General features: G+C 70.9%; 52 protein-coding genes and 2 pseudogenes (2 of these 54 only partly in view). 15 read left to right on the top strand and 39 right to left on the bottom strand.

The window, feature by feature from the left end; all coding sequences use genetic code 11:
* The 3 genes from phoH2 to BLV72_RS22050 form a co-directional block, all read right to left on the bottom strand.
* Positions 1-1,317, bottom strand: the 5' portion of a protein-coding gene (phoH2, locus tag BLV72_RS22060) for an RNA 5'-3' helicase PhoH2 (RefSeq protein ID WP_093464333.1). 18 nt of this gene lie to the left of the window's left edge; the window shows 1,317 of its 1,335 coding nt (coding positions 1-1,317); its start codon is at positions 1,315-1,317; the stop codon falls past the left edge of the window.
* Positions 1,318-1,712: 395 nt separating this feature from the next.
* Positions 1,713-2,474 carry an isoprenyl transferase gene (locus tag BLV72_RS22055; protein WP_093464331.1) on the bottom strand — a complete coding sequence of 254 codons (762 nt, stop codon included), beginning with the start codon at positions 2,472-2,474 and terminating at the stop codon, positions 1,713-1,715.
* Positions 2,475-2,758: 284 nt separating this feature from the next.
* Positions 2,759-3,502, bottom strand: coding sequence for a prepilin peptidase (locus BLV72_RS22050; RefSeq protein WP_093464330.1), 744 nt, complete (start codon positions 3,500-3,502; stop codon positions 2,759-2,761).
* A gap of 82 nt (positions 3,503-3,584) precedes the next feature.
* Between BLV72_RS22050 and BLV72_RS22045 the strand changes: the two genes are divergently transcribed.
* Both BLV72_RS22045 and BLV72_RS22040 read left to right on the top strand, forming a co-directional pair.
* Positions 3,585-4,076, top strand: a complete 492-nt coding sequence (locus BLV72_RS22045) for a DUF192 domain-containing protein (protein ID WP_093464328.1) — start codon at positions 3,585-3,587, stop codon at positions 4,074-4,076.
* 102 nt (positions 4,077-4,178) lie between these two features.
* The gene (locus BLV72_RS22040) at positions 4,179-4,586 is read left to right on the top strand and encodes a cold shock domain-containing protein (protein ID WP_093464326.1); all 408 of its coding nucleotides are present in this window, start codon (positions 4,179-4,181) and stop codon (positions 4,584-4,586) included.
* Between the two features lie 126 nt (positions 4,587-4,712).
* Here BLV72_RS22040 and BLV72_RS22035 read toward each other — a convergent pair whose 3' ends face one another.
* From BLV72_RS22035 to BLV72_RS21985, 12 genes are all read right to left on the bottom strand, one after another.
* Complete coding sequence (locus BLV72_RS22035; protein ID WP_208905696.1) at positions 4,713-6,008, bottom strand: SLC13 family permease; 1,296 nt, start codon at positions 6,006-6,008, stop codon at positions 4,713-4,715.
* 329 nt (positions 6,009-6,337) lie between these two features.
* A complete protein-coding gene (locus BLV72_RS22030; protein ID WP_093464325.1) occupies positions 6,338-6,973 on the bottom strand; it encodes an OmpA family protein in 636 nt (211 codons plus the stop codon).
* 8 nt (positions 6,974-6,981) lie between these two features.
* Entirely contained in the window at positions 6,982-7,563 is a 582-nt protein-coding gene (locus BLV72_RS22025; protein WP_093464323.1) for a hypothetical protein, read from the bottom strand.
* Between the two features lie 42 nt (positions 7,564-7,605).
* Complete coding sequence (locus BLV72_RS22020; protein WP_093464322.1) at positions 7,606-8,325, bottom strand: pilus assembly protein TadG-related protein; 720 nt, start codon at positions 8,323-8,325, stop codon at positions 7,606-7,608.
* An 8-nt stretch (positions 8,326-8,333) separates the two neighbouring features.
* Positions 8,334-8,483, bottom strand: coding sequence for a hypothetical protein (locus BLV72_RS48005; RefSeq protein WP_162496074.1), 150 nt, complete (start codon positions 8,481-8,483; stop codon positions 8,334-8,336).
* A 290-nt stretch (positions 8,484-8,773) separates the two neighbouring features.
* Complete coding sequence (locus tag BLV72_RS22015; protein ID WP_093464321.1) at positions 8,774-9,661, bottom strand: DUF5936 domain-containing protein; 888 nt, start codon at positions 9,659-9,661, stop codon at positions 8,774-8,776.
* Positions 9,662-9,697: 36 nt separating this feature from the next.
* Positions 9,698-10,636: a type II secretion system F family protein gene (locus tag BLV72_RS22010; protein WP_093464319.1), complete on the bottom strand. Its 939-nt coding sequence runs from the start codon at positions 10,634-10,636 to the stop codon at positions 9,698-9,700.
* An 8-nt stretch (positions 10,637-10,644) separates the two neighbouring features.
* Positions 10,645-12,141 carry a TadA family conjugal transfer-associated ATPase gene (locus BLV72_RS22005; protein ID WP_093464318.1) on the bottom strand — a complete coding sequence of 499 codons (1,497 nt, stop codon included), beginning with the start codon at positions 12,139-12,141 and terminating at the stop codon, positions 10,645-10,647.
* Entirely contained in the window at positions 12,138-12,602 is a 465-nt protein-coding gene (locus BLV72_RS22000) for a TadE/TadG family type IV pilus assembly protein (protein ID WP_093464316.1), read from the bottom strand. The genes BLV72_RS22005 and BLV72_RS22000 overlap by 4 nt, the downstream gene beginning before the upstream one ends.
* 178 nt (positions 12,603-12,780) lie before the next feature.
* Complete coding sequence (locus tag BLV72_RS21995; protein WP_093464315.1) at positions 12,781-14,523, bottom strand: AAA family ATPase; 1,743 nt, start codon at positions 14,521-14,523, stop codon at positions 12,781-12,783.
* A 16-nt stretch (positions 14,524-14,539) separates the two neighbouring features.
* Positions 14,540-15,244, bottom strand: a complete 705-nt coding sequence (gene cpaB, locus BLV72_RS21990) for a Flp pilus assembly protein CpaB (RefSeq protein WP_093464313.1) — start codon at positions 15,242-15,244, stop codon at positions 14,540-14,542.
* Between the two features lie 26 nt (positions 15,245-15,270).
* Positions 15,271-16,173, bottom strand: a complete 903-nt coding sequence (locus tag BLV72_RS21985; RefSeq protein WP_093464312.1) for a hypothetical protein — start codon at positions 16,171-16,173, stop codon at positions 15,271-15,273.
* Positions 16,174-16,454: 281 nt separating this feature from the next.
* Between BLV72_RS21985 and BLV72_RS21980 the strand changes: the two genes are divergently transcribed.
* Entirely contained in the window at positions 16,455-18,161 is a 1,707-nt protein-coding gene (locus BLV72_RS21980; protein WP_093464310.1) for a chitinase, read from the top strand.
* Positions 18,162-18,375: 214 nt separating this feature from the next.
* The gene (locus tag BLV72_RS21975) at positions 18,376-19,386 is read left to right on the top strand and encodes a chitinase (protein ID WP_093464309.1); all 1,011 of its coding nucleotides are present in this window, start codon (positions 18,376-18,378) and stop codon (positions 19,384-19,386) included.
* 83 nt (positions 19,387-19,469) lie between these two features.
* On the opposite strand, the gene BLV72_RS21970 is transcribed toward BLV72_RS21975, so the two are convergent.
* Positions 19,470-20,312, bottom strand: coding sequence for a S1 family peptidase (locus BLV72_RS21970; protein ID WP_093464307.1), 843 nt, complete (start codon positions 20,310-20,312; stop codon positions 19,470-19,472).
* A 126-nt stretch (positions 20,313-20,438) separates the two neighbouring features.
* On the opposite strand from BLV72_RS21970, the gene BLV72_RS21965 reads away from it, so the two are divergent.
* Positions 20,439-21,791, top strand: coding sequence for a M14 family metallopeptidase (locus BLV72_RS21965; RefSeq protein WP_093464306.1), 1,353 nt, complete (start codon positions 20,439-20,441; stop codon positions 21,789-21,791).
* A 90-nt stretch (positions 21,792-21,881) separates the two neighbouring features.
* Here BLV72_RS21965 and BLV72_RS21960 read toward each other — a convergent pair whose 3' ends face one another.
* Both BLV72_RS21960 and BLV72_RS52050 read right to left on the bottom strand, forming a co-directional pair.
* Complete coding sequence (locus BLV72_RS21960; RefSeq protein ID WP_093464304.1) at positions 21,882-22,133, bottom strand: hypothetical protein; 252 nt, start codon at positions 22,131-22,133, stop codon at positions 21,882-21,884.
* Positions 22,130-22,342 (bottom strand): hypothetical protein, encoded by a 213-nt coding sequence (locus BLV72_RS52050; protein WP_425288573.1) that lies wholly within the window; start codon positions 22,340-22,342, stop codon positions 22,130-22,132. Before BLV72_RS52050 ends, BLV72_RS21960 begins: the two co-directional genes overlap by 4 nt.
* A 116-nt stretch (positions 22,343-22,458) precedes the next feature.
* Between BLV72_RS52050 and BLV72_RS21950 the strand changes: the two are divergent.
* Positions 22,459-22,569: pseudogene (locus BLV72_RS21950) on the top strand (DUF397 domain-containing protein); the annotation flags it as partial.
* A 73-nt stretch (positions 22,570-22,642) separates the two neighbouring features.
* Positions 22,643-22,984 carry a hypothetical protein gene (locus tag BLV72_RS21945; protein WP_093470481.1) on the top strand — a complete coding sequence of 114 codons (342 nt, stop codon included), beginning with the start codon at positions 22,643-22,645 and terminating at the stop codon, positions 22,982-22,984.
* Positions 22,985-23,096: 112 nt separating this feature from the next.
* Here the strand turns inward: BLV72_RS21945 and BLV72_RS21940 are convergent, their stop codons facing one another.
* From BLV72_RS21940 to BLV72_RS21880, 12 genes are all read right to left on the bottom strand, one after another.
* Complete coding sequence (locus tag BLV72_RS21940) at positions 23,097-23,408, bottom strand: SCO5918 family protein (RefSeq protein WP_093464300.1); 312 nt, start codon at positions 23,406-23,408, stop codon at positions 23,097-23,099.
* Positions 23,409-23,457: 49 nt separating this feature from the next.
* Entirely contained in the window at positions 23,458-23,856 is a 399-nt protein-coding gene (locus BLV72_RS21935; RefSeq protein WP_093464298.1) for a CBS domain-containing protein, read from the bottom strand.
* Between the two features lie 46 nt (positions 23,857-23,902).
* On the bottom strand, positions 23,903-25,414 hold the full coding sequence (locus tag BLV72_RS21930) for a DEAD/DEAH box helicase (RefSeq protein ID WP_093464297.1): 1,512 nt from the start codon (positions 25,412-25,414) through the stop codon (positions 23,903-23,905).
* Between the two features lie 326 nt (positions 25,415-25,740).
* Positions 25,741-25,944 carry a cold-shock protein gene (locus BLV72_RS21925; protein WP_093464295.1) on the bottom strand — a complete coding sequence of 68 codons (204 nt, stop codon included), beginning with the start codon at positions 25,942-25,944 and terminating at the stop codon, positions 25,741-25,743.
* Between the two features lie 542 nt (positions 25,945-26,486).
* Positions 26,487-26,825 carry a MerR family transcriptional regulator gene (locus BLV72_RS21920; RefSeq protein WP_093464293.1) on the bottom strand — a complete coding sequence of 113 codons (339 nt, stop codon included), beginning with the start codon at positions 26,823-26,825 and terminating at the stop codon, positions 26,487-26,489.
* A gap of 961 nt (positions 26,826-27,786) precedes the next feature.
* Positions 27,787-30,537 carry a bifunctional YncE/alkaline phosphatase family protein gene (locus BLV72_RS21910; protein ID WP_093464292.1) on the bottom strand — a complete coding sequence of 917 codons (2,751 nt, stop codon included), beginning with the start codon at positions 30,535-30,537 and terminating at the stop codon, positions 27,787-27,789.
* Between the two features lie 6 nt (positions 30,538-30,543).
* Positions 30,544-31,920 (bottom strand): ABC transporter permease, encoded by a 1,377-nt coding sequence (locus tag BLV72_RS21905; RefSeq protein ID WP_093464290.1) that lies wholly within the window; start codon positions 31,918-31,920, stop codon positions 30,544-30,546.
* Positions 31,917-32,858 (bottom strand): ABC transporter ATP-binding protein, encoded by a 942-nt coding sequence (locus BLV72_RS21900; RefSeq protein ID WP_093464288.1) that lies wholly within the window; start codon positions 32,856-32,858, stop codon positions 31,917-31,919. Before BLV72_RS21900 ends, BLV72_RS21905 begins: the two co-directional genes overlap by 4 nt.
* A gap of 316 nt (positions 32,859-33,174) precedes the next feature.
* A complete protein-coding gene (locus tag BLV72_RS21895; protein ID WP_093464286.1) occupies positions 33,175-34,647 on the bottom strand; it encodes a GntP family permease in 1,473 nt (490 codons plus the stop codon).
* A gap of 177 nt (positions 34,648-34,824) precedes the next feature.
* Entirely contained in the window at positions 34,825-35,238 is a 414-nt protein-coding gene (locus BLV72_RS21890; RefSeq protein WP_093464284.1) for a RidA family protein, read from the bottom strand.
* Complete coding sequence (locus BLV72_RS21885; protein ID WP_093464282.1) at positions 35,235-36,068, bottom strand: IclR family transcriptional regulator; 834 nt, start codon at positions 36,066-36,068, stop codon at positions 35,235-35,237. The genes BLV72_RS21890 and BLV72_RS21885 overlap by 4 nt, the downstream gene beginning before the upstream one ends.
* The gene (locus BLV72_RS21880) at positions 36,065-37,243 is read right to left on the bottom strand and encodes a sugar kinase (RefSeq protein WP_093464280.1); all 1,179 of its coding nucleotides are present in this window, start codon (positions 37,241-37,243) and stop codon (positions 36,065-36,067) included. Before BLV72_RS21880 ends, BLV72_RS21885 begins: the two co-directional genes overlap by 4 nt.
* Positions 37,244-37,390: 147 nt before the next feature.
* Here BLV72_RS21880 and BLV72_RS21875 point away from each other — a divergent pair, with 147 nt between their 5' ends.
* The 3 genes from BLV72_RS21875 (at position 37,391) to BLV72_RS21865 (ending at position 41,114) form a co-directional block, all read left to right on the top strand.
* Positions 37,391-38,680, top strand: coding sequence for an alanine racemase (locus BLV72_RS21875; protein WP_093464278.1), 1,290 nt, complete (start codon positions 37,391-37,393; stop codon positions 38,678-38,680).
* 46 nt (positions 38,681-38,726) lie between these two features.
* Entirely contained in the window at positions 38,727-40,346 is a 1,620-nt protein-coding gene (locus BLV72_RS21870) for an N-acyl-D-amino-acid deacylase family protein (RefSeq protein ID WP_093464276.1), read from the top strand.
* Positions 40,347-40,484: 138 nt separating this feature from the next.
* Positions 40,485-41,114: a hypothetical protein gene (locus BLV72_RS21865; protein ID WP_093464274.1), complete on the top strand. Its 630-nt coding sequence runs from the start codon at positions 40,485-40,487 to the stop codon at positions 41,112-41,114.
* On the opposite strand, the gene BLV72_RS48815 is transcribed toward BLV72_RS21865, so the two are convergent.
* From BLV72_RS48815 to BLV72_RS21825, 7 genes are all read right to left on the bottom strand, one after another.
* Positions 41,108-41,575 (bottom strand): CU044_5270 family protein, encoded by a 468-nt coding sequence (locus BLV72_RS48815; protein ID WP_244321422.1) that lies wholly within the window; start codon positions 41,573-41,575, stop codon positions 41,108-41,110. The two genes, BLV72_RS21865 and BLV72_RS48815, sit on opposite strands and share 7 nt — an antisense overlap.
* A gap of 244 nt (positions 41,576-41,819) precedes the next feature.
* Entirely contained in the window at positions 41,820-42,488 is a 669-nt protein-coding gene (locus BLV72_RS21850) for a TetR/AcrR family transcriptional regulator (protein ID WP_093464270.1), read from the bottom strand.
* Positions 42,455-44,467 (bottom strand): CocE/NonD family hydrolase, encoded by a 2,013-nt coding sequence (locus BLV72_RS21845; protein ID WP_093464268.1) that lies wholly within the window; start codon positions 44,465-44,467, stop codon positions 42,455-42,457. Before BLV72_RS21845 ends, BLV72_RS21850 begins: the two co-directional genes overlap by 34 nt.
* Before the next feature lie 382 nt (positions 44,468-44,849).
* On the bottom strand, positions 44,850-46,745 hold the full coding sequence (locus BLV72_RS21840; RefSeq protein WP_093464266.1) for a dipeptide ABC transporter ATP-binding protein: 1,896 nt from the start codon (positions 46,743-46,745) through the stop codon (positions 44,850-44,852).
* Positions 46,745-47,656: an ABC transporter permease gene (locus tag BLV72_RS21835; RefSeq protein WP_093470480.1), complete on the bottom strand. Its 912-nt coding sequence runs from the start codon at positions 47,654-47,656 to the stop codon at positions 46,745-46,747. The genes BLV72_RS21840 and BLV72_RS21835 overlap by 1 nt, the downstream gene beginning before the upstream one ends.
* Positions 47,657-47,673: 17 nt before the next feature.
* Positions 47,674-48,633 (bottom strand): ABC transporter permease, encoded by a 960-nt coding sequence (locus BLV72_RS21830; RefSeq protein ID WP_093464265.1) that lies wholly within the window; start codon positions 48,631-48,633, stop codon positions 47,674-47,676.
* Positions 48,634-48,638: 5 nt separating this feature from the next.
* Entirely contained in the window at positions 48,639-50,267 is a 1,629-nt protein-coding gene (locus tag BLV72_RS21825) for an ABC transporter substrate-binding protein (RefSeq protein ID WP_093470479.1), read from the bottom strand.
* 276 nt (positions 50,268-50,543) lie between these two features.
* On the opposite strand from BLV72_RS21825, the gene BLV72_RS21820 reads away from it, so the two are divergent.
* The 3 genes and pseudogenes from BLV72_RS21820 to BLV72_RS50005 all read left to right on the top strand — a co-directional run.
* Complete coding sequence (locus tag BLV72_RS21820; RefSeq protein WP_093470478.1) at positions 50,544-51,755, top strand: pyridoxal phosphate-dependent aminotransferase; 1,212 nt, start codon at positions 50,544-50,546, stop codon at positions 51,753-51,755.
* Between the two features lie 72 nt (positions 51,756-51,827).
* Entirely contained in the window at positions 51,828-52,241 is a 414-nt protein-coding gene (locus BLV72_RS21815) for an SCO4983 family protein (RefSeq protein WP_093464263.1), read from the top strand.
* Between the two features lie 18 nt (positions 52,242-52,259).
* Positions 52,260-52,511 (top strand): annotated as a pseudogene (locus BLV72_RS50005) (toxic anion resistance protein); the annotation flags it as partial.
* A 113-nt stretch (positions 52,512-52,624) separates the two neighbouring features.
* Here the strand turns inward: BLV72_RS50005 and BLV72_RS21805 are convergent.
* Positions 52,625-54,460 carry a phosphoenolpyruvate carboxykinase (GTP) gene (locus BLV72_RS21805; RefSeq protein ID WP_208905694.1) on the bottom strand — a complete coding sequence of 612 codons (1,836 nt, stop codon included), beginning with the start codon at positions 54,458-54,460 and terminating at the stop codon, positions 52,625-52,627.
* A 246-nt stretch (positions 54,461-54,706) separates the two neighbouring features.
* Here BLV72_RS21805 and trhA point away from each other — a divergent pair, with 246 nt between their 5' ends.
* Together trhA and BLV72_RS21795 are read left to right on the top strand one after the other, a co-directional pair.
* Positions 54,707-55,417: a PAQR family membrane homeostasis protein TrhA gene (trhA, locus tag BLV72_RS21800; RefSeq protein ID WP_093464262.1), complete on the top strand. Its 711-nt coding sequence runs from the start codon at positions 54,707-54,709 to the stop codon at positions 55,415-55,417.
* Position 55,418: 1 nt separating this feature from the next.
* Positions 55,419-56,123 (top strand): TetR/AcrR family transcriptional regulator, encoded by a 705-nt coding sequence (locus BLV72_RS21795; RefSeq protein WP_093464260.1) that lies wholly within the window; start codon positions 55,419-55,421, stop codon positions 56,121-56,123.
* 72 nt (positions 56,124-56,195) lie between these two features.
* On the opposite strand, the gene BLV72_RS21790 is transcribed toward BLV72_RS21795, so the two are convergent.
* Positions 56,196-56,897 carry the 3' portion of a thioredoxin domain-containing protein gene (locus tag BLV72_RS21790; RefSeq protein ID WP_093464259.1) on the bottom strand. 1,335 nt of this gene lie beyond the right edge of the window, so only the last 702 of its 2,037 coding nucleotides appear in the window; its start codon lies off the right edge, out of view; the stop codon is at positions 56,196-56,198.

Genomic DNA, 56,897 nt, shown 5'->3' with positions numbered 1-56,897 from the left:
CAGCATTTCGGTCACCAGCGCCGCGATCGGCGAACGCTCGGAGCGGGTCAGGGTGACATGCGCGAACAGCGGATGCCCCTTCAGTTTCTCGACGACCGCCACCACACCGTCGTACCGCCCGACGCGGAGGTTGTCCCGCTGCGCCACGTCGTGGGTGAGCACCACCCGGGAGTTGGCGCCGATCCGGGACAACACGGTGAGCAGCACATTCCGCTCGAGCGACTGGGCCTCGTCGACGATGACGAAGGCGTCATGGAGCGAGCGGCCGCGGATATGCGTCAGCGGCATCACCTCCAGCATCCCGCGCCCCACGACCTCCTCGATCACCTCGGCGCTGGTCACCGCGGAGAGCGTGTCGAAGACCGCCTGGGCCCAAGGGCTCATCTTCTCGGCCTCGGTGCCGGGCAGATAGCCCAACTCCTGGCCACCCACCGCGTACAGCGGGCGGAAGATCATCACCTTGCGGTGCTGACGCCGCTCCAGCACGGCCTCCAGACCCGCGCACAGCGCCAGGGCCGACTTGCCCGTACCGGCCCGGCCGCCCATCGAGATGATGCCGACCTCCGGATCGAGCAGCAGGTCCAGCGCGATGCGCTGCTCCGCGCTGCGCCCGTGGATCCCGAACGCCTCCCGGTCGCCGCGCACCAGCCGCACCTGCCCGTCCGGGGTGACCCGGCCGAGCGCGTTGCCACGCTCGGACTGCAGCACCAGACCGGTGTGCACCGGCAGTCCGGCCGCCTCGGGGACATGCGCGGTCTCGGCGGCGAACAGGTCGTCCACCTGCTCGGCCGAGACGGCGAGCTCCGCCATCCCGGTCCAGCCCGAGTCGGTGATCGCCAGCTCCGCGCGGTACTCCTCGGCGAGCAGCCCCACCGAGGACGCCTTGATGCGCAGTGGCAGGTCCTTCGATACGACGGTGACGTCGTACCCCTCGGCCTGCAGGTTTCTGGCGACCGCGAGGATCCGCGCGTCGTTGTCCGGCATACGGCCGTGGTTCAGGAAGGCCGCGGGCAGGACACCCGGGTCGGAATGGTTGAGCTCGACACGCAGGGTCCCGCCCAGATCGCCGATCGGGATCGGTGCGTCCAGGCGGCCGAAACGGACGCGGTACTCGTCCAGCAGGCGGAGCGCCTGCCGGGCGAAGTACCCCAGCTCCGGGTGGTGCCGCTTGGCCTCCAGTTCCGTGACCACCACGACCGGCAGCACGACTTCGTGCTCGTCGAAGCGGGCCATGGCATTGGGGTCGGCCAGCAGGACGCTGGTGTCGAGGACATAGGTGCGCCGGTCGTGCTCGCGGCGTTTCTTGCTGGTCACCACGGGTGGACGTACCCCCTCGGGAGAGGTTGGGGTGCGACGGCGTCGCGGGAGTGAGGTATCCCCGCCGTAGACGGGGAACGGACCGGGCTCAGGCCCTACTGGGAGGGCCGAGCGCCGGCCCTCCGCGTCATACGCACGATCCGCACAGTCGTCCGTGTGCAAAGGGCCTCCCGGGCGAACGGCCAATGCCGTCCGCTGGCAGTTCGACACCCAACTGGACAGGTGGGACAGGGCGTCGACCTGGAAGGGATATTCCCTCGAACGTGCGGGGGCATGCAACGGCATATGACGGCGCGGATATGAACGTTGTGAAACCAGCGTGCTACACGGCCCGGGGCCGGACGCCGATCGGCGTCCGGCCCCGGGCCGGTCAACTGCGGTGCTACAGACCGGAACTAGTTGCCGTACCTGCGATGACGGGCGGCGTAGTCACGCAGTGCGCGGAGGAAGTCGACCTTGCGGAAAGCGGGCCAGAAAACTTCACAGAAGTAGTACTCCGAATGGGCGCTCTGCCACAGCATGAAGCCGGAGAGCCGCTGCTCACCGCTGGTGCGGATGACCAGGTCGGGATCGGGCTGCCCACGGGTGTACAGGTGTTCGGAGATGAGGTCGATGTCGACGACCTCGGCGAGCTCCTCGAAGGAGGTGCCCTTGGTGGCGTGGTCCAGCAGCAGCGACCGCACCGCGTCGGCGATCTCCTGCCGTCCGCCGTAGCCGACGGCCACATTGACCAGTATTCCGTCGACGTGCTCGGTGTCCCGCTCGGCCTCCTTGAGGACCGTCTGGGTCCGGGAGGGCAGCAGATCGCGGTTGCCGACGTGGTGCACCCGCCAACGGCCGTCGGTGGCCAGATCGCGCACCGCGCCCTCGATGATGCTCAGGAGCGGGCCCAGCTCGTCCTCGGGGCGGTCCAGGTTGTCGGTGGAGAGCAGCCAGAGGGTGACGACCTCGACGTCCGTCTCGCTGCACCAGCCGAGCAGCTCCTGGATCTTGCTGGCGCCCGCCTTGTGGCCTTGCTCGGCGGTGCCGCCGGCCGCGCGGGCCCAGCGGCGGTTGCCGTCGAGGATGACGCCGATGTGCTTGGGCACCTGGGCGTGATCGAGGCGGCCTTCCACCCGGCGTGCGTAGAGCCCGTACACCAGGTCGCGCAACTTCACGTCTTCCAGCCCCTCAGTGCCTCGCCATGGCGGTCCGCCCCAAGGCCGACACCCTACTGCGGGGCGGAGGGGCTGGCTAACCGGGACGGCCAAAAGACCGCACAGCGTCACGCTTCGTAGCCGACCGTGCGGGATACGTGCCGCCCCCGGGGCCTCGGATGCCCGAAATAGAGCGGGCCGGTCCGTGGGGGGGAGTACGGACCGGCCCGAGGGGGGGCTTCCACCATAACGCTTCGTGAGGGGATGTCCATGCATCGGCGGGGCCGACAATTCGCGCGCCGGTGTCATCCGGCCCCGAGCGCCCCCAGAACCAGCCCCGCGCCCGCCCCGAGGATCATGAAAGGACCGAACGCCATCGCGGTCCGGCGCCCGGCCCGCCGGGTCAGCACCAGGGCCACGGCGCAGCAGGAGCCCAGCAGCAGCCCGGCGAAGGCGCCCACGAAGAGCACGTCCCAGCCGTACCAGCCCAGGGCGACCCCCAGCGTCAGCGCCAGCTTGACGTCGCCGAACCCCATCCCGCTCGGGCTGATCAGGAACAGCACCAGATACGCCCCGCCCAGCACCGCGCCGCCCAGCAGCGCCCGCGGCCAGGACCCGGCGCTGTGCGGCAGCAGCGCCGCCGCGCCGAGCAGCACCGCGGCCCCGCCCGCCATGGGCAGCGTGAGGACGTCCGGGAGCCGGTTGACCGCCAGGTCCACGCCGGTGAGCAGCACTCCCAGCGGCACCAGCAACAGCCACACCGCCAGCTCCGGGCGCGCGCCGACGGCCGCCGCCAGGCCCGCGCACGCCAGGGCGGTGAGCACCGCGGGCACCGGACCCGCCCCGTAGTCGCGCTCGCCGCCCCGGCAGCCGGCGCAGCGGGCGGGGCCCAGCCAGCCGCGCGCCGGGCCGGTGAGCGCGTGCCCGCGCGGACAGGCGCCGCGCCAGGGCTCCTCCGGATCGACGGCCAGCCGGTAGAGCGGGCGCGGTACGAGCAGCCCGGCGGCCGCACCGTACGCGGCGGCGAGCACGATCAGCAGCGGTTGCACGGGCCGAGCCTACGGAAGCGCCCGGCCGGTGGAACACTGCGCGGGACGGGCGGACGGCGCGGGAAGGGCCGAAGGGGGCCGGATGGTGAGCCGCTGGCGGGACGGTACGGGGACGCTGCACGTGGTCGGCGGCGCTGACGGAGCGGACGGAGCGGACGGAGCGGACGGCGCAGAGGAGGACCGGGAGGGCGCGGAGGGCAGCGCGGGGCGCGCGGAGGGCTTGAGCGCGGGGCGCGGGGCGGGCATTCCGCTCACCATCGCCGCCTCCTACCGCGCCCGCGCCCGCGGTCTGCTCGGCCGGGACGGCCTGACCGGCGCGCTCCTCCTCACCCCGGCGAGCGGGGTGCACACCTTCCGGATGCGGTTCGCCATCGACGTCGCCTATCTGGACCGGCGGCTCACCGTCGTGGACGTCCACGCCCTGCGCCCCGGCCGGCTCGGGCGCCCCAGGCTGCGCTCCCGCCATGTCCTGGAGGCGGAGGCGGGCGCGTTGGAGCGCTGGGGCGTGCGGCGGGGCGTGCGCGTTGTGATCGCCCCCGGGCCTTCAGCGCCGCCCTCCCCTTCTGTACGCTGACTTCTCGGTGTCATGGTTGGGACGCCCTCGGTCGCGGTCGAGATCCATCGAGGTAGCGGTCGGGATCATCGAGGTAGAGGTAGTAGGGGTAGGGGTGGCACGGTGACGACCACGGGCAAGATTCTTCGTTTCGACGAGTTCCGCGGCTACGGCTTCATCGCTCCGGACGACGGTGGCGAGGACGTCTTCATGCACGCCAACGACCTGCTGGACGAGAAGCACCTCTTCCAGCCGGGGTCCAAGGTGCGGTTCGTTCCCGAGTACGGCGACAAGGGGCCCAAGGCGTCGGAGGTCCGCGTCCTCGAGCGCGCCGCCACGCCCGTCGTACGGCCCTCCTCCGGGCCGGACGGCGACGACACCATGTGCGATGTGCTGTCGGTCGCCGAGCTCCGGCAGGAGCTCACCGAGGCGCTGGTCGAGATGGGCGGCAGCCTGACCGCCGACCAGATCAAGCAGGTGCGCAGGCGGGTCATCGAGCTCGCCCAGGCGCACAACTGGATCGAATCCTGATAGCGGATCCCGAAGCCTGAGGGCCGCCGCCGCGACAGGCCGTCGCGACGGCGGCCCCTCGCGTTCCGGCGCCTCTCGGCTTCCGGTGCTTCTCGGCTTCCGGCGCCTCTCGGCTTCCGGTGCTTCTCAGCTTCCGGTGACCTTCAGCATCATCCACATCGCCGCCGTCGCGGCCACCACGGTCGCCGGTGCGGTCAGCAGCCCCAGACGGGTGAACACCCCGAGGTCGGAGCCGGTGTCCGGCTCGTGGTGGTGCACTATGCGCCGCCACAGCAGGGTCGCGAGGGAGCCGACATAGGTGAGGTTGGGGCCCAGGTTGACGCCGATCAGCACGGCGAGCACGGGCCCGGTGCCGCCCGCGGAGGCGATCGGCAGCAGCGCCAGCACGGCGGGCAGGTTGTTGATGAGGTTGGCCAGCACCGCCGCGACCGCCGCGATCCCGAGCAGCGCGGGCAGGCTCGTCCCGGTGGGCAGCACCTGGGTCAGCGCGTCCTGGAGGCCGCCCGCCAGCACGGCCTGCACCACCACCCCGAGCGCCAGCACGAACAGGCAGAACAGCGGCCCGGCCGCGCCGATGGCCCCCCTTACGGTCGTCTCGCGGCGCCGCAGCGCCCTTACGGTGAGCACGAGGGCGCCCGCCCAGGCCGCCCACTGGGGGTCGAGGCCCGCCAGCGAGGTCCCGACGAACCCGGCGAGGGTCAGCAGCAGCACGGTCAGCGCGAAGACCGGCACCCGGGGCCAGTCGGCGGGCGGCGGCTCGGTGGTCCCGGCGGCCAGATCGGCGGCGAAGAAGCGGCGGAAGACCAGGTACTCGATGCCGATGGTCAGCAGCCAGGCGGGCCCCATCAGCACGGCGAAACGGGTGAAGGAGACCCCGCCGGCCTGAAGGGCGAGGAGATTGGTGAGGTTGGAGACCGGGAGGAGCAGGGACGCCGAGTTCGACAGATGGGCGCAGGCGTACACATGCGGCCGGGACCGCGCCCCGAGCTTGCCCGCCGTGGCGAACACCACGGGCGTCAGCAGCACGACGGTGGCGTCCAGGCTCAGCACGGCGGTGACGACGGCCGCGACCGCGAACACCCCGCCCAGGAGCCGGTCCGTACGCCCCGCGCAGGCCCGCGCCACGGCCTGGCCCGCCGCCTCGAAGAGCCCCTCGTCCGCGCACATCCGGGCCAGCAGCAGTACGGCGGCCAGAAAGCCCACGACGGGCAGCAGCTCCTGGGTCTCCGCCCAGGCCCGGGCGGGCGAGACCGCCCCGACAGCCACGACGATCCCGGCGGCGGGCACGGCCGCGACCGCTTCCGGCAGACCCCGGGGGCGCACCACCGCGAAGGCCAGGACGCCGAGGAGCAGGACGACGGAAAGGGACTCGGCGACGGCGGTACTCAGGACGGACTCCGGCGGATGGCGTGATCGGCACACCCATGATGCGGCATGGCGCACCGGGACCGCCGCCTGCGGCGGGCTCGTTCCCCTCCCCGCCCCCTTCCCGAAACTGGGGCTCCGCCCCGGACCCGGGGTCCGGGGCGGAGCCCCCCCCACGCGGCGGAGCCGCATATCGATCCGGCGGGGAGAGACGAAGCCCCCGGTCCGGGGCCCGGGCCGAAGCCCTCGTCCGGGACCCGGGACGAAGCCCCGTTCGAAGTCCGGGGCGACCCGCGGGAAGGGGCGAAGCCACGTTCGGGGTCTGGGGCGGAGCCCCAGTTTCGGGAAGGGGCGGGGAGGGGAAAGACCCGCAGGTCAGCCGGGGCTCACCCGGTCCTGGGGAAGCTGACCTCCACCCGGCGGTTGCGCTTCCGCCCCTCCTCGCTCGCGTTGTCCGCGATCGGGTACTGCTCGCCGTAGCCCCGGATCTCGTAGTTGACCGAGGGGTCGAGGTCCTCGGCGAGCGCCTGCTGCACCGCGTTGGCCCGCTGCTTCGACAGCACGATGCCATGGCCCGCGGAGCCCAGGTCGTCGGTGAAGCCAAAGACGCGGACGCTCTTCGCGTTCTGCCGCTCGGCCTCGGAGGCGATCTCCTTGATCCGGGCCTTCGCCTCGCCGCCCAGCTTGGCGCTGTCCTTGCCGAAGAGCACCTCGGCCTGGAGGGCGAACTTCACCTTGGCGTTGGTGTCCTCCCGCCGCTCGTCGCCGTCGTCCGTCTCGACCACGGACTTGATGTCCAGGACCCGGCCGGGCGCCAGCTCGGCGCCCTCGGGCATCCGCAGATCGGAGTCCTTGGCGTCGATCTTCAGGGGCGGAGTGGTGTCGGCGGGCGCGCCGGGCCCGCTGTCCGCGTGGGCGGACGGCGCCGGGGCGGTGAGGGTGACCAGGAGCGCGGTGGAGGCCAGCGCGGCGAGCACGGAGCCGCGGCGCGCGGGGCGGCGGGCCGTCGTCTGCGGTGTCATGGCCCGGCTCATCCGGAGAGGGTGATGCCGACGGACGGCATGGTCGGGATCTGGAAGTCGACCTCCGTGACGCTCTTGGGCGGGGCCGGGAACTGGGCGAACAGCGGCCGGCTCTCATTGGGCTTGATCCCGGAGAGCCCCGTGGTGCACAGGCACTGGCCGTCGGTGTCCCGGAGGACGAGATAGCGCTTCTTGCCCTTCTCGTCGACCAGGGACGCGCCGGAGACGGACGACAGGGACTTCACCTCGGTCTCCTTCGAGCGCCAGTCGATCGCGTTGAAGAGCCGGCTGCCGTGGTTGGTGACGGTGGCGTTCACCGTGACGAACCCGCCGTCGTCGCGCTCCGCGGAGTGCAGGGTGACGACGATCCCGCCGGGACCCTTCATCTCGCCGATGGTCTTGGAGGAGTCCGCCGCGGGCTCCTGATCCTCGCCGTCGTCCTTGGGCGCGGTCGACGTCCGGTCCGCGCCGTCGCCGGGCTTCTTGTCGCCGTCGCCGCTGCCGCACCCGGCCACGGCGAGGGCCAGGGCCGCGGCGAGCGCCGTCGCGGCGGCCCCCCTCCGGGCCTTCGTCGTGTGCCGAATGCTCATCGCTCGCTGTCCTTTGCTCTTCGTTCGCTCGTCAGTCGGCCGTCAGTCGGCAAGGTGCACGGAGAAGAGGTCCTTGGCGTCGGGGAAGAGGTCGAGGCGCGTCGGGTCGATGGTCAGGTCGAGTCCGTCGCAGCGGAGGTCGATGGGCGGCTTGTCGTCCTTGCCGTCGTCCTTACCGCCGTCGCCGTCGTCCTTACCGCCGTCGCCGTCGTCCTTACCGCCGTCCCCGCCCTTCCCGCCGCCCTGGCCGACGTCGTCGGGCTCCTTGGTCGGCGGGGCGGGCGGCTCGGCCGTGCAGCGCGGGGTGACGACCGCCTTGGCCATCGCCGTCGCGTGCTTGGTCTCCGTGCCGGGGATGACGGTCTTGCCCACGGGCTTCTGCGTCCTGACGGTGACGGTGAAGGACGTGGGGAGATAGCCCGGGACGCACCCCGGGCCCGTGAGGTCCGCACCGTTCTGCTGAGCGAACCACTGGGCCCGCTCGCAGGCGTCACCCGTGCCGATCCCCCGTCCGTTCAGCAGGTCGTCCCATACGCTGCCGTTCGCGATCGCCTCCAGGAACCCCTTGCGCAGCTGGTCGCGGTAGTCCTGGGCGGCCGCGAGGGCCGCCGCGTCGGCGGCGGTCTGTCCGCCGTTGCGGGTGGCTCCGGCCTGGCCGACGGCGAAAAGGGCGAGCGCGAGGAAGAGCAGGGCCGCCACCGCGGTGATGTAGATCGGAAATGCCTGCCCCGCGTCGCTCCTGAGATCTCGGCGCGCTGTCACGGGACCGGTCAGATGCCGACGACCTGTGAGATCTTGTCGGAGATGGCATTCGCGATCATGCTGCCGAAGTCCGTGGTCGACAGGACCAGCACGATGGCCACCACCACGGCGATGATGCCCAGATATTCGATCGAGGTCTGTCCCCGATCGTTCCGCATGACGCGCTTCCCCATTGTGTTCCCCTCCATGGGCTGCCGTCCCACTGTGGTCCGGCGACTCAACCCCCGTGATGTCGCTCGCGACACGAGCAAAGTACGCCGAAACAACCGTCTCGGAACAGTGCCCCAGGAAGCATTGCCTTCCCCGTTCACCACGTTCGAACCGTGGACGTGACGACCGGCCCCGGTCGTGCATACGTCTCACCCCCTCCCGCCACCGAGGAGTTCTCCGTCGACGACTGTCCCACATTCAATTGCAGCCGCGAAGGAGCTTCACCTAAAAGAGACCGTCAGTCCCCTGTCACCGAGCCGAAGTCGGTGCCCGAACCGATGAAGAACCCCGCAACGAGCAGCACCATGGTTCCGGGCACCATGAAGGTCGTGATGACCATGGTCGCCTTCGGCACCGCGCGCGCCGCGCGCCGCCGCGCGTTCTGGGCGTCCGTGCGGCGCATGTCATTCGCAATGGCGATCAGCGTTTCGACAATCGGAGCGCCCAGCTCCTCGCCCTGCTGAAGGGCGGTGACGAACTGCGCGACCTGTTCCGAGTCATTACGTTTACGTAGCTCCTCGAACGCATGGCGGCGACTGACGCCCATGTCCATTTGCCGAAGTGTGATGCGAAGTTCATCCGCCCAGGGACCCTCGTACTTCTCCGCGACCCGGTCCAGGGCCTGGCGGAAGCTCAATCCGGCGCTCACCACGACGGCCAGAACGTCCAGAAAGTCCGGCAGCGTCCGCTCGATCGCGTCCTTGCGCTCCCGCACCGCCGCCCAGATGCCGACCTCGATCCAGAACAGCCCGAACGCCACCAGCACCAGCGCCAGCAGGACTTGACCCCTGATCAGCATCACCAGCGCGCCGCCGAAACCGAGCGCGCCGTAGACCGCCCGCCGGGCCGCGTAGCGGTCCACCGTCAGACCGCCCGGATTGCCCGCCAGATCGATCCGGCGGCGGACCCTGGCCACCCGCTTCTCGCCCATCAGCCGCAGCACCAGCGGGGCGTAGCGGATGCCCAGCCGATCGACCGCCGAACCGACCGCGGTCGTCCGGCTGGAGCCGACCTCCAGGGCCACCGCCAGGTCACTGGGCAGCTTGGCCTCGCTGCGGTACAGCGCGATGCCGTAGGCGATGCCCGCCACCGCGAGACCGGCCGCCAGCGCCAGCAGCAGTGCCATCTCCCTGAGTCCCCTCTCGGACGGTCGTGGACGTTCTCAGACGTCGATCTTGGACATGCGGCGGATGAGGAAGAAGCCGATCCCGTACAGGCAGAAGGCCACGACCACCGCCGCCTGCCCCCAGAAGGACGAGGTCATCCGGTCCAGCGAACCGGCCGAGATCCGGTTCATCAGCAGCAGTGTCCCGATCCCCAGCAGCGGTACGACATAGGCGGTGACGGTCACCTGCGAGAGCTGGGTGCGCACCTCACGCCGGGTCTCCTTGCGCTCCTCCAGCGTCTGGGTGAGGTTGCGCAGCGAGCTGACCACGGTCCCGCCCGCGCGGTTGGACAGCACCAGCGTGGTGACCAGCACCACCAGCTCCCGGGAGGGCAGCCGCTCGGCCAGCTCCTCCAGCGCGTCGTCGATCGAGTGGCCGACGGCCAGCTTGGCCGCGACCTTGGCCAGCTCCTCGCCCGCCGGCGCCTCCATCTCGTCCGCCGCCATGCCGAGCGCGGTGCGCAGCGCCAGCCCGGCCTGGGTGGCGTTGGCCAGGATCCGTGACAGCTCCGGCAGTTGGTTGATGAAGCGCTCTATCCGCTTCTGCCGTTGCCAGCTCAGGAACGCGAAGGACCCCCAGACGGCGACCACCGCCGCTATCGGGCCGAAGAACGCCGCGAGGAAGGACGCCGCGATCAGCCACAGCCCGGCCGCCGCCCCCGCCGTGTAGACGAAGAACTCCCCCGGGGTGATCTCCAGGCCCGTCGCCGCCAGCCGCAGCTCCAGCTTCCGGCCGAGCGAGGTGGTGCGCAGCCGCCGGTCGACCCCGGCGAAGCGGCGCGCCCGGCCGGTGCCCGGCAGTGGGCCGGTCTCCGAGAGCCGGTCGATCAGCGCGCGCTGCTGCTCCTTGCCGCGGACATAGGTGTGCACGCCCACGACGCCCAGCGCGCCGCACACCAGCGTCGCGCCGAGGGCGGCCGTCGCGAGATGGTCCATGGGCCCTGCTACCTCCGGTCCCTGGGGTCGAACGGGGGTGGGTCGAACGAGGGTGGGTCGAACGAGGGTCGGTCGTGCGGGGGCCGACCGAACGGCGGCCTGTCATGTGGCGGCCTGTCATGTGGCGGCCGGTCGTGCGGCGGTCGGTCGTACGGGTCGTATCCGGCCGCGCGGGTGGCCAGTTGCGCCGGGAAGGCGGCCACGCCGAAGGCCGGTGGCACCGATTCGCTCGCCAGCCGCAGCCGCTCCGCGACCCGCTCCGGCAGCGGGAAGTAGCCGAACCGCCCGTGCACCACCCGGTCCGCGCCCATGGGCTGGGCCTCGAAGCGGCAGACGGTGGCGATGCGGTACGCCTCGTGGCCGTGGCTGTCGAGCAGCGCGATCTCGCTGATCCGCCGGGATCCGTCGGCGTTCCGGACGAGCTGGACGATGCAGTCCACGGCGCTGTTGATCTGGTCCCGCAGCGCCTCGTAGGGGATGGCCACCTCCGACATGGAGGCGAGCGTCTGCAGCCGCATCAGCGCGTCCTCGGCGCTGTTGGCGTGAACGGTGGCCAGCGAGCCGTCATGGCCGGTGGACATGGCCTGGAGCATGTCGAGGGTCTCGCCGCCGCGCACCTCGCCGACGATGATGCGGTCGGGGCGCATCCGCAGTGAGTTGCGGACCAGGTCGCGGATGGTGATGCGGCCCTTGCCCTCGACGTTGGGCGGCCGGGATTCCAGCCGGATGACATGGGTCTGCTGCAACTGCAGCTCGGCGGCGTCCTCGACGGTGATGATGCGCTCCCCGTCGGGGATCAGCCCGGAGAGGGCGTTGAGCAGCGTGGTCTTGCCGGAGCCGGTGGGGCCGGAGACCACCACGTTGAACTTGGCCCGCACCAGCGCCGCGAGCAGCATCAGCATCTGCTCGTCCAGCGTGCCCATGCCGATCAGCTCATGGAGGGTGTAGGCGCGGGGGAAGCGGCGGATGGTGAGCGTGGCGCCGGTGAGGGCGAGCGGCGGGATGATCACGTTGACGCGCTCGCCGGACGGGAGCCGGGCGTCGACCATCGGATTCGATTCGTCCACGCGGCGGTTGACCGTGGAGACGATGCGCTCGATGGTCTGCATGAGCTGCTCTTCGGAGGCGAAGCGGACGGGGACCTGCTCGACCCGGCCGGAGCGCTCCACGAAGATCTGGTCCGGCCCGTTGACCATGATCTCGGTGATGGAGGCGTCTTCGAGGAGGGGTTCGAGCACCCCGAGGCCGAGCGCCTCGTCCACCACCCGGCGGATGAGCTGGGAGCGCTCGGTGGTCGAGAGCACCGGGCCCTCGCGGCTGATGATGTGGCCGAGCACGCGCTCCAGCCGGGAGCGGCGCTCGGCGGTGGAGAGCGAGGACATCTCCGCGAGGTCGATCTCCTCGAGCAGCTTGGCGCGGTAGGCGGAGACGAGGTGGCCGTCCTGGCGTCCGCCGCCGCCCTCGCCGGGCCCCTCGGGCGCGGTGATACGGGCCCGCAGGCTCATCGGTCGCCTCCCATCGCCGCCGCCCCCGGGCTGTCCGTACCGCCGTCGCCGCCATCGCCGTCGTCGCAGGGCATCGTGGCGCTCTTCTCGGCGCTGCCGAAGTCGAAGCCGGGGATGACGGAGGGGATCTCCACGGTCGCGGTGGCCTGCGCCTCCCCGCCGCCGCAGCCGCCGCTGCTGATACCGGTGCCGTCGGCCAGCCACCCGCTGATCGCCGCCTCCCCGGCGGCCTGCGGGCTGGTCCGCGGCTCGTCCAGCGACGCCGTGCGCGCCGCCGCCCGCGCCGCGGTCCCGGCCTGCTGGGCGGCGTACGCGGCGATGCCGAGCTGCACGGCGGCGAGCGCGACGAGGATGAGGATCGGCAGGAACCCCAGGAACTCGATGGACGCCGACCCCCGTTCGCGGCCCCGCCCGGCGGCCGGACGGTCACGGTGGCGCGGTGTCACGACACCGCGAAGCATGGAGGGGAGACGGCCCGCCCCGCGACTGGGCGGCGAACCCACCGTCTCGGGACGGCGCCGCGCCACGACCCCGCCACCCGCGGGCGTGCCCGCCCCGGCGCGGCCCCGCGACGGGGCGCGCGCCACCGTAAGGCGCGCGTCGGCGGGGCGGCGTGCCGGTTCCCGGTGACGGCTCATGTCACTCCCCACCGCCCGCCAGGTCGCTCTCGTCCGCCGCGCCCGCCGTCCCGGTGACCGTCCAGGGGAAGTCGGCGGCGCCCGGGAAGAGGATCGGGACGTGGAGCTTGACCGTGGCCTTGTAGACCGAGCCGTCGCCGCCGCCGCAGTCGATGTCGGCGCTCCAGGAGCCGGGGATGTCCTTGCTCGCCGCGTCCTGGCAGGCGCCCGCGCCCTTGGTGGCGCCCGCGCGGGCGCCCTTGTCGGCCGAGTTGCCCGCCAGCGAGTACGTATAGCCGACCAGCACCACCTGCCAGACGACCGCGAGCACGATCAGCGCCAGCGGCAGGACGCCGAGGAACTCGACCGTCACCTGGCCGCGGTCGCCGCCCCGCTTGCGCAGGAAGCCCTTGGTGGACGGAGGGGGGATCTCGTTGAGCGCGTCGGTGCCGTCGCCCACGCTGCCCTGCGCCGGGTCGCCGCCCGCCTCTATGGCATGGCGCCGCCGCAGCCCGGGCAGGGCTCGCTCGCCGCCGCCCCCGGCCGCGTGGCCGCCCCGGTGGGCGGCGCGGCGGCCGCCGCCCGGGGGCGCGGCGTCCACCAGGCCCAGCTCACCTGCCAGCCCCCACAGCGCCTGTTTGACGGCCGACTTGGCGTCCAGGTCCTGCATCCGGCCGGAGTCGACGGCGGGCTGCAGCTCCTTGAAGCCGGCCGGGATCGCCGTGCGCGCCACGGTCGTCCCGGTGGCCCGCTGGACGAGCTGCGGCTGGATCTCCGCGCTGCGGGTGTGCCGGTTGACCACGGTCACGGTCTCCTCCGCCTTGCGGATCTGGAGCCGGTCCCACAGCCGGACCATGCGCTTGGCGGCGCGCACCGCGACCACGTCCGGGGTGGTCACCAGCAGCGCGATGTCCGCGATCTCCACGGCGGCGGCGCCCGCGGAGGTCATCTGCGTACCGCAGTCGACGACCACGAGCTCGAAGCGCGACCGCAGCGCGCCGATGACCTGGCGGGCGGTGCGGTCGGTCACCTCCTCGCCGCGCTCGCCCTCGCCCGGCGCGAGCAGCAGCCCGAGCCCGGTCTGGTGGGTGAACACCGCGTCCTGGAGCACCCGGGGCGAGATGTCGCTGATCTGTGCCAGATCGGCGATCGAGCGCCGGAACTGGACGTCGAGGTAGGAGGCGATGTCCCCGGACTGCAGGTCCAGGTCGACGAGCGCGACCTTACGGCCCGCGGCCCGCGCGGCGAGCGCGAGCTGCACGGCGGTCACGGTGGTGCCCACCCCGCCCTTGGCGCCCGCGACCGCGACCAGCTTGCCGCCGGGCCCGGCGGCCAACGGATCGCCGCCGCCCCCGAGATGGCGCCGCACGCCCGTGGCCCACTGGGCGGCGCCCTGGACGCGGGCCGCCAGCTCGTCGTACGACAGCGGTATCCCGGCGATGCCGCGGGCCCCGGCGTCCATGGCGGCCGAGTACAGCGCGGGCCCCGCGTCGGCGGTCACCAGCACAACGCCCACCGCCGGGAAGCGCAGCGCGATCTCGCGGATCAGCTCCAGCGCCGGGGCCGGGGCGATGCGCTCATGGACGAGGACGACCTCCGGCAGCTCCTCCAGGGAGGCGGCGGCCAGCGAGGCGAGGGTGTCGAGCAGCAGGGTCGAGTCGCCGACCGGCGCCGAGGGTTCGACACCGGGCAGCTGGCCGAGCAGCCCGCTCAGGGAGCGGGCGGCGTCGGGGTCGCCGACGGCCGGCAGAATCCTGATCGTCACCGCGGCACCTCCTCACTCATTTGTCGCCGTCGAGGGTGTAGGTGCGGTCGCCGGGGCCTATGGAGGTGCCTCCGCCGGGGGCGACCAGCGCGAGCCGCACATGCGAGGCGAAGGACTCGGCGTAGGCCACGCGCTGTGCGTTCTTGGTGTCGAGCGCGAAGGTGATCGGTACGGCCTCGTCGATCCGCCGCTTGTCGTCCTGGTTGGGCTCCAGGGCGGTGATCTTGCCGAGGTCGAGCACCTCGGCGCCCGCGACGATCAGCTTGGAGACCGCTTCCTCGCCCTGGGAGTCGCCCTCGAAGGTCGCGTAGATGTTGACCTTCGCACCCGGGGTGATCTTGCCCGCGACACCGGTGGCCGCGTCGATCATGATGGCGATCTCCTGCTGCCCGGGCTTCAGGGCGGGCCGGTTCGCGATCATGTCCCGTTGCAGCAGCGACCCCTTGGTGAGCTGGGTCACCGCGATCTTCCCGCGTAGCTCGTCGAGATCGGTGACGGCGGTGGAGGGCACATAGCGCTTGGGCATCGAGACCTTCTCGAACTCCCCCGCGTCCAGCGCCTTGTAGGGCTGGACGTCCGAGGTGAGCTTGTAGGCGGTGGTCTCGGGGCCGACCTTCGACTCCACGTCGTTGACGACGGAGAGCACTCCGGCGAAGGCGCCGACGGCGCACAGGACCGACAGGAGCAGCAGGATGACTCCGCGGCGCTGGCGTGAATTCATGGGACGCACAACCTCGTTCGGGGACGTTACCGGCTGGTCAGGGCGGGACGTGGGGACGTGAGCAGTGCGGGGATCTCATCGCCGCGCGCCACCGGGCAGGAGCAGAAGGCACAGCGGTCACCGATGAGTTCGAAACCGCACCAGTGGCATTCCTCTCTCCTTACGGAGGCCACGAGCTGGTAGAGGACCGAGAGGTCGGGGATGGCCGCGGCGAACTCGATCAGCTTCGGGGTGCCCCACCAGCGCGCCGATTCGGCGGGCAGCGGCACCTCCTCCACGCCCCGTACGCCCCAGGCGGGGGCGAGGGCGCCGGTGACCCAGTCGTCGTTACCCGCGCCGCCCCCGTAGCCATGGCTGTTGAGCTGGCCCCGGGCGACGGTCATGGAGGTGACGTATCCGGGGGCGGGCAGCTCGGCCGCGCCGCCGACCTTGACCAGCCGCGGGGTGGGGTGGGCGAGCACCCCGAAGTGGGAGCCGGGCACCCAGGACTTGACGTGCGAGGTGAGGCTGACCGGGACCCGGTCCAGCCGGGCGACGCTGCCCAGCAGGGCGCCCGCGTGGATGTAGTGGGAGAGCAGCCGGGCGGCGCACGCCAGAACACCGGGGCTGAAGTCGGATATGGACAGCTGACGGAGCTGACGGGCCAGTACGGCGACGGCCAGCGGGGGCAGTTCGAGCGGCAGCAGCGCCATCCGGTCGCTCTCCAGGACGGAGCGCACGATATGGAGCCGGCGGACCACGGCCGCGGGGGTCGCGGCGGGATAGAGCACGACGAGATAGCCCTGCTGGTCGAGGAGGGTCCCGACCTCGGCGAGGGCGTCGTCGAGTGACTGTGCGTCCGGCGGGCGGAGCACGACGGCCGACGGGGTCTGCCCGTCGGGCGGCGGAAGCACCAGCTCACGGCCGGTGACTGCTATCGCGGTGGGCACGTCGGCTACCCCGTCTCACATCGGCGCCGAGCGGCGGCGGCCACAGGTCTCTACTGCCCCTGTCTCATTACTGCCCCTGTCCTGGTGCGTCGTCACTTTATCCACGAAAACGGCGTGAGAGAACAGTTCCTCTGGGTTACGCACCCCGGGTCCGATGCGGAGTCCGCGCATCCTCTTGACAAGGTTATTGGTCTGGACCACTTTACGTTCATACGGTGGCCACCGTCCGCAATCTCCTCCTTCACACCGGCTTCCCAACGGATTCCCCCACGGAGGCAGTCATGGACCGTGCCGCACACCCCCGCCCCACCCGACTCAGACGCACCCTCGCCCGGCTGACCAGCGCATTCGCCACCATCGCCCTGGGCGCCACCGGTCTGGTCGCCCTCGGCGGCACCGCCGCGGGCGCCGCCGCCAACCTCGCCCAGAACCCCGGCTACGAGTCCGGCCTCAGCGGCTGGACCTGTTCCGCCGGGAGCGGCACCACGGTCGCGAGCCCCGTCCACGGCGGCTCGGCCGCACTCAAGGCCACCCCGGCGGGCACGGACCACGCCCGCTGCGCCCAGACCGTGGCCGTCAAGCCCAACTCCTCGTACACGCTGAGCGCCTGGGTCCAGGGCAGCTATGTCTACCTCGGCGCCAGCGGCACCGGCACCACCGACGTCTCGACCTGGACACCCTCGGCGCCCGGCTGGCAGCAGCTCAGCACCAGCTTCACCACCGGCGCGAGCACCACCTCGGTGACCGTCTACACCCACGGCTGGTACGGCCAGCCCGCCTACTACGCCGACGACATCAGCCTGGCCGGCCCCGGCGGCGACCCCGGCGACCCGGTACCGGGCGCGCCGAGCGGGCTGCGGACCGGCGGCGCCACCTCGTCCTCCATCGATCTGTCCTGGTCCCCGGTCACCGGCGCGACCGGCTACAACGTCTACCGCGACGGCTCCAAGGTGCAGTCGGTGAGCGGCGCTTCGGCGACCGTGACGGGTCTGGCGGCCTCCACCTCGTACCAGTTCCAGGTCACCGCGACCAACGCGGCGGGCGAGTCGCCCAGGTCGTCCGCCGTCACCGGCACGACCACAACCGGAGGCGACGGGGGCGGCACCGTGCCCAAGCACGCGGTCACCGGCTACTGGCAGAACTTCAACAACGGCGCGGCCGTGCAGAAGCTGCGCGACGTCCAGAACCAGTACGACATCATCGCGGTCGCCTTCGCGGACGCCACCGGCACCCCCGGGGCCGTCGACTTCACCCTCGACCCCGCCGTCGGCTACGGCAGCGAGCAGCAGTTCAAGGACGACATCAAGGCCAAGCAGGCGGCCGGGAAGTCCGTCGTGATCTCGATCGGCGGCCAGAACGGCACGGTGTCCATCAACGACTCGGCGTCCGCGAACAACTTCGCCGACTCGGTCTACGCCCTGATGCGCGAGTACGGCTTCAACGGCGTCGACATCGACCTGGAGAACGGCCTCAACGCCACCTATATGACCCAGGCGCTGCGCTCCCTGTCGGCGAAGGCCGGGTCCGGCCTGGTGATCACCATGGCCCCGCAGACCATCGACATGCAGTCCACGTCGGGCGCCTACTTCCAGACGGCGCTGAACATCAAGGACATCCTGACGGTGGTCAATATGCAGTACTACAACAGCGGTTCGATGCTGGGCTGTGACGGCAAGGTGTACTCCCAGGGGTCGGTCGACTTCCTCACCGCCCTCGCCTGCATCCAGTTGGAGGGCGGTCTGTCGCCGTCCCAGGTCGGCCTCGGCCTGCCCGCCTCGACGCGCGGCGCGGGCAGCGGCTATGTCTCCCCGGCGATCGTGAACAACGCCCTGGACTGCCTGGCCCGCGGCACGAACTGCGGCTCCTTCAAACCGGCCCGGACGTACCCGGGTCTGCGCGGCGCGATGACCTGGTCCACCAACTGGGACGCCACCGCGGGCAACGCGTGGTCGAACGCGGTGGGCCCCAAGGTGCACGGTCTGCCGTAGCGTGACGCGGCCCCTCCTGCGGGGATGGGCCAAGGGGCCGGGGCGCAAGCGCTCGGCCCCCTCATCCGCATTTTTCACCCTCATGGGCAGGGAAGATGTCGCGCGGGGTTGACAACGGCATTGGTCTGGACCACCTTATACGCACGCCACAGGGGCCCCTGAACGCGCACTCGCACCACCTCCCCCACATCTCCCCCCACGTACGGAGGCTGTCGTGGTACGCGCACAGTTCACCAAGCGGCTGCTCGGAGCCGCCGCAGTCGTCGCCATCGCCGCCGGAGGTCTGATATCCGCCGGCTCGGCCAACGCGTCGGAGGACCACTCCGACGCCAAGCAGCACGCCGCCGCCGTCCCCGAGCACGCCGTCACCGGGTACTGGCAGAACTTCAACAACGGCGCGACAGCCCAGAAGCTCTCGGACGTCCCGGACGACTACGACATCATCGCGGTCGCCTTCGCGGACGCCACCGGCTCCCCCGGAGCGGTCGACTTCAAGCTCGACCCCGCCACCGGCTACAGCGACGAGCAGCAGTTCAAGGACGACATCAAGGCCAAGCAGGCGGCCGGGAAGTCCGTGATCATCTCCGTCGGCGGCGAGAAGGGCACCATCTCGGTCAGCGACGACGCCTCGGCCGACGCCTTCGCCTCCTCCATCACCGGCCTGATGGACAAGTACGGCTTCAACGGCGTCGACATCGACCTGGAGAACGGTGTCAACTCCACCTACATGACCAAGGCCCTCAAGGCCGTCCACGACAAGAAGAGCGATGTCGTGGTCACCATGGCGCCGCAGACGATCGACATGCAGTCGGCGTCCACCGAGTACTTCAAGACCGCCCTGGGGATCAAGGACTTCCTGACGGTGGTCAACATGCAGTACTACAACAGCGGCTCGATGCTGGGCTGTGACGGCAAGGTCTACTCCCAGGGCTCGGTCGACTTCCTCACCGCCCTCGCCTGCATCCAGCTCGAGAACGGCCTCGACCCGTCGCAGGTCGGCATCGGAGTGCCCGCCTCCACCAGCGGCGCCGGCTCCGGCTATGTCGAGCCGGGTGTCGTCAACGACGCCCTCGACTGCCTCGCCAAGGGCACCGGCTGCGGCTCCTTCAAGCCGTCCAAGACCTACCCCGGCATCCGCGGCGCGATGACCTGGTCCACCAACTGGGACGCGGCGGCGGGCAACGCGTGGTCCAAGGCGGTCGGCCCGCACGTCCACGGGCTGTAGACCCTCAGACACGAACGACAGTTCGACGTACGCCGGTGCGCCCCGCTCACGCCATGCGGGGCGCACCGGCGTACTGGTGTTCGCTACGGCTTGGGCAGCGCACACCCCGCCAGGTTCAAGTCGATCTTGTTGCCGGTGGTCACGCACTTGGTGATGCCGTAGGTCTCCTGGGCGTAGTTGATGCCCTGGCGCACCGTCACCGTGCCGTTCTCGTCCACCTCGCACGGGTTGTTCAGGGTGCAGCGGCCGCCGTCCTCGTTGCCCGTGTTGTTCACGGCCACGACCTTGCCGGACGCCGGGTCGACGACGGGAGAGCCCGAGGTTCCGCCGATCGTGTTACAGGCGGAGGTGTAGCGGACCGAGTCCTTCCAGGTCCACTCCCCCTCCTTAAGCCGGTATGCAAATCCGTCGATATTGCAGGAGTAGATCTTCTTCCAGTAGCCGGAGACCACATTGATGGCGGAGCCCTGGGTCGGGTGGCTGTCCGACAGCTGCAGCGCCTTGATGCCGTACGCCGACTGGATCTGGGCGTATGTGGACGTCAGCCGGTACAGCGAGATGTCGGTGTCGGTCATCGTCGCGTACGCGACCTTGCTCGCGCGTACGGTGCCGGCGCTGCCACCCGAAGCGGTCAGCAGGGTGAAGCTCCGGGTCGACGGCTGGTCGACGATCACCTCTCCCGCGCCGGGGAAGCCGCTCTCCAGGCAGTGGCCGTTGGAGAGCACGAGCGCGGGGTCGGTGTCGGCCGAGCCCGGCGTCCGGACGACGGAGCCGGAGCAGTTGCTGAGCGCCACGGTGCCCGCGAAGGTGACGGCCTTCGGGGCCTTGGCGGGGGATGCGGCCGCCGCGGGCGCCGCGCCCGCGCCGACGAGGGTCGCGCCGCCCAACAACAGGGCCGAGAACGCACCGACGAGAGATCTGTTCATGCGGGGGGTTCCTTCCCTCGATGAGAGATTCCTTCGGCTTCGACCATTTCCCACCCTTGCGCATGTCATGCGCATGGCCGAACACTGGCGCAGCAGTCGCTCGCCCTTCACCCCCCAGGAGATGTCATGCGACGTCGCATCCGCGGTAGACGGGCCACCGCCCTCACCGCCTTGCTCACCCTCGCACTCGCCGCCCCCATGGCAGCTCAGGCCGACGATCCCGCCCCACGGCCCGGCACCGACCGCACCGCGTCACCCACTGCCCAAAGCGCCGACGAGAACGTGCGGCAGTACGAGGTCTCCGGTCCCGCCACCCGGGCCGACCGCTCCGCCGTCGCCGCCACCGGCGTCTCCATCGACGAGGTCGACGCCCGCTCCCTGGTCGTCACCGCCGACGCGGCGCAGGCGACGCGGCTGCGCGGGCTCGGCTACCGGCTCACCGCGCTCCAGGGCCCGCCCGACCGCGGTGCGGGCAGGGCCACCAAGCCGTTCGACTTCCCCTCGGGCGACGCGAAGTACCACAACTACGCCGAAGCGAACGCCGAGATCAACGCGGCGGTGGCCAAGTATCCGTCGATCCTCAGCAAGCGCGTCATCGGAAAGTCGTACGAAGGCCGCGACATCGTCGCCCTCAAGATCAGCGACAATGTGGCCTCGGACGAGAGCGAGCCCGAGGTTCTCTTCACCGCCCATCAGCACGCCCGTGAGCACCTTACGGTGGAGATGGCGCTCTATCTGGTGCGGCAGTTCACCGAGGGCTACGGCAGCGACTCCCGGATCACAGGCGCGGTCAACGGCCGGGAGATCTGGATCGTCCCGGATGTGAACCCGGACGGCGGCGAGTACGACATCGCCACCGGCTCCTACCGCAGCTGGCGCAAGAACCGCCAGCCCAACTCCGGCTCCTCGTCCGTGGGCACCGACCTCAACCGCAACTGGGACTTCAAGTGGGGCTGCTGCGGCGGCTCCTCCGGCTCCCCCGGCTCGGAGACCTACCGCGGCCCCCGCGCCGCCTCCGCCCCCGAGGTGAAGGTCGTCGCCGACTTCGCCCGCAGCCGGGTAGTAAACGGCAAGCAGCAGATCAAGGCGGCGATCGACTTCCACACCTACAGCGAACTGGTGCTGTGGCCCTTCGGCTGGACGTACGACGAAACCACCACCGGCATGACGCGGGACGACTACGACGCCTTCGCCGCGGTCGGCAGGAAGATGGCGGCGAGCAACGGCTACACCCCCGAGCAGTCCAGCGAGCTCTACATCACCGACGGCGCGATCGACGACTATCTGTGGGGCACCCAGAAGGTCTTCGCCTACACCTTCGAGATGTACCCGACCTCCAGCGGCGCCGGCGGCTTCTACCCGCCCGACGAGGTCATCGACCGCGAAACCAGCCGCAACCGCGACGCGGTGCTCCAACTCGTGGAGAACGCGGACTGCATGTACCGCTCGATCGGCAAGGAAGCGCAGTACTGCGCCTGAGCCGAGCCGACACCGTATGGCACGCGGACGCCGTCCCGGCGGGGACACCGCCGGGACGGCACCTCGCGAAGCCCCTGAGGGGGATCGCCTTCAGTACCGCTGTCGGCTGCCTGGGTAGCGGACAGGCTGACGGCACTCGGGCGCATCGGCGGGCGGGGGCTGCTCACCGAGCGCGTAGCACAGGGCCGCGTGCAGTTGCTCCGCCGCCGCGAGGGTCAGCTCCAGCTCGGCGATGGCTTGATGCCGCCCGCCCCTGCTGATCTGGAGCGGCAACGCGAGTTCCCCACCGTTCACCCGGCGCAGGCCCCGGCCCGGAACGGGATTGATTCGCCAGTCGGTCACGACGCCCCCGCAGCGCCGCCAGGCGCCGTGCCCACGTCCGGGTCGTCGCCTTCGCCGTACGACGGCAGTCGGGCGCCCCTGCTCTCGGCGACCCGCAACACATCGCGCAGGGCCTCACACAACCGGTCCGCGAGGTAGCGCAGTTCTCGCCTGCCGTCCCTGGGGGCGTCCAGCAGCGCTCGGGCGTGCCGGAGGAGTTCGGTCCCCATGGACATCTGTACGGCCTCGATCGCGTCCGCACGTCGGCTCAGCGGGCTGTTCCCGTCGTCCGACGCCAGATAACACGGCTTGCCGTCAGGGTCCGTCCACGGCAGCAGGCGACGATGTCCCCGTCCGCGACAGCAAGCATCCCCATGGCCCGGCGCTCGTATTCGAGCCGTCCGCCTGGTCGGCGTTCGTCTCCGGCGTCAAGCGCGGGGAGTTCCCCACCACCTGAGCCACCCAAACTCCCAGCGCCGAACGGCATCCTTTGTCGTTTCTTCCTCGACGTTGCATGTGCGTGCGCCGGTCTGCTGGTTGATGTCGCGACCTTGGTGGAGTCCGGGCACAGCAACCAGATGACTCTGACTGTGGTCGCCGGTGGTGCTGTCATCACGGGTCGGCCGGCTCCCGAAGCTGTCTGGCGGCAGCGGGTGTCCGAGGTCCTGGCGGACTCGGCCAGTCTCAATAGATTCTCGGCTGTCTTCACCGCTACGACGTGTGAGGAGAAGGCGCCCACGCATCTGCATTTCCATGTGGCGCGGATTCTGCAGGGCACGGTGGGGATCCCGGAGACAGGCGGGATGTACCGCGTGGCGATCGATGACGTCAGCGCTTGGACCGTGGGCGACTTCAGCTACTCCGACCAGTGAGATACGACGCTGCGAGTTAACGGACCGCGCGGCAACGCCGCGAGGGTCCGACCGGCACGTGTCGGTCGGACCCTCACTGTTGTTCTAATGGCGGCTCGCACCCCCTCGTCGGTCAGACGGTGGCAGGGGCGGCGAGCATCGCGGAAGCCTGCTGGATTGGGCTGGGGACACGCGTGGGCGCGGCTGTCCGGCGGAGGCCGGGGCAGGTGAAGCCGAGCTGGGTCATGGCCCGGAGAACTTCACCGGCGCTGAAATCGCGGCGGTCCTGGCGCGTGATGGCCTGCCCGACCTGCTTGACCGGGTAGGTGCGGCGGCCGATGATCACGGACTCGCCGATGATCTGTTCGGGCTTGATGCCCTTCATGGATTCCAGGACGCCGCTCTTGGTGAGGTCGAACGGGAAGCGGGCGATGATACAGCGCATGATGCCTCACAGGGAGAAGAAGGGGGTAGTTCTACCGCGGTGAGGCGGTTCAGTGGGCGAGGACGCCCCGTGTGCTGTCCTGGTCTTCGACGACCGGCAGTGCGGCGAGTCGGCGGTCCAGGGCTGCGTGCTCGGCTTCGGCGGTCGTGGTCACGGGTGAGGTGAACGGCCCACCGCCATCGGGGATGTCGCGCAGTTGGACCCGGTCCGTGTACGCGGGGCTGTCACGGACCGCGGTGAGCTGGGCCTGGGTGACCAGTTGGGTGCACAGGCCGTCGTTGTCGCAGACGAACAGGTGCCCGGTGCGGGCGCCGGCCATGACGGACAGGGCGACTTCGATGGTCATGTCGTCGCAGACTTGCAGTGCGCCTGTGTCCATGGCGTCCGCGGCAGTCTGGTGTGTTGGGGTGACGTTCGTCGAGCGGGGCTGCATCTGAACCAGCGTCAAAAGGTGCCTCCGGCAGTGGTGGGTCAGTTTCCTGATCACGGAGTTTCTAGGCCGCCGCCGCGTCGAAGGAGGTCTGTCGTACGGTCCTGCGTCGGGCAGCAGAGGCGGGGCTGCGTCGGCCGCGTGAGGATGCGCTGCGCTTGCGCTTCTCGGCCGCCGGCGCGGTGATCGTGACGGGGATGCCGGAGGGTGCCTGGGCGCCGGTGATCTGACTCAGGGCCTCTTCGCCGACGCGGATCTGGGTGGTCTGGGGCACGATGCCGGCGGCGGTCATGAGGCGGGTCATGTCGCGGCGCTGGTTGGGGGTGACCAGGGTGACGACGCTGCCCGACTCGCCGGCCCGCGCGGTGCGGCCGCCGCGGTGGAGGTAGTCCTTGTGGTCGGTCGGCGGGTCGATATTGACGACGAGGTCGAGGTCGTCGACGTGGATACCGCGGGCGGCGACGTTCGTGGCCACGAGCACGGTGACGTGTCCGGTCTTGAACTGGGCCAGGGTCCGGGTGCGCTGGGGCTGCGACTTGCCGCCGTGCAGGGCGGCGGCCCGCACTCCGCTGTTCAGCAGGTCCTGCGTGAGCCGGTCGACGCCGTGCTTGGTGTCCAGGAACATGATCACCCGGCCGTCGCGGGCCGCGATCTCGGTGGTCGTGCGGTGCTTGTCCGCGCCCTGCACGTGGAGCACGTGGTGCTCCATCGTGGTGACGGCGCCCGCCGACGGGTCGACGGAGTGGACGACGGGGTCGGTGAGGTAGCGGCGGACCAGGCGGTCGACGTTGCGGTCGAGGGTGGCGGAGAACAGCATCCGCTGGCCCTCGGGGCGCACCTGGTCCAGGAGTGCCGTGACCTGGGGCATGAAGCCCATGTCGGCCATCTGGTCGGCCTCGTCCAGGACGGTGATCGCAACCTGGTTCAGCCGGCAGTCACCGCGGTCGATGAGGTCCTTGAGCCGGCCCGGCGTGGCGACGACGACTTCAGCGCCGCCCCGCAACGCGCCTGCCTGCCTGCCGATCGACATTCCGCCGACGACGGTGACCAGGCGCAGCTTCACCGAGCGGGCGTAGGGGGTGAGTGCGTCGGTCACCTGCTGGGCCAGCTCACGCGTCGGGACGAGGACCAGGGCCAGCGGCTGGCGGGGCTCGGCGCGCCGGCCTGCGGTGCGGGCCAGCAGAGCCAGGCCGAAGGCGAGGGTCTTGCCGGATCCGGTGCGCCCGCGTCCCAGGGCGTCGCGGCCCGCGAGGGTGTTGGGCAGGGTCGCACCCTGGATCGGGAACGGGACGCTCAGGCCCTGCGCGGTCAGCGCGGCCAGCAGCTGGGCGGGCATGTCGAGGTCGGCGAAAGCCTCGACCGCGGGCAGCGCGGGAGTGATCGTCTTCGGCAGGGCGAACTCGCCCTGGACCGCGGCGGGCCGCCGACCGTGGCCGCCCGAGCGGCTCGGGCGCCCTGACCGGCTCGGGGCGGGCGAGCCGAAGCGATTGCCCCGGCCCGAACCGGTGCCGGAGTTGAAAGCGGCCCTGGTGCGGCGGGTCCGGGAGGTGCGGTCGTTCGTACGTGTGGGGTTCATTTGAGAACCTTCCTTGATACGGCACGTATCAAGGAATTCCCGCAGCGGAAGTGCAGCGCGGGGAATCACGAGAACGGGCCGAAATGGAATGCGAAAGCGAAGACGCCATGCAGTGAATCCGCTGCGGGACGCAGGTGATGAAATGGGTGACGTAATATCGGCGTGAGATGCCGGACGTCGATGGGTGCGGCCCGGGAGAGGCGGCGCACCCCGGAGAAGAGCTGGGAGCGGTTCTGTCCCACAGGAGGCATCACTGACGGAAATCCCCGTAGCTGGGGCCCTCACCCGAGGGATGCGGGCCCCCAGCTACGGGGTGCGCGTCAGCGTCAGCCGGGAACTATGTTCTCGGCCGTCGGGCCCTTCTGGCCCGGTGCGATGTCGAAGGTGACCTTCTGCCCTTCGAGCAACTCGCGGAAGCCCTGGGCAGCGATGTTCGAGAAGTGGGCGAACACGTCAGGACCTCCACCATCCTGCTCGATGAAGCCGAAGCCCTTGGCCGCGTTGAACCACTTCACAGTGCCAGACGCCATGTAAATATCTCCTTGTGGGGCAGTACGCCGGCACCCGCAATCCACGGACACCGGGTCGCCGCGATGATGCCCCGCCCGGAGAAAAACCGGAAATAAAAACGCTTCCCGCAGCTAAATGCCGGCGTGAGCGTTGAAGTTTTTGGGAACCACAACTGCAACTGAGATCGACAGTAGCATGCGGCAGTGGCCCGCGTACGGCCGATGGAGCGAATTCGTTCGCTACGATAAACACACTGTCCGCGCGACATATTTAACCCTCGTCTGGCGGCAATAGATATTGCCCCACACGCGACACAGTGTTCCAGCAAGAGCGGTCGTCACATACGGCTCGGCGGGCGCGACTACTGCGGCGGTGCCCTCCTCCGCCCGACGGCGGCCCATGGGCGCGTCCCGACGCGTTCATGGCCGCTCGCGCATGCCCTGGATCCCGCCACCATCGTCTGACGGCCGTTGACCATCGTTCGTGGCGTACCAGTCGGGAGGGCAGCCCGCCCGGGGCCCGGCCCGCAGTATGCTCCGCGCGCAGGCGGGACCGGACCACCTCAGCCTGCGGTCGTCGGGTTCTCTGAGGCGGCGGCGCGGCGGTACTCGGCGTTGATGCGCTGGGCTTCTTCGAGCTGGTCTTCGAGGATGACGATGCGGCAGGCGGCCTCGATGGGCGTGCCCTGGTCGACGAGCTCCCGGGCGCGGGCGGCGATGCGCAACTGGTAGCGGGAGTAGCGCCGGTGGCCGCCCTCGGAACGCAGCGGGGTGATGAGGCGGGCTTCGCCGACGGCGCGGAGAAAGCCCTGCGTGGTGCCGAGCATTTCGGCGGCCCGGCCCATCGTGTAGGCGGGATAGTCGTCGTCGTCGAGACGGCTGAACGATTCGCCTGCTGTCATTTGCACCTCTCTGTGGAACGGATGGAGGGGCCCGGGTGCCGTATGGCACCCGGGCCCCGAAGGAACTGCTACACCATCTGCCGGCCCTGGTACTACGCCGGCCTTCTGTGTCCGCTGACCCGACCTGGAAGTTGTCGGGGCTGCGGGGATCGCGGTTGCTTGACCGGAGACCACCTCACTATCGATGTCCTGCGGTACCCGGGCTCAAGACTCCGCCCGGGCGATCCTGATGGCGCCTGGCTCCTCCGTTCTTCCCTCTGGGATCAATCACTTACCTACTACTGTCCTGCGCATTGCTCGGTGGCCTGTCACAGCACCACTCTCCGGCAGCCAGCCCCGTTGCCCGTCCTGCGTCTGCTCTGGCTTAGAACCCCACTGCCGAACCTCCCGGTGCGCGCGTCCGCAGCCGACGCCTTCACCGAGGTGCCGCTCACTTAACTTCACTGCTGAGTACTGCTACTGCGTGAACTGCGGTACTGCTCGCGGCGGCCCCTGATCACTGCGGGCCACCTGGTCCGGCCGCCAGTCCCGTCGCCATCCTGCAACAACCCTGGCTTCGAAACTCCACCGCCGCACCGTCCTGCGTACTGCAACTGCGGTTAACGCTGCCCGGCAGTTCGTGTCTCCGGGCCCTGCTGTCTCTCTGGCTACGAGAGAAACCATAACCACGCCACCGCCCAATGTCTACTCCAGCCAGGATAGATTTTCGTGACCCAGGTGGAGAGATAGTCGGCACAGGCCACGGGACGAGTACCCGGCGGTCCCGTTACAGCCAGGCGCGGCGCCGACCTGCACGGTGGCACCGGAGGTTTCGGCTGGCCCATGGTCAACCATCTCGGGTGGTGAGGGTTGCGTGGTGTGACCAGGCGCCGGCCTCGCCGCAGAGGGTGCGGGCCACACCGCAGGTGGCCCCTGACCGGCGATGATGCCGGCCAGGGGCCGCCTGTCACTTGAGCTGGCGTCAGCCGTCGTTCTCCGCCGACGGGATGTAGGCGCCCGGCACGTCCTGAGGAGCGTAGATCTTCTTCTCACCCGGGTACGGCCTCGCCCAGTTGTGCGTCGCGTACCACGTGAGGTGGTTCATCTGGGCGGGGGGAGCGTAGTCCGGAACGGCGTTGGGACCGGTCAGCCGCTGCTTCGACTTCCACCGGTCCCACTGGGCGGCGACGTTCTTCATGTCCGTCGGCACCGAGGCCGACGGCACGGCCGCCGCCTTCAGGCTCTGCGCCGCGGGGGTGTCCAGACCACAGGACGGCGGGGTCTTCACCCCGTCGGTCAGCGAGGTCCGGTTGGGCAGCGCCTTGAACGGCGTGAAGTCCGGGCGCTGGGTGAACGCCGAGGCCATCGGGGTGGCCGCGGTGTCCTTCTGGTTCATCGGCTGGATCCCGAGGATCTGCTCGATGGTCCGCGCCATGTTGATCTGCGAGTAGTAGTGGCTGTCCACCGCGCCGTGCTTGGCCCAGGGGCTGATGATCTGGACGGGGGCACGATGGCCGTCGACGTGGTCGAGACCCGCCTGGGAGTCGTCCTCGACGACGAAGATCGCCGAGTCCTTCCAGTACTTGCTGTGCGAGATCTCGTCGACGATCCGGCCCACGGCGAGGTCGTTGTCCGCGACCTGGGAGGCGGGGCTCACCGGGCCACCGGTGTGGTCGCTCGAGAGCCAGAACATGTTCAGGTTCGCCGGACCGTTCTTCTCGAAGTCCTTCTTCCAGATCTGTGCCCGGTAGACGTCCGGGACGCTGGTGTCGAACTTCGGGAAGCCGTGCACCGACACGTCGTTGAGCGACGGGATCGGCGAGGTCGAGTTCAGCGGGTAGGCGGTGTCCTGACCGGTCGCCGCCATGTTCTTGGTGTCGCAGTACAGGTTCTGCCAGCTTGCGCCCGACGGCTTGGTCAGGAACTGCTGGAACTCACCGAAGTTCCGGACGGACTTGTGGGCCGCCTGAGCACCGGTCCAGATGAAGCCGGTCTTCTGGTGGCCGAGGGCGTCGTCCTCGGTGTCGTAGCTGCGGGTGTACTCACCGGCCGAGGACTCGGTGTACTCCGGGTTGTCTGCCTGCATCAGCCAGTTGTGACCCTCGGCGGAGTTGGTGCCGATGTCGTACGTGTTGTCGTACAGGCCGAACTGCTCGGCCAGGGCGTGCTGGTTCGGCGTGACGTTCTCGCCGAACTCGGTCAGCGACGGGTCGCCATTGCCCTTCGATATGTCGCCGAAGACCTGGTCGTAGGTCCGGTTCTCCTTGACGAGCAGGAAGACGTGCTTGATCGTCGAGGGGTCGCCGAGCTTGACCGGGACCGGCACCGGCTTGGCCTGGGTGCCGTCGGCCTTCTTGAGGGACTCGCCGTTCCAGCCGTTCTGCTTGAAGACCTTGCCGGTGTAGGACCTGATCACGCTGTCGTCGGGCAGGGCGAACTTCTGCACGCTCGACGTCGTGTCGTGGGTGGCGTGACCGCCGGTGGCCTTACGGCGGGCGTCGATGCCACGGGTGTTGGAGACGTACACCTCGTTGCCGGAGGTGGTGATCTCCGAGGGGAAGTAGTCCGTGGGGAGCAGGCCGACGTAGCTGACCGGCTCCTGCGCGGAGGTGAACTTGTAGACGGCGACGGCGTTGGCGCGGCCGAGGGTCACCAGCAGGTGACCGTCGTCGGTGAGGGTCACCGCGTCGGGCTCGTAACCCACCCGGGCCTTGGCCCATGGCTGGGTGGAGATGGTCTGGACGACCTTGTCCTTCGCCGTGTCGATGACCGACACATTGTTGTCGGCGGTGTTGGTGACGAACACCACGCCGTTCTTGGCGTATACGGCGGTCGGGTGCAGACCGACCTCGATGCTGGAGACCGCGGCGTCCTGGTTCGCCAGGTCGATGACGCTGACCGTGCCGCTGGTGGTGGCAGCGGTCTTCTGGTCGGCGAGTACCTGCGTACCGTAGGAGTTGATCGTGGGCTCGCCGGGCTTGGCCGGGCGGCCACCCTCGTTGCTGACGTAGAGCTTGTCGCCGACGACGGTCATGTCGCGCGGGGCGTTGCCCACGGCCCAGCTCTGCTTGATGGTCCCGGTCGCCGCGTCGATGGAGACGACCCGGTTCTGGCCGTTGACCGCGGAGTACACGGTCTTGCCGTCGGCCGAGAACACGGCCTCGCCCACCAGGGCGTGCTGGGAGCCGTCCGCCGGGATGGTGACGGTCCGCGGGCTGGAGACGCTGCCGTCCGCGTTCACGGAGAACACGGTGTAGCCGTCCGGCTGGCCCAGCCACAGCTGCTTGCCGTCGGGCGAGTACGTCGGGCCTTCCTGGCCCACGTTGTTGCTGCTGATGCGGGGGTTCGACGACGCGGCGTTGCTGACGAGCTGCTGCGTCTTCCAGTTCTTCAGGTCCACGATGGCCAGGGCCGCGCCACCGTCGGTGACCGAGGCGGCCATGTGCGTGCCGTCCGGGCTGACCGAGGACGACATGATCTTGCCCTGGTTGATGACGAGACGGTCGCCGTACGGGGCGATGTACTGGTTGCTGGAGACGACCTGGCCATTCTTGGTGACCTGACCGACCTGCTCCGTGCCGAACTGGTGGGTCTGCGCGAGCGCCGTGCCGGCGGCCACGAGGGCGACAGCGGTGGTGCCCGCCGTCAACAGCGGTATCCGGCGGCCGATGCGTCTGCTGATGAGGTTGATCCGGGCTTCCTCGACGAGTTTGCGGCGGCGAGTCACCTGCATTGAGGGTTATCCCTTCGGGGTGGTGTCGAGCAGTTCGACGTTGCCGTCGAACTGCCACAGCGGGTTCGGTGCGTCCCCATCGGGCGTCCGCACCAGGAAGTAGCCGTTCACTTCCTTCGGTCCATCGCCATCGGCCATGAACCGCCCGTCCGGAGTGACGTCGAGCTGGTAGATGGCCTGTCCGGTGGCCTCGACGCCGGGAAGATGCCAGGTCACGACGCAGCGCCAGTCGTTGCCCGGGCCTTGTGCCGCGACCCTGGTGCTTCCCTTGTCGCACGACGCCGTGGCCTTCAACTGGGCCTCGGTGACGGCGGGTCGGTTGAGTTGGTCGGTCTGCATGCGGTACAGGTGCGCGAACGCCGTGGCGAGCGAGCGCTGCAGCTTGTCCTGCTCGATCCCGGAGCCCGTCGCCGAGGTCGTCGCGGCGACGACCGCGAACGACGCGGCGGCCACCCCGACGAGCGGCAGGACTCCGATGGTGATCGCGCGGCGGCCCGAACCGTCGTGGGCCAGATTGGTGAAGTCGCGCCGTACGAAGAGCACATACGCCAGCGCCGTCGCGACCACGGCCCATACGAGGCTGACAACGATGCCGATCAGCAGCGGGCCGAGTTGCCGGGGGCTGGTGAACAGACCGTTCCAGGAGATGAGGGCGTAGCTCGGCAGGGCGACGCGCACGACCACCGGAAGCGGCAGCATCTGGGCGACCGCCAGCGCGAGCGAGACGAGCACGGGCACCAGCAGCCCCATCGGGGACCGTCCGAGGGTGACCGACCCGAGAAAGCCGAGTGCGGCGAGCGCCAGGGTCGGAGCGAGGACGCAGACCCAGGAGAGCAGGACCGAGACGGCGGCGTCCGACGGTGCCAGGAGATGGCCGTCGAGACCGACCAGAGGCTGGTTGCCGACCACGAGGAGGCCGCCGACGGTGCTGGAGACCGCGAGCCCGGCCACGAACAGCAGCAGGACGGTGAGACTGGCCACCGCCTTCGCCACGAAGATCCGCCGAGGCGAGCGGACCGCGACGAGCAGATGGCGCCAGGTGCCGAGCCGGTCCTCGGAGGCGAACACATCACCGGCCACGACCGAGGTCAGCAGCGGGAGCGCCCAGGTCCCCGCGAAACCGAGCATCACCAGCGGCCCGGCCCACCCGGAGGCGAGCATCCAGCGCCCGAAGAGGGTGTCGACGGGAAGCGTGCTCTGCTGGCTCACCCCGGCGACGAAGAGGGCGGGAGCGATCCAGCAGGCGAGAACCAACAGGCGGATCCGCCACTGGGAGACGAGCTTGACGAGCTCGAAGCGACAGGCGCGGGTGACGGGGACGCGACGGCCCCCGGTCACCTGCTCGGGTTCCTGTTCCCGGCTCCGGGTGAGGGTCGCGGTCATCTGCCCGCCTCCTGCTGCTCGGTGAGGGCGAGGAACGCGGCTTCGAGCGGGGACACCATGGGAGTGAGCTCGCGCAGCGCGACGCCCCTCTCCACCAGCCGCACCACCAGTTGGTCGAGGGCGGGCATCAGGGCGCGCACGACGAGCAGTTCGGCGTCCTGCCGTACCCCGGGGTCGTCGACGACCTGGATCCCCGGCGCGTCGTCCGCCAGCCGGCGCGCGGCCCGCGGGTCGGAGGAGAGCAGCCGGTAGTCGAGTTCACGGTTCTCGGTGGCCAGCTTGGACAGCGGGCCGGAGAAGACGACGCGTCCGGCGGCGAGGATGGTCACCTCGGAGCACAGCGCCTCGAGGTCGTCCATGTTGTGGCTGGAGAGCACGACGGCGGTTCCGTCGGCCGCGAGCCGGCTGAGGACACCGTGCACGTGCTTCTTGCCCGCCGGGTCGAGGCCGTTGGACGGTTCGTCGAGCACGAGCAGCCGGGGCTTGGTCAGCAGGGCGGCGGCGAGCCCGAGCCGCTGGCGCATGCCGAGGGAGAAGCCGCGGGTACGGTCGTCGGCGACGTCGGTGAGACCGACCTCGGCGAGTACGTCGTCGATCCCCGCCGTGCGCGCGTCGTGGCCGCGGAGTGCGGCCAGCGCGGCGAGGTTCTGCCGTGGGGTGAGCGAGGGGTAGAGAGCGGGGCCGTCCACGAAGCCGGCGACACCGTCGGGAGCGTCGAGTGCCCGCTCGACCGGTGCACCCAGGACCTCCAGGCGACCGCTGTCGGCCACCGCGAGCCCCAGCAGAAGGCCGAGCAACGTCGTTTTTCCGGCGCCGTTCGGTCCGACCAGGCCGTGGAGCTGACCCTGCGTTACATCGAGATCGATGCCGTCCAGGGCGACGACATCACCGAAGCTCTTCGTGATACCGCGAGCCCGGATTGCGCGGAGTTCTTCCATGGGTCCCTTCCTTCAAATGCTTCAAGGACCCTATGGATTGATCATGCTGCTGGTGAGGGTGGAGAGTTGAATGTAGGTAGAACATGAAACGACTTGGCATTCGCGACATCGCCGCCGAGCACCAGTTCCCCCTTTTGGCCGACATTCTTTGCCATCATTTGATCAAAATCGGATGCTCCCATGAATGAGTTGCAATGGTGAATGCTGCGGTGAATGCCAACTGGGCACGGAGCGGAATTGAGCCGGAAGCGACGGCCCCCGAATCCCGGCGGTTTCTGCCGGGATTCGGGGGCCGTCGTCAGGCGAGCGCCGTCCGCTAGATGACGATGCTCAGCAGGGCCGCCACCACGAAGCCCGCCACCGACAGCACCGTCTCCAGCACCGTCCACGACTTCAGCGTGTCGCTCTCGGAGATGCCGAAGTACTTCGCCACCATCCAGAAGCCGCCGTCGTTCACATGCGAGGCGAAGATCGAGCCCGCCGAGATGGCCATGATGACCAGCGCCAGATGGGCCTGGGAGTAGTGGCCCTCGGAGAGCATCGGGGTGACGATGCCCGCCGTCGTGACGATCGCGACCGTCGCCGAGCCCTGGGCCACCCGGAGCACCACCGAGATCAGCCAGGCCAGCACGATCACCGGCAGACCCGCGCTGTCGAAGGCGTCGGCCAGGGCCTGGGCGACACCGCTGCCCTTGAGGACCGCGCCGAAGACCCCGCCCGCGCCGACGACCAGGAGGATGTTGCCGACGGGCTTGAGGGAGGCGGTGGAGACGGTCTCCAGGGACTTGCGGGACCAGCCGCGCCGGATGCCCAGCAGGTAGTAGGCGAGGAGCAGGGCGATCGTCAGCGCCACGAAGGGGTGGCCGAAGAACTCGATGACCGAGCGGCCGGTGCTCGGGTCCAGCGCGACGGAGGAGAAGGTGGCGCAGAGGATCAGGACGAGCGGGGTGCCGATGATGGCGAGCACCGTGGCCACCGAAACCGGCCGCTCGGCCGGGGTGACGCCGGAGGCGCGCTGCTGGGCCGCGACCGCCTCCCGGGATTCCTCGGCCGCCTCGACCATGTCCTGCGGTACGGGGACGAAGATGCGCTTGCCGATCCAGGCGGCGTAGCCCCAGGCGGCCAGCACCGAGGGGATGCCGACGACGATGCCCATCAGGATGACCCAGCCCAGGTCGACATGGAACAGCCCGGCCGCGGCCACCGGGCCGGGGTGCGGCGGCAGGAAGGCGTGGGTCATGGACAGGCCCGCGAGCAGCGGCATCGCGTAGAGCAAAATGGACTTGCCGCTGCGCTTGGCGGCCGCGTAGACGATCGGCGCGAGGACGAAGATGCCGACGTCGAAGAAGACGGGTATGCCGAAGATCAGGCCGGTCAGCCCCATCGCGAGCGGTGACCGCTTCTCGCCGAAGATGCCGAGCAGCCGGGCGCTGAGCGCCTCCGCGCCGCCGGAGACCTCGAGTATCGCGCCGAGCATGGTGCCCAGGCCGATGATGATGGCTATGTGGCCGAGGATGCCGCCCATCCCGGATTCGATGAGCGAGACGGCGTCCGACTTCTGGACCGTGCCGAAGAGTTCGGTGACCGAGAGACCGGCGGCCAGACCGACCGCGATGGAGACGCCGAGCAGCGCCACGAAGGGCTGCAGCCGGACCTTGATGATCAGGTAGAGCAGTAGCGCGATGCCGAGGGCGGCGACGGTCAGCAGACCGGCGGTGCCGTCGATGAGCGCGAGCAGACCACCGGTGTGGGGTGGTGTCTCGGCAGCGGGAGCGGCCGCGAGCAGCATGGGGAACTCCGGGTGTGGGTAGGGGGTACCGCCGCACGGCGGGGGGCCGCGCGCTGGGAGAGGGTGGGTGCGGTTGATCAGGGCTCGAGCTTCCGACGGCGGGGACGGTGAGGACGAGTCAGGGGTGGAACCCGCGGCGGGCGGAAGGCGCTCCCGCCCGCCGCGGGGTCTTCGGGGTCAGCCCAGGACGGCGAGGGCGTCGATCTCGACGAGCAGACCGGCGGGGAGGCCGACGTAGACCGTCGTACGCGCGGCCGGGGCCTCCTTGAGGTCGGCGAAGAACTCGTTGTAGATCTCGTTGAATTCGGCGAAGTGGCCGGTGTCGGTGAGGTAGACGCGCACCATCATGGCGTCCTCCCAGCTCGCGCCGCCCTCCTCCAGCACGGCCTGCACATTGCGCAGGGTCTGCAGGGTCTGCTCGCGCAGGGTCGGCCCGACGGGGGTGGGAGCCTGGCCCGGGACGGCGGGGCCGAAGCCGACCTGACCGGCGACCTGGAGGACGTTCCCCTTCTTCACGCCGTGGGAGAACTTGGCGGGCGGGGTGGTGTGCGTGGCCGGGGTGATCGGGGTCTTCTGCAGCTTCTCGGTCATGAGGAGGGCTCCTCGGCTTTCTTCTCGGGTGTTTCCGCTGTTACTTGAGAGGGGTTCTGCGAGGTGTGGGACGCCGATGCGGACACCGGGGCGCCGCCCGAGTATTCCCGGCTGATCTCCTCCGCCGTGCGGCGCACCAGCGGCAGCAGGGAGAGGAGTTCCTCGGCGGTGACGACGACGTTCGGCGCCGACACCGAGCAGGCGGCGACGACCCGCCCGTCCGTTCCCCGGATCGGCGCCCCGACGCAGTTGATCGACTCCTCGTGGCCGCCGAAGTCGGTGGCCCAGCCCTGTTCGCGCACGGTCGCCAGCTCCTTGAGGAACGCGGCGGCGTTCGGCGTCGAACGGGGCGTGTACGCGGGGTAGGTCAGCCGCTCGGCCAGCGTCCGCAGCTCGGGCTCGGGCAGATCGGCCAGCAGCAGCTTGGCCACGGCGGCGACGGTGATGGCGACGGGCTTGCCGATCCGCGAGTACATCCGCACCGGATAGCGGCTCTCCACCTTGTCGATGTAGAGCACCTCGTTCTCCTCGTACACCGCGAGATGGACGGTGTGCCCGCACCGCTCGTTGAGCGCCATCAGATGGGGATGGGCGATCTCGCGGACGTCGAGGTTCTCCACCGCCTCCTGCGCCAGCGCGAAGAGGCGGGCGCCGAGGCGGTAGCGCTGGTCCTGCTGGCGGTAGACCATGCCGTGCTCATGGAGGGTGCGCAGCAGCCGCAGCGCGGTGGACTTGTGCACGCCCAGCCGCGTGGCGACCTGCTCCAGATTGGCCGGGCCCTCCGCCAGCAACGGCAGAATGCTCAGCGCTCGGTCGACGGTCTGGCTCATGGGTCGCATACCTCCACCACTGCGGTCTCGGCCCACTTTTCGGCGGGAGTCGGCAGATCTGTCCAGCCGGGGCCGAATCGCAGTGTGCCCCACTGCGTGGCATCGAGTGCCACCAATTGGTCGGCCCGCTCACGGGAGGGCGGGGTGCCGAGGTCGCCGGGGACGGTGAGGGCGGCGGCGGCCATGAGGTGGCCGTGGCGCAACCGTTCGGCGACGGGCAGTCCGCGCAGGGTGCCGGAGAGGAAGCCGGCGGCGAAGGCGTCGCCCGCGCCGACGGGGGCGACGACATCGACGCGCGGGGCGGGTTCGAAGGTGACGGCGTCGGTGCCGTCCGGGCGGCGGGCGTAGGCGGTGGCCCCGGCGCCGCCCTGCTTGACGACCAGCATCCCGGGTTCGGGCAGCGCCGCCCGGATCGCCGCCGGGCCGCGCAGCCCCCAGACCGCCTCGGCCTCGTCCTCGCCGACGAAGACGAGGTCGCAGCCGCGGGCGAGGCCGAGCAGGACGGCCGGGCCCTGTTCGGCGTCGTCCTCCCGCTGCCAGAGGGAGACCCGGTAGTTGAGGTCGAAGGAGACGAGGGGGCGGCCGGGGGCGTGGGCGGTCAGCTCACGCATCAGCGCGCGGCAGTCGGCGGAGAGGGCCGGGGTGATCCCGGTCAGATGGAGCACCCGGCCGGACCAGGCCCGCTCCCGGGGGATGAGCGCCGGGGACATGGCCGCGGCGGCGGATCCGGCCCGGTAGTAGACCACCTCGGCGAGCGACTCCGCCACGCCGTCCCCGTCCTCGTCCCCGTCGGCGCCGCCGGTCCCGTCCACCGCCTCCGAACCGACCGCGCGCTCGCCCGCCGTGCGGAAGTAGATGCCGGTGGGGCGGTGCGGATCGCGCTGGACGTAGGCCGTGTCCACGCCGGTGGCCGCGATCTCCCGCACCAGGTGCTCGCCGAAGCCGTCCGTGCCCACCCGGCTGATCCAGCGCGCGCGGTGCCCGGCGCGGGCCAGGCCACAGGCGACATTGGACTCGGCGCCGCCGATGCCCCGGGCGAAGGAGGGGACGTCCGCCAGCCGGCCCGGGCGGGACGGCACGAAGGTCACCATCGACTCGCCGAGGCAGACGACGTCGATGTCATCGACGGCATCAGCGACGCCATCGGCGGTCTCGACGCTGGGGAGAGGGGACACGGTTGGTCTCGCTCCTCGTGGATGGACGGATGGGGGTCGGCCACACACCGTTGACCCGGTGCTGGGCGGGATGTTAGACAGCGCTAAGCGATATGCGCAATGAACGTTGCAGAGATTGCAACCGGAATCCGTAATGGAGGCGCCTCCATGGCCACCGACCACAGCGACCGGGCCGTCGCCGCTCTCGCGCGGGAGCGCGTGGACCACCGCTTCAAGGGGCTGCCTGCGAGCGCCGAGGGCCTGACGGTCGGCGAGCTCGCCGCCGAGCGGCGCTCCCTGTTCACCGGCGGCTTCACCACGCCCGTCCTGGCCCTGTCGGCCGAGGCGCTGGAGCACAACCTGGTGGCGATGGAGCGCTACTCCGCCGCCCACGGGCTCGCCTTCGCCCCGCACGGCAAGACCTCCATGGCCCCCCAGCTCTTCGAGCGCCAGCTCGCCCACGGGGCCTGGGGCATCACCGCGGCCGTCCCCACCCATGTGCGGGTCTACCGGGCCTTCGGCATCCAGCGGATCTTCCTCGCCAACGAGCTCGTCGACGCCGCCGCCCTGCACTGGCTCGCGGCCGAGCTCGACGCCGACCCCGATTTCCGCTTCATCGCCTACGTCGACTCGGTGCGCGGCGTCGAGCTGATGGACGCGGCGCTGCGGGAGGCGGGCGCGCGGCGGCCGGTCGAGGTGGTGGTCGAGCTGGGCGGCGGCGAGGGAGCCCGCACCGGGGCCCGTACGGAGGCGGAGTGCGCGGCGGTCGCCGACGCGGTCGCGGCCACCGGGACCCTACGGCTGGTCGGCGTGGCCGGTTACGAGGGCGAGGTGCCGAAGCCGGACGGCGAGCGGGTGCGGGCGTGGCTGCGCCGGCTCACCGCGCTGGCCGCGGACTTCGACGCGGCGGGCCGCTTCGAGGGCGTGGACGAGGTGGTCGTCAGCGCGGGCGGCAGTGCGTGGTTCGACGCGGTGGCGGACGTCCTCGCGGAGCTGCCCACGCTCTCCCGGCCGGTGCTGAAGCTGCTGCGCTCGGGTGCGTATGTCTCCCACGACGACGGTCACTACCGGCATCTGACCCCGTTCAACCGCGTCCCGGAGGAGGGCGAGCTGCACCCGGCCTTCCGCCTGTGGGCCCAGGTCGTCTCCCGCCCCGAGCCCGGCCAGGCGTTCCTCAACGCGGGCAAGCGGGACGCGGCGTACGACCTCGATATGCCCGCGCCCCAGCTCATCCGCTCCGCCCGCGACGGCTCCACCCGCCCCGCCACGGGCCTGGCCATCACGGCCCTCTCCGACCAGCACGCCTGGGCCACCGTCGCGGACGGCACGGAGCTGGAGGTCGGCGACTGGGTGGCCCTGGGGCTCTCGCATCCGTGCACCAGCTTCGACAAGTGGCAGCTCATTCCGGTGGCGGAGGCGGACGGCACGGTCACCGACTACATCCGCACCTTCTTCTGACCCCTCCGGGGCTCCGCCCCACCCCGCGCGAAGGGAGACGCACCCCATGGACCTGGTCATCCGCGACGCACGCGTCATCGACGGCACCGGCGGTGCCGCCTACCGGGCCGACGTGGCCGTGGACGGCGGCCGGATCGCCGCCGTCGTCCGCGAGGACGGCGGCGGGCCGCGCCCCACCGCCCGCCGCACCGTGGACGCGGACGGCCTCGTCCTCTCCCCCGGCTTCATCGACATGCACGCGCACAGCGACCTCGCGCTGCTGCGCGACCCCGACCACTCGGCGAAGGCCGCGCAGGGCGTGACCCTCGAGGTCATCGGCCAGGACGGGCTCTCGTACGCCCCCGTGGACGACCGGACCCTCGCCCAGATCCGTACCGCCATCACCGGCTGGAACGGCGGTGCGCCCGGGAGTACGGACATCGACTTCTCCTGGCGCACCGTCGGTGAGTTCCTGGACCGCCTGGACCACGGCTTCGACGGCCGGGGCATCGCGGTCAACGCCGCCTACCTCATCCCCCAGGGCACCGTCCGGATGCTCGCGGTCGGCTGGGAGGACCGCGACGCGACACCGGCGGAGGTCGCCCGGATGAAGGAGTTGGTGGCCGAGGGCCTTCAGCAGGGCGCCGTCGGCCTCTCCTCCGGCCTCACCTACACCCCAGGCATGTACGCCTCCGACTCCGAACTCACCGAGCTGTGCCGGGTCGTGGCCGCGTACGACGGCTACTACTGCCCGCACCACCGCTCCTACGGCGCCGGTGCCCTGCGCGCGTACGAGGAGATGGTGGCCCTCAGCCGCGAGGCCGGCTGCGCACTCCACCTCGCCCACGCCACCATGAACTTCGGCCTCAACAAGGGCCGCGCCCCCGAACTCCTCGCCCTCCTCGACACCGCCCTCGCCGACGGCGCCGACATCACCCTCGACACCTACCCCTACCTCCCCGGCTGCACCACGCTGGCCGCGATGATGCCGAGCTGGGCGGCCGAGGGCGGCCCCGAGGCGGCGCTCGCGCGGCTGCGCGACGACGCGACGGCCGAGCGCATCCGCCACGTCATGGAGGTGGAAGGGGCGGACGGCTGCCACGGCGTACCGATGGACTGGGACACGATCGAGATCTCCGGCGTGAACGACCCGTCCCTCGCCGGTTACGTCGGCCGGACCATCGCCGCGAGCGCCCGCGAACGCGGCGAGGCCCCCTGGATCACCGCCCGCCGCCTCCTCCTGGAGGACCACCTCGGCCCCACGATCCTGCAGCACGTCGGGCATGAGGAGAACGTCCAGGCGATCATGCAGCACCCCGTCCACACGGGCGGCAGCGACGGCATCCTCCAGGGCGCCAAGCCCCACCCCCGCGCCTACGGCACCTTCCCGCAGTACCTCGGCCGCTACGTCCGCGAGCTGGGCGTCCTCACCCTGGAGGAGTGCGTCGCCCACCTCACCTCCCGCCCCGCGGCCCGCCTCCGCCTCCCCGACCGCGGCCGGATCCACGAGGGTTACCGCGCCGACCTCGTCCTCTTCGACCCGGACACGGTGGCGGCGGGCTCGACCTTCGACGCCCCCCGCACCCTGCCGACCGGCATCCCCCACGTCCTCATCGACGGCCGCTTCGTCATCGAGAACGGCCGGCGGACGGACGTCCTGGCGGGGCGTTCGGTGCGGCGCGCCTAGCGCAATGGGGCGGCCTTGCTCCGCCGACACCCCTGTTAGCGGGGTGTTAGCGGAGCGGCAGGCTTGCGGTAGCGGCCCCGACCAGAGTGGGTGACGTACCGAGAACAACGTCACCGACTGCCCCTGGGGGGACCCGACATGAATGCCAACACCACCGTCCGCCGTCGCCGCACCATTCGCATCGCCGCCGCGGCCCTGATCGCAGCCGCCGGCCTCAGCCTGACCGCCTGCAACAACGACACGGACAACACCGGCACGAAGAAGCCCGCGGCCTCCACCGAGTCCAACAGCGGGGGTTCCTCCACCGGTGCGCAGGGCTCCGACGCCAAGACGGGCGATACGGACAAGGCACCATCCTCGACCGGCGACCAGAAGTTGGCGGACGGCAGCACGGCCAAGATCGACAAGCTCGGCACCCAGCACTACCGCCTCAAGATCATCAACGACGGTGCCGTCCTGGCCACGCTGGAGGCCAACCAGCGCGACGCCGGGCTCGACGCCAACGGCATGTACGTCGTGCTCACGCTGGGCGGTGAGGTCCACTCCTGGATGGGCGGCGAGCACAGCGGACCGGGCACCTACAAGCTCGCGGGCGGCTGGACGGCCAAGGTCACCGAGGTCGGCGACGCCCACTTCCGTGCGGACATCATCGGCAACGAGGGCTCGGTGGACGGCACGCTGGAGGCGAACCAGCACGACGCCGGGATGGTCGCCAACGGCGTGTACATCGTGCTCAGCGCCGGCGGTGTGATCAGCGCCCATCAGTAAGCGCCTGCCCGACCGCGGCGGTGGAGTCGCCTACGGCGACTCCACCGCCGCGGTGTTCGCGCATGGGTGCCTTGCCCGCCGGGGCGTTGCTTCTCGGCGTCTACGACGGTCCGCTCCAGCACGGCGGTCCGGTTGATGACCGTGCCGGGCGTGATGCCGTAGGCCCGCTCGACCTGGACAGCGCGGCTGCCGAGACAGGCGTACGTCGTGGGGTCGAAGATCCACTCGGTGCGGTCGCCGCTCTTCCGGTCGACGTGGGCCAGGGCGATGCCCTCGCGTCCCGCGGCGTCCTTGGCATACTCCACCACGACAACCCCGGGGATCTTGGCCGCGGCCCGGTAGGGCGCCGCGTTCAGCTTCGCCGGTGCGAGCCGCTCGTTGAGCAGGTCGCCGACCGTGGTGAATGCCTCCTGGCCCGGGGAGTTCCCCTGGCCCTTGGTCTCCTTGTAGATCTTCTTCAGCAGGGCGTCCGGGTCGGTGGGCAGCGTCTGGAGGTGGTGACGGTCCAGTCCCCGGTCACCCGCACCGCGTGCCGGTGAACCAGTTGGGCGTGGTCACGGAAGAGCCGGCGGAACACCTCGGGGCCGCCTGCCCGTATCCGGGTGTGCAATGAGGAGTCCACGTCGAGCTTTGTCCAAGCGGCGGGGCAGGTTCCCGTGGCGTGCGTCACACGGCCAGGAGACATAGGGCTCCGCGGCCCCCCGCTCAGCCCTCCAGTTCCGCCGCCACGAAGCGGCGCAGGTGGCGGCGGGCGTCGGCCACGGTCAGGGCGGGGGCCTGGCGCAGGCGGCGCAGGGCCAGGCCGTCTGCCAGGGCGGAGAAGCGGAGGGCGAAGTCGGCCGGGTCGTCGCATACGAAGTCGCCCTCGTCGCGGCCCCGTTCGACCAGGGCCTGGATCTCGCCGTGCCATGCCTCGTAGCGCTCGGCCTGGCCACGGGCGAAGGACGCGTCGCGTTCGCCCGCGTTCCAGTAGTCGAACCACATCCGCCAGTGCTGGTCCGTGTCGTCCGTGAAGAGCGCGTCGATGAGCAGCCGCAGCCCCTCCGCGCCGCTGGTGGCCTTCGCGGCGGCCTCGCTCAGCGCGGCGTAGTAGCGCTCGATGTGCAGGACCATCGCCTCGGAGAGGACTTCCTGCACGCTCTCGAAGTGGTAGGTGACCGTGCCGACCGAGACCTCGGCCGCGGCCGCCACCTCGCGCACCCCGACCCCCTTGGTGCCGCGCTCCGCGATGAGCGGAACGGCGGCCTCCACGATGAGGCGGCGGCGCACCTCGGTGGGCTGCCGGGTGCGGCGCGAGGCGTCGACGGCGCGGCGCGGGGGGCGGCGTTCGGCGGGGGACGTCACGCGGATGTCCTCGGCGTGGTGTGGTGCCATGCGCGCGTGGCCACTGTCTCTCCGTTCGCCCGTGCCTCGATGCTGCTGTCCATGATGAATTCCTCCGCCGTGGCCCGCAGTTCCACGGCGGTGACGACCTCCGTGTCCCAGGCCCCGCGCCGCAGCCGGATGGTCCACCGAGAGCTTGCCACGGCCGACAGCGGATCGTCGGAGCGGATGCGGTAGGTCTCGCGGGCGCTCTCCTCGTAGCGGAGTCCGTCGGGATAGGTGCGGGAGCCGCCGTAGTTGGGGTCCACGTCCAGCACCCACTCGCCCGTCGCCACGTCATGGGTGAGGGTCCGCTCGGGGCGTGGTTCGGCGGGCGGGTCGACGGTCACGGCGAGCGGCGCGGCCTGTTCGGGCTCCTCGAAGACGATGGGCGGACGGCCCGCGTCGGCGCCCGGATCCCGTACGGGCAGCAGCAGGGCGCTGTCCCCGGGCCGTACGGTCAGCCGGCCGCGCTCGCCGTGCGGCCAGACCCACGGCCAGTACGCGTCGGAGACGGCGACCCTGATGCGGTGGCCGGGCGGGAAGGCGTAGCCGGTGGCGTTCAGCTCGAACTCCACGTCCTCTTCTCGCCCTGGCTGCCACTCCACGGCCTTGTCCCGTCCCTTGCGGGAGAGCAGGTTGAGTACTCCACGGGTGACCAGGGTGGACGAGCCGTCGGGCGCCACATCGCAGACCCGGGCGATGACATGGGCGCGGGGGGTGGCGCTGTCGAGGCGCAGCCGTACGCGGGGACGGCCGAGGATCTCGACCCGATCGGTCAGCGGCGGCGAGTCGAAGCAGACCGAGCGGCCGTCCTCCTCGCGCTGGTCGGGCGGCAGATCGGTGGCGTTGCCGAAGGGGAAGAAGCGGCCCGCGTCCAGGCCGGTGTGCAGCGGCGAGCGGACGATCACCGGCGCCTCGGCAGGGCCGCCGAGGGGATGTTCGTCCCAGGTGACGGACGGCGACGGCCAGGCGTCCTCGCCGACCCAGCGGCCGGGCATGGTCGGGTACGAGGTGGCGGGCGGTACGGGGTCGTTGATCCAGGCGCGCAGCGGCGGCTCGTCCAGCACGCCGGTCGGCTCGTCCTTGAGCCAGTGGTCCCACCAGCGCAGCGTTTCCTGCAGAAAGCCGATCGCCGGGCCCGGCGGCAGCCCCCGGTCCGGGTACTGATGCGACCAGGGGCCGATGAGCCCGCGCACGGGCGCGTCGAGGTGTTCCAGCAGGCGCAGCACGGTGTCCCGGTACGGATCGGCCCAGCCGCCGACCGCGAGCACGGCGGCCTCGATCGCGCCGTAGTCCTCGCAGACGCTGCCGTGCCGCCAGTAGTCGTCCCGCTCCTGGTGGGCGAGCCAGGTGTGCAGATACGGCTCGAGCGCGTCGAGCCGCTCCCGCCACATGGGCAGCCAGCGGTCCTCGCCGACGGAGGTGGGGTGCGGGGGGCGGGCGGTGAACGCCAGCATCGTCCCGGCCCAGGCGAGCATGTCGATGCCGAGGACGGCGCCGCCGGTGTAGTGGACGTCGTTGTCGTAACGGTCGTCGGTGGAGCAGACGGTGACGATCGCCTTCAGCGGCTCGGGGCGCAGGGCGGCGATCTGGAGGGAGTTGAACCCGCCCCAGGAGATCCCGAACATCCCCACCTTGCCGGTGCACCAGGGCTGCCGCGCGAGCCAGTTGACGACGTCGACGCCGTCGGCGAGCTCGGTCGCGGTGTACTCGTCGAGCATCACGCCCTCGGAGTCGCCACTGCCGCGCAGATCGACCCGTACGGAGGCGTAGCCGTGCCCGGCGTACCAGGGGTGGCGCTGGGCGTCGCGGGGTGCGGTCCAGTCGCTCTTGCGGTACGGGAGGTATTCGAGGAGGGCGGGGACGGGGGCGGTCTCGGCGTCGGCCGGGCGCCAGATGCGTGCGTGCAGCCGCGTAGTCCCGTCCCGGGTGGGGATCCATACGTCCTCGACCTGCACCTTGCGGTCGAAGGTCTCGCGGTACTTCACGCTGCTCCTTACGGGGTGGGGTTGGGGTGGGGGTGGGTTGTTGCCTGCGGGTCGGGTGCGCCTGCGGGTCGGGGGTGCGGCTGCGGGTCCGGTGCGGCTGCGGATGGGGGCGCCTGCGGGTGGGGGGCGCCTGCGGCGGGCAAGCCCCACCCCGCCCCTTCCCGAAACCGGGGCTCCGCCCCGGACCCCGCTCCTCAATCGCCGGAGGGGCTTGCAGGTTGTGGGCAATCGTTCCTCCCCCAGCTACCGCTGGGAGTCGCCCCCCGGTGGAACGGGTGGGCACAACCCGCCCACCGGCCCGCACCCGGCGGCGATACCTCAAGGGGCACCCCCCCACGGGGGCCGGGGCCGGCCCCGGTATCGGGAAGGGGCGGGGTGGGGGCTAGCCATCCGCCGGCCGCCACCTGCGTACCCGGTGCCCCCCACCCAACTCATCCCACACCGCCCCCGGCTCGGCCGCATCCGCCCACTCCTCCGCCGGGCCCGAAGCCGTCGCCGCCTCCGGATCCGGCTCCAGCGCCGCCCCCATCAGCGCCCGCGTATACGGATGCCCCGGCCCCTCGAACACCGCATCCGTGGGCCCCTCCTCCACCACCACCCCGTGCCGCAGCACCACCACCCGGTCGGCGATCCCCCGCACCACCGCCAAGTCGTGGCTGATGAACACGCACGCCAACTCCCGCTCCCGGCGCAGATCGTCCAGCAGCCGCAACACATCGGCCTGTACGGACACATCCAGCGCCGTGGTGATCTCGTCCGCGATCAGTACCTCCGGCTCCCCGGCCAGCGCCCGCGCGATCCCGATCCGCTGGCGCTGGCCGCCCGACAGCTGCGCGGGCAGCCGGTCGACGAAGTCGGGGTCGAGACGGACGTCGGCGATCAGCTGCCGGGCCCGCGAGGCCGCCTCGCCCCGCGACCCCGCCGAGCCGAAGAAGCGCAGGGGCCGCCGTATCGCATCGCCCACCGAACGCCGCGGATTGAGCGAGGTGTCGGCGTTCTGGAAGACGAGCTGCACGGTGCGACGCAGGGCGAGCGGACGCCGCCGCGCGGGGGCACCCAGATCACCGCCGGACGCACCACCCGCCGCAGCCCCGGCCGCACCCCCGGACACAACCCTCGCCGCACCACCAGACGCACCACCCAAACCATCGCCCAACGCACCACCGGACGCACCCGACGCACCCGACGCACCGGACACCCCAGCCCGCATCGTCCCGCCCGACAGCCCCCGCAGCCCCGCCAGCGACCACGCGATCGTCGACTTGCCGCTCCCCGATTCGCCGACCAGGGCCAGCACCTCCCCCCGCCGCACGCTGAAGGAGACCCCGTCCACGGCGCGGCTGGTGCCGTAGTCGATCGTCACCTCTCGTACGTCCAGCGCCTCGGCCGCGGCCGCGGGCACCTCGGCCTTGGGCCGGATCTCCCGCGTACCGTCCTCCCCCACCAGCGCGAGCCCGGCGTCCGCGATGCGCGGGACGCTGGCCAGCAGGCGGCGGGTGTACGGGTCGGCGGGGGCGGCGAAGAGCCGTCGGGTGGGGGCGGCCTCGACGACCCGCCCGGCGCGCAGGACGCACACCTCGTCGGCCATGTGCGCGACCACGCCGAGGTCATGGCTGACCAGGACGGCGGCGAGGCCGAGTTCCTCGCGCAGGGCGCCGACCAGGTCCAGCACCCCGCGCTGGGTGATCACATCGAGGCCGGTGGTGGGCTCGTCCAGGACGAGCACCTTGGGGCGGGCCGCGATGGCCATGGCGATGGCCACGCGCTGCTGCTGTCCGCCGGAGAGCTCATGCGGATAGCGGCGGGCGAGTTCGCGCGGATGCGGCAGCCTGACCTGCTCCAGCAGGTCCGTGACGGGCACCTCGCCGCCCGCCTCCGCGATCTGCCGTCCGATGCGCATGCTCGGCGTCAGGGCCTGGCCCGCGTTCTGGGAGACCATCGCGACCGTACCGCCGCGCAGCCGCCGCAACTCCCGCGCGGAGAGCGCGAAGACGTCCCTGCCCTCGACGGCGACCCGTCCGCCGGTCAGCCGGGAGCCATGCCGTAGATGCCCCAGCAGCGTCGCGGCGACCGTCGACTTGCCGCTGCCCGACTCGCCGACCAGGGCCAGCGTCCGGCCGGGCCGCACCTCCAGCGACACCTCGTCCACGACGGGCACCTCGCGCCCGCCCTTCCCGCCCGACCCGCCCGAACGGTAGGCCACGGACAGGGCCTCCACCGAGACGATGGGCGTCGACTCCGCCGAAACAGCCGCCTCCGCCGAAACAACGCGCGACATCAGGAGCCCTCCCGGATCCGGTCCACGCCCCACGCCTTGGACAGGCCGTCGGCCGCGAGGTTGAGCCCGACCACCAGCGTGGCCAGGGCGATGATCGGCGCGAGGCTGGCCATCGGGACGACGGTGATGGCGGTGCGGTTCTCCGAGACCATCAGCCCCCAGTCGGGGGTGGGCGGGTCGGCGCCGAAGCCCAGGAAGGACAGCGAGGAGATCAGCAGCACCACCCAGGAGGCGCGCATCGCGAACTCGACGCACACCACGTCGGTGATGTTGGGCAGCACCTCGCGCCGCAGGATCGCCCAGGTGCTCTCGCCGCGGGCGCGCGCCGCGGTGACGTAGTCCTGCGGGACGACGGCGAGTGCGGCGCCGCGCACGACGCGCACCACCTGGGGGACGCAGACGACGGCGATGGCCAGCACGATGACCGAGGATCCGGTGCCCAGCGCGGTGACGATCACCAGCAGGACGAGGATCGCGGGGATGGACAGCACCGCGTCCAGGACGCGCATCAGCAGATCGTCCAGCCAGCCGCCGCGCAGGGCGGCCGCACAGCCGAGGACGGCGCCGAGGGCGACGGTGAGGACGGTCGCGGTGACGGAGACGCCGAGCGCGTACCGCCCGCCGTACAGCACCCGGGTCAGCACATCGCGTCCGTAGCTGTCGGTGCCCGCCCAGTGGTCCGCGCCGGGCCCCAGCAGCGCGTGCGAGGCGTCGCCGGTGGTGGGGTGGTAGGGGGTGAGCAGCGGGGCGAGCAGCGCGACCACGAGGTGGACGGCGACGATCGCGAGCCCGATGGCGGTGGGGCGGGAGGAGCGCACGGCGCGCCAGGTGCGGGCGGCGACACCGGAGCGGACCGGCGCGGGCGGTGCGGCGGCCCGCGCCGCCCCCGCGGACGCTTTCAGCGGGCTCATCGGGTCTTCCAGCGAGCTCATCGGATCCTCCCTCCTCGGGTGCGGAGCTTGGGGTTGAGGGCCATGGAGCCGAGGTCGGCGGCGAGGTTGCAGACGACGTAGACGACGGCGCTGATGAGGGCGATGGCCTGGATGACGGGCAGGTCGCGGTTCTGGACGGAGGAGAGCATCAGCTTGCCGATGCCGGGGTAGTTGAAGACGTTCTCGACCACGGCGACGCCGCCGACCAGCCAGGCCACGTTCAGCGCGATGACGTGGAGCGTGGGCAGCAGGGCGCTGGGCAGGGCGTGCCGGGTGACCACCCGCCAGGTGGACAGCCCCTTGAGCCGGGCGGTGGTGACGTATTCGCTCGCCATGACGTCGATGACCGAGGTGCGGGCCATCCGCACGATGTACGCGGCCATGACGATCGCGAGCGAGGCGGCGGGCAGCCAGACCGCCGGGAGGAGCTGCCCGGTGCCGGCGCCCGGTCCGTACAGCACCACGGCGGGCAGCACCGGCACGGTGACGGAGAAGGCGAGCACCAGCACGGTGGCCACGACGAATTCGGGGACGCTCATCCCGATCAGGCTGACCGTGGAGATCAGGTGGTCGGGCCAGCGGTCGCGGTAGAGCCCGGCGACGATGCCGAGGACGAGGGAGCCGGTGACCGCGAAGAGGATGGTGACGACGGCGATGAGGGCGGAGTTGCCGAGGTACTGGGAGACCTCGCCGCCCACCGGTTTGGTGGTGACCAGCGAGGTGCCGAAGTCGCCGTGCAGGGCGCCGTTGATCCAGTGGCCGTAGCGCTCCCACGCGGGCTGGTCGAGCCCCATCTGCTTGCGCAGCGCGGCGACCGCGTCGGGGGTGGCGTCCCTGCCGAGCACCTGGGTGGCGACATCGCCGGGCAGTGCCTGGACGGCCAGGAAGACCAGGACCGAGGAGAGCAGCAGGGTGCCCAGCGCGGAGACCACACGGCGGACGAGGAAGGTGAGCATGCGCCTCATGCCCCCTTCAGGCCGATGCGGAGGTAGTCGAACTCGAAGCCGTGCTCGGCGTAGCCGCGCACCTTCCGGGAGATCCCGACGAGCCGGTCGGCGAACATCGGGGTGATGGCCCCGCCCCGCTCGATGACGAGCGTCTGCGCCTGTCCGTACAGCTCGCGCCTGCGGCCCGTGTCGGTCTCCCGGCGGGCCCGGTCGAGCAGCGCGTCGAACTCCTTGTCCGCCCAGGCGGTCTCGTTGTACGAGGAGCCGCCGCGGAAGACCTGGTTGAGGAGCTGGTCGACGGGGCGCCCGGTGTACCAGTAGGTGGCCATGAGCGGCTTCTTCATCCAGATCTGGGTGTAGTACGAGTCGGCGGCCGCGGTCTTGACCCGGATCCGGATGCCGGCCCGCCCGGCCGACTCCTGGTAGGCGAGCGCCATGGGCGTGAAGATCGGGTCGTACGAGGAGGTGTAGAGGTCCACCGCCAGCCGCTCGTACCCGGCCTTCTTCAGCAGATGGCGGGCCCGCTCGGGGTCGTGGGCGGGGTGGGCGGCGGTGTGGGCGGGGTCGTTCGGCGGGACGGGGTTGTCCCAGCCGGCCGTGCCCGCGCCCTGGAGGGCGGCCTTCAGGATGTGCTCGGGGTCGTAGGCGAGCTTCATCGCCTGCCGCACCCGCACATCGGTGAAGGGCTTCTCGGTGGTGAGCATCGGCAGCACGTACCACTGGGCGTTCTCGGCGCGGGCGATGGTGGCGCGGTCGGAGGCGGCGATGACCCGGGCGGTGGCGAAGTCGAGGTTGGTCTGGGAGAGCAGATCGACCTGTCCGGCGAGCAGGGCGTTGGAGCGGGCCTGCATATCGGCGACGGAGTAGAAGTCGATGGCGTCCAGGACCGGGCGCCCGGCCCAGTGGTCCGGGTAGGCGGTGACCCGGCCGGGCCCGGCGGCGGCGAAGGACGCGAGCCGGAACGGGCCGGTGCCGATGCCGGTGCGGCCGATGGAGCGGGCGCTGCCGTCCGGGACGACATAGCAGTTGTAGTGGGTGAGCAGGCTGGGGAACTCGGCGTGCGGGCTCTTCAGCGGGACGACGAGGGTGTGGGCGTCGGGGGTGCGCAGCCGCTTCGGGTCGACCAGCGGGGACAGCACGGGGGCCTGCGGGGAGGCGGTCGCGGTGTCGAGGATGTGGCGCAGGGTGTAGGCGGCGTCGGCGGAGGTGAAGGCGCGGCCGTCGTGGAAGGTGACGCCGCGGCGCAGCCGGAAGGTCCAGGTGGTCGCCTTGGCGTCGGGCTCCCAGGATTCGGCGAGGTCGGGGGCGACGGTGCCGTCGGGCCCGATCCGGACGAGCCGGTTGTAGAGCGCGCCGAGGTATTCGTACGCGGAGAGCGCGCTCGCGGGGTCGAGGGTCTCGGCGTCGGAGGCGGGCGGCCGGGCGATGCGCAGGGTGCCGCCGCGGTCGGGCCGCCCGGCCGGGCCGCGGGTGGGCACGGCCCTCGTCGGGGACGCGGAGGCGGCTCCGGAGCAGCCGCTCAGCAGGGCGGAGCCGCCGAGCGCACCGCCGATCGCCGCCGCGGTGGTGAGCAGCGACCTCCGTGGCAGCCCGGCCGCGGCGGGGGCAGTTCGGTGGGAGGTCTCGGATGTGAACGGGGGCATGAACGGGGGCACCCTTCCCTTACTCGTTCAGCGGAACGATTGGGTGAAGTGCGTGAACGATAGCCAGGACACCCGTTCGGGCCAACCCTTCGTTCGCGAAAATTAACCCCGGAAACAGAGTCGTTACCCGGCGCGGAGAGCGGCCCGGGGACGGCGCACGGGGTCGCGGACCCCGCCCCACGGCGCCCCCGCACCCCGGCTGCGCACCTTCCGCGCACCGTCCACGTGGCGAAAAACACCGAGCGGCCCCGGATACTCCGCCGTATGGTGGCCGACATGCAGGTGATCCAGTCCACGAAGCTCTCCAACGTCTGCTACGAAATCCGTGGCCCGGTGCTCGAGGAGGCGATGCGGCTGGAGGCGGCAGGACACCGCATCCTCAAGCTGAATACCGGCAATCCGGCGACCTTCGGCTTCGAATGTCCCCCGGAGATCCTCGAGGACATGCTCCGCAACCTCGGCGACGCCCACGGCTACGGCGACGCCAAGGGGCTGTTGTCCGCGCGGCGCGCGGTGATGCAGCACTACCAGACCCAGGGCATCGACCTCGATGTCGAGGACATCTTCCTCGGCAACGGCGTCTCCGAGCTGATCCAGATGTCGATGCAGGGCCTGCTCGACGACGGCGACGAGGTCCTCGTCCCGGCCCCCGACTATCCGCTGTGGACCGCCGCGGTCTCACTGGCCGGCGGCACCGCCGTCCACTACCGCTGCGATGAGCAGTCGGACTGGCTGCCGGACCTCGCCGACATCGAGCGCAAGGTCACCGACCGCACCAAGGCGCTCGTCATCATCAACCCCAACAACCCCACGGGTGCCGTCTACGGCGAGGAGACGCTGCGCGGGCTCACCGATATCGCCCGCCGCCATCAGCTGATCGTCTGCTCCGACGAGATCTACGACAAGATCCTCTACGACGGGGCCACCCACACCCCGACCACCACCGTCGCCCCCGATCTGCTGACCCTCACCTTCAACGGGCTCTCCAAGGCGTACCGGGTGGCGGGCTACCGCAGCGGCTGGCTCGCGGTCTGCGGCCCCAAGGCGCACGCCGCCAGCTATCTGGAGGGGCTGACCATCCTGGCCAATATGCGGCTGTGCGCCAATATGCCGGCGCAGCACGCGGTGGCCACGGCGCTCGGCGGCCGTCAGTCGATCAACGACCTGGTGCTCCCCGGCGGCCGGCTGCTGGAGCAGCGGGACACGGCGTACGACCTGCTGACCCAGATCCCGGGCGTCACATGCGTGAAGCCCAAGGGCGCGCTGTACGCGTTCCCCAAGCTGGACCCCAAGGTCTACAAGATCAAGGACGACCGGCAGATGGTGCTGGATCTGCTGCGGGCCGAGAAGATCATGATCGTGCACGGCACGGGATTCAACTGGCCGGAGCCGGATCACTTCCGCATCGTCACGCTGCCCGCCAAGAAGGATCTGGCGGACGCGGTGACCAGGATCGGGAACTTCCTGGACGGATACGGCCAACCCTGATCTTTCTAGTCTCGGCTCAACTTTAGACAGAGTCTAAGTTAGGATGGCCTCCTGACCCCTTGGAGGCCATCCATGTACGAGCCGATCCGCACCAAATCGGTCCACAGCATGGCCGAGCCCACGCCCGACTTCCCGCACCGCACCCGCGAAGAAGAGCTGGACATCCGGCTGGCCGGACATCTGACCGCGCTGCTCACCGTGACCGACGAGCTGCGCGCCCACACCCCGCACCCCGGCCTCGACGACGCCGCCCAGCGCCTCGCCGAGCAGGCCGCCCGCCTGCGCGACGGCCGCGCCCCGCTGCGCGCGGCACCCTCGACGACGGAGCCGGACACGGCGCATATAGCCGCCCTCCACCAGCGCGCCCACACCCTGGCCGGGTGGGCCCTGGTCGTGGCCACGTCCCGGAACGACACGGCGGCCTCGACGCTGGCGGCCGAGCGGCTGGAGGCACATGCGGCGGCGCTGGGGCTGACGGAGGCGTAGCCGGAACCATCCGGGGCCCCGCCCCAGCCCGTCGCCCCGGTCCTCCGGGAGAAGGCCGCGGGTCTGGTGCCGGTCGAGGACTCCGTACGGGAGGACATGGAGCGCCGCGCCGGCGAGTTGGTGGGCGGGCTCGCCGCCCTCGACGCCCGCTCCCCCGAGTCCGCCACCGGCATCGGCGAGATCGCGGGGCTCGGCGCCGGGGAGATGCGCAGCGCGGCCCAGCAGTCCAACCGGATGCTGGACCGCACGGTCCGCGCGATCGGGAAGGGGACGCGGGGCCTGACCGTAGCGGTGCGGGCTGTACGGCCGCCGCCGTGGAAAGGCCCGGGGCCCGCACCTGAGTGCGGGCCCCGGGCCTCGGGCTGCGCTCCTCGGGCTGTGGCTCAGCCCAGGCGCTTGACCAGCGCGTGGTACTCGTCCCACATCTCCTTCGGCGTGTGCTCACCGAAGGTGTTGAGGTGGTCGGGCACCAGCCCCGCCTCCTCGCGCCAGACCTCCTTGTCGACCGTGAGCAGCAGCTCGAGCTCGGCGTCGCCGAGGTCCAGCCCTTCGGTGTCCAGCGCCTCGGGCGTCGGCAGCACCCCGATCGGGCTCTCCACGCCCTCGGCCTTGCCGTCCAGCCGGTCGACGATCCACTTCAGCACCCGGCTGTTCTCGCCGAAGCCCGGCCAGACGAAGTGCCCGTCGGCGTCCTTGCGGAACCAGTTGACGTAGTAGATCTTCGGCAGCTTGGCGGCGTCCGCGTTCTTGCCGACCTTCACCCAATGGGCCATGTAGTCGCCCATGTTGTAGCCGCAGAACGGCAGCATGGCGAACGGGTCGCGGCGCAGCTCGCCGACCTTGCCCTCGGCCGCGGCGGTCTTCTCGCTCGCCACGTTGGCGCCGAGGAAGACGCCGTGCTGCCAGTCGAAGGACTCGGTCACCAGCGGAACGGCGCTGGCCCGGCGGCCACCGAAGAGGATCGCCGAGATCGGCACGCCCTTGGGGTCCTCCCACTCGGGCGCGATGATCGGGCACTGACCGGCCGGCACGGTGAAGCGGGCGTTGGGGTGGGCCGCGGGCGTCTCGCTCGCCGGGGTCCAGTCGTTGCCCTTCCAGTCGGTCAGATGGGCGGGCGGCTCCTCGGTCATGCCCTCCCACCACACATCGCCGTCGTCGGTGAGCGCGACATTGGTGAAGACCGAGTTCCCCCACAGGGTCTTCATCGCGTTGGCGTTGGTGTGCTCACCGGTGCCGGGCGCGACGCCGAAGAAGCCCGCCTCGGGGTTGATCGCGTACAGCCTGCCGTCCTCGCCGAACCGCATCCAGGCGATGTCGTCGCCGATCGTCTCGACCGTCCAGCCCCGGATGGTCGGCTCCAGCATCGCGAGGTTGGTCTTGCCACAGGCGCTCGGGAACGCCGCGGCCACGTACTTGGCCTCCCCGCGCGGCGGGGTGAGCTTGAGGATCAGCATGTGCTCGGCGAGCCAGCCCTCGTCCCGCGCCATCACCGAGGCGATGCGCAGGGCGTAGCACTTCTTGCCGAGCAGGGCGTTGCCGCCGTAGCCGGAGCCGTACGACCAGATCTCCCGCGCCTCGGGGAAGTGCGAGATGTACTTGGTCGAGTTGCACGGCCAGGGAACGTCGGCCTGGCCCGGCTCCAGCGGGGCGCCGAGGGTGTGGACGGCCTTGACGAAGAAGCCCTCGTCCCCGAGGACGTCGAGGACCTCCTGTCCCATGCGGGTCATGGTGCGCATGGAGACGGCGACGTAGGCGGAGTCGGTGATCTCGACGCCGATCGCGGACAGCGGCGAGCCGAGCGGGCCCATGCAGAAAGGCACGACGTACATGGTCCGGCCGCGCATCGAGCCCCGGAAGACGCCCTGCTCCCCGGCGAAGATCTCCCGCATCTCGTCGGGGTGTTTCCAGTGGTTCGTCGGGCCCGCGTCCGCCTCCTTCTCGGAGCATATGAACGTACGGTCCTCGACGCGCGCCACATCGCTCGGATCGGAGGCGGCGTAGTACGAGTTGGGGCGCTTGATCGAATCAAGGCGTGTGAAGGTGCCCTTTTCGACGAGCTCCGCGCACAGGCGGTCGTACTCCGCCTCCGAGCCGTCGCACCACACCACACGATCGGGCTGGGTGAGGGCGGCGATCTCGCCGACCCAGGAGACGAGCTCCTGGTGGTTCGTGGGGCTCGGGGTGGTCGTGAGGGAGGAAGCCACATTGCTGGGCGCCACGATCGCTCCATCCCGCCGGAACCGCACGCGCTCCGGCGTCTTGATTGAGGGTTTTGGACGAATATGTGCACTCATATTCGTTTATGGAGACAGCTACCCCTTGGGGGCTGCGACCCGGATGCTCAGCTCATCCGGTGCCGACCGCGCTCATTTGATCATCCGACTGTGTGGGCCATCTGTCCAGTGGGCACTTTGGTGACCATCACCACTCGACATGAACCGGTAACTTACGGTGGCGTAGGTAGCATGAGCGCCATGACTGCCGCCGCGCCCGATGCCGCCGTTGAAAACCCCCCAGGGCCCCCAGTTGCCCCGCCGCTCCCCCTGAAGCCGATGCTCCGCGGCTGGCTGCACGCCGGCATGTTTCCCGCGGTCCTGGTCTCGGGGGTGGTGCTGACGGCCCTCGCCGACAGTCCGCGCGGGAGGCTGGCCTGCGCCATCTTCACGCTCACCGCATGTGCGCTGTTCGGCACCAGCGCGCTGTACCACCGCGGCGATTGGGGACCGCGCACCGCCGCGGTGCTGCGGCGGCTGGACCACGCCAATATCTTCCTGATCATCGCGGGCACGTATACGCCCTTCACGATGCTGCTCCTGCCCGACGGCAAGAAACAGCTGCTGCTGTGGCTGGTGTGGGCCGGGGCGCTCGCCGGAATCGCCTTCCGGGTCTTCTGGGTCGGCGCCCCGCGCTGGCTGTACACCCCGTGCTACATCGCGCTGGGCTGGGCGGCCGTCTTCTTCCTGCCCGACTTCCTGCGCACCGGCGGCGCCGCCGTCATGACGTTGATCATCGTCGGCGGGCTGCTCTACAGCGTGGGCGCGGTGGTCTACGGCACCAAGCGCCCCAACCCCTCGCCCCGCTGGTTCGGCTTCCACGAGGTCTTCCACAGCTTCACGCTGGCCGCCTTCGTCGTGCACTACGTCGGCATCTCCTTGGTGGCGTATCAGCACGCCTGAGATGCCCAAGGCCACCACCACGTCACAGCCGTCGCAGCAGTCACAGCCGTCGCAGCCGTCACAGCCGGAGCGCAGGCCCGGGCCAGGGCTGCGCGAACGGAAGAAGATCAAGACCCGGCAGGCGATCCGGCGTGCAGCCCTGCGGCTCTTCACGGAGCAGGGCTACGACGCCACTCCGGTGGACCGGATCGCCGCGGCCGCCGACGTCTCGACCAGCACCGTCTTCCGCTACTTCCCGGCCAAGGAGGACATCGTCCTCACCGATGAGTACGACGCGCTCATGGCGGAGGCGATCCGCGAGCGTCCGCGGGACGAAACCCCGGCCGCCTCCCTGCGCCATGCCGTCGTAGGGCTGCTGGGGCCCGCGGCGGGTGCGGAGCGCGAGGAACTGCTGGCCCGGCTGGCCCTCGTACGGCAGGTCCCGGCGCTGCGCGCTCGGATGAGCGGCGGCCTGGCCGACAGCGGAACGCTGCTGGGCGAGGCGCTGGCCGAGCGCACCGGCCGGGCCCCGGACGACTTCGAGGTGCGGGTCGCGGTGGGCGCCGTCCTCGGCGCCCTGCGCGAAGCCGTCTTCCACTGCCTGGACCACCACCGGCCGCCGGCGACCACGGCGAGCACCGCGAAGGGCACCGCCACCCGCGCCGACGCCATGACGACGGCCATCGACCGGGCCCTGGACCTCCTCTCCCGAGGCATCCCGCTCTGACCCGCGAGGCGGGGCCCGGGATGGGCGGCGGGGGCGGGGCCCGCGGGTGCCCTGCCGCGCGCTTCCGGCGGCTCAGCCCCCCAGCTTGGCCGTCAGGGCCTCGACATCGGCCGTGGGTGCGTCGCAGGTGAAGCCGCGGCAGACGTACGCCGCCGGGCGTCCCTCCAGCAGCGGGCGGTCCTGCAGCAGCGGGACCTCCCCGGAGCCGGGCTCGCCGACCGCGACGACCGCCCCGGGGGCGGTGGCCAGGAGTGCGGCGCGGTGCAGGGCGCGGGTCGCCGGGTCGTCGCCGGGGCCGACCACGGCCACCTCGCGCGGCCCGTCGAGCCGGGCCTCGGCCACCGCCAGGCCCCAGCCGATGAAGCGGGGCACCCGGGGGCCGAGGGCCCGCACCACGGCGAGTGCGCGCTCGGCGGCCTCCCGGTGGCGGGAGCTGCCGGTGATGGCGGCGTAGGACAGCAGGGCCCCGGCGGCGGCCGTCCAGCCGGACGGCGCCGCGTTGTCCGTCGGGTCCTGGGGGCGGCGGATGAGCGCCTCGGCGTCATCGGCGGTGTCGAACAGCGTGCCGTCCTCGGCGGTGAACCGGGTCAGCACGGTGTCCATGAGCAGCCCGGCGAAGTCCACCCACGCCCCGTCTCCGGTGACGGCGGACAGGGCGAGGAAGCCCTCGGCCACATCCGCGTAGTCCTCCAGCACGGCCGCGTGAGCGCCCGCGGTGCCGTCGAGCGAGGTGCGGACCAGCCGCCCGCGCTGGTCCATGTGGAGACGCATCAG

The organism is Streptomyces melanosporofaciens (assembly GCF_900105695.1).
Classification (GTDB): Bacteria; Actinomycetota; Actinomycetes; order Streptomycetales; family Streptomycetaceae; genus Streptomyces; species Streptomyces antimycoticus.
This window is presented reverse-complemented; position numbering and strand designations above follow the sequence as displayed.

Excerpts from the sequence above, each read along its gene's own strand:
- BLV72_RS22045 (WP_093464328.1), top strand. The coding sequence starts at position 3,585 with ATGGTGAGCCGCTGGCGGGACGGTACGGGGACGCTGCACGTGGTCGGC.
- BLV72_RS22030 (WP_093464325.1), bottom strand. The coding sequence starts at position 6,973 with ATGACACCGCAGACGACGGCCCGCCGCCCCGCGCGCCGCGGCTCCGTG.
- BLV72_RS22025 (WP_093464323.1), bottom strand. The coding sequence starts at position 7,563 with ATGAGCATTCGGCACACGACGAAGGCCCGGAGGGGGGCCGCCGCGACG.
- BLV72_RS48005 (WP_162496074.1), bottom strand. The coding sequence starts at position 8,483 with ATGCGGAACGATCGGGGACAGACCTCGATCGAATATCTGGGCATCATC.
- BLV72_RS22015 (WP_093464321.1), bottom strand. The coding sequence starts at position 9,661 with ATGGCACTGCTGCTGGCGCTGGCGGCCGGTCTCGCGGTGGCGGGCATC.
- BLV72_RS22010 (WP_093464319.1), bottom strand. The coding sequence starts at position 10,636 with ATGGACCATCTCGCGACGGCCGCCCTCGGCGCGACGCTGGTGTGCGGC.
- BLV72_RS22005 (WP_093464318.1), bottom strand. The coding sequence starts at position 12,141 with ATGAGCCTGCGGGCCCGTATCACCGCGCCCGAGGGGCCCGGCGAGGGC.
- BLV72_RS22000 (WP_093464316.1), bottom strand. The coding sequence starts at position 12,602 with ATGCTTCGCGGTGTCGTGACACCGCGCCACCGTGACCGTCCGGCCGCC.
- cpaB (WP_093464313.1), bottom strand. The coding sequence starts at position 15,244 with ATGAATTCACGCCAGCGCCGCGGAGTCATCCTGCTGCTCCTGTCGGTC.
- BLV72_RS21980 (WP_093464310.1), top strand. The coding sequence starts at position 16,455 with ATGGACCGTGCCGCACACCCCCGCCCCACCCGACTCAGACGCACCCTC.
- BLV72_RS21970 (WP_093464307.1), bottom strand. The coding sequence starts at position 20,312 with ATGAACAGATCTCTCGTCGGTGCGTTCTCGGCCCTGTTGTTGGGCGGC.
- BLV72_RS21965 (WP_093464306.1), top strand. The coding sequence starts at position 20,439 with ATGCGACGTCGCATCCGCGGTAGACGGGCCACCGCCCTCACCGCCTTG.
- BLV72_RS52050 (WP_425288573.1), bottom strand. The coding sequence starts at position 22,342 with ATGGGGACCGAACTCCTCCGGCACGCCCGAGCGCTGCTGGACGCCCCC.
- BLV72_RS21940 (WP_093464300.1), bottom strand. The coding sequence starts at position 23,408 with ATGCGCTGTATCATCGCCCGCTTCCCGTTCGACCTCACCAAGAGCGGC.
- BLV72_RS21930 (WP_093464297.1), bottom strand. The coding sequence starts at position 25,414 with ATGAACCCCACACGTACGAACGACCGCACCTCCCGGACCCGCCGCACC.
- BLV72_RS21925 (WP_093464295.1), bottom strand. The coding sequence starts at position 25,944 with ATGGCGTCTGGCACTGTGAAGTGGTTCAACGCGGCCAAGGGCTTCGGC.
- BLV72_RS21920 (WP_093464293.1), bottom strand. The coding sequence starts at position 26,825 with ATGACAGCAGGCGAATCGTTCAGCCGTCTCGACGACGACGACTATCCC.
- BLV72_RS21910 (WP_093464292.1), bottom strand. The coding sequence starts at position 30,537 with ATGCAGGTGACTCGCCGCCGCAAACTCGTCGAGGAAGCCCGGATCAAC.
- BLV72_RS21905 (WP_093464290.1), bottom strand. The coding sequence starts at position 31,920 with ATGACCGCGACCCTCACCCGGAGCCGGGAACAGGAACCCGAGCAGGTG.
- BLV72_RS21900 (WP_093464288.1), bottom strand. The coding sequence starts at position 32,858 with ATGGAAGAACTCCGCGCAATCCGGGCTCGCGGTATCACGAAGAGCTTC.
- BLV72_RS21895 (WP_093464286.1), bottom strand. The coding sequence starts at position 34,647 with ATGCTGCTCGCGGCCGCTCCCGCTGCCGAGACACCACCCCACACCGGT.
- BLV72_RS21890 (WP_093464284.1), bottom strand. The coding sequence starts at position 35,238 with ATGACCGAGAAGCTGCAGAAGACCCCGATCACCCCGGCCACGCACACC.
- BLV72_RS21885 (WP_093464282.1), bottom strand. The coding sequence starts at position 36,068 with ATGAGCCAGACCGTCGACCGAGCGCTGAGCATTCTGCCGTTGCTGGCG.
- BLV72_RS21875 (WP_093464278.1), top strand. The coding sequence starts at position 37,391 with ATGGCCACCGACCACAGCGACCGGGCCGTCGCCGCTCTCGCGCGGGAG.
- BLV72_RS21870 (WP_093464276.1), top strand. The coding sequence starts at position 38,727 with ATGGACCTGGTCATCCGCGACGCACGCGTCATCGACGGCACCGGCGGT.
- BLV72_RS21865 (WP_093464274.1), top strand. The coding sequence starts at position 40,485 with ATGAATGCCAACACCACCGTCCGCCGTCGCCGCACCATTCGCATCGCC.
- BLV72_RS21850 (WP_093464270.1), bottom strand. The coding sequence starts at position 42,488 with ATGGCACCACACCACGCCGAGGACATCCGCGTGACGTCCCCCGCCGAA.
- BLV72_RS21840 (WP_093464266.1), bottom strand. The coding sequence starts at position 46,745 with ATGTCGCGCGTTGTTTCGGCGGAGGCGGCTGTTTCGGCGGAGTCGACG.
- BLV72_RS21835 (WP_093470480.1), bottom strand. The coding sequence starts at position 47,656 with ATGAGCCCGCTGAAAGCGTCCGCGGGGGCGGCGCGGGCCGCCGCACCG.
- BLV72_RS21830 (WP_093464265.1), bottom strand. The coding sequence starts at position 48,633 with ATGCTCACCTTCCTCGTCCGCCGTGTGGTCTCCGCGCTGGGCACCCTG.
- BLV72_RS21825 (WP_093470479.1), bottom strand. The coding sequence starts at position 50,267 with ATGCCCCCGTTCACATCCGAGACCTCCCACCGAACTGCCCCCGCCGCG.
- BLV72_RS21820 (WP_093470478.1), top strand. The coding sequence starts at position 50,544 with ATGCAGGTGATCCAGTCCACGAAGCTCTCCAACGTCTGCTACGAAATC.
- BLV72_RS21815 (WP_093464263.1), top strand. The coding sequence starts at position 51,828 with ATGTACGAGCCGATCCGCACCAAATCGGTCCACAGCATGGCCGAGCCC.
- trhA (WP_093464262.1), top strand. The coding sequence starts at position 54,707 with ATGAGCGCCATGACTGCCGCCGCGCCCGATGCCGCCGTTGAAAACCCC.
- BLV72_RS21795 (WP_093464260.1), top strand. The coding sequence starts at position 55,419 with ATGCCCAAGGCCACCACCACGTCACAGCCGTCGCAGCAGTCACAGCCG.